This window comes from Thauera sp. ZXT1-4, from assembly GCF_052598215.2.
This window is the reverse complement of the sequence record NZ_JBQWSN020000016.1, coordinates 1-56,605: the sequence shown is the minus strand read 5'-3', so window position 1 is coordinate 56,605 and position 56,605 is coordinate 1. Positions and strand designations below refer to the sequence as shown.

Genomic DNA, 56,605 nt, shown 5'->3' with positions numbered 1-56,605 from the left:
CGCCGACGCGCGCCCGCTGATCATCACGGACATGCCCTTCGGCACTTACCATGAGAGCCGCGAGCAGGCCATGCGCAACGCGACCCGCCTGATGGCGGCCGGCGCCCAGATGCTCAAGCTCGAGGGGGGCGAGTTCATGGCCGAGACCATCCGCTTTCTGGTCGAGCGGGGCGTGCCGGTGTGTGCGCACATCGGTCTCACACCTCAGGCGGTACATCAACTCGGCGGCTACCGTGTGCAGGGTCGCAGCGAGGAAGGAGCCGCCCGGCTCAAGGCCGACGCGCTCGCGCTCGAACAGGCGGGCGCCGCGCTGATGGTCATGGAAATGGTACCTGCTGCACTGGCCGGCGAGATCACGGCCAGCCTGAAGAACATGGCGACGATCGGCATCGGCGCCGGGCCGGACTGTGACGGCCAGGTGCTGGTACTGCACGACATGATCGGCGTGTTCCACGGCAAGACCGCACGCTTCGTGCGCAACTTCATGGAAGGGGCGGCAAGCATCGAGGACGCCGTCGGGCGCTACGTCGCCGCGGTCAAGGACGGCAGCTTCCCCGCCGCCGAGCACTGCTACTGAGCCGCCCGCCGGCATCCCCTTCGCGAGCCTTCACCCATGCAGATCCACGACACCATCGAGAGCGTGCGCGCTGCACGCGCCCAGGCCGGCAAGGTCGCCTTCGTGCCCACCATGGGCAACCTGCACGAGGGTCACATCGCGCTCATGCGCCAGGCCGGCGAGCACGCCGATTGCGTGATCGCCAGCATCTTCGTCAACCGACTGCAATTCGGCGCCGGCGAGGATTTCGAGCGTTATCCGCGCACCTTCGCCGCCGACTGCGAGAAACTGCAGGCGGCCGGCGTAGCCCATGTGTTCGCACCCGACGAAAAGGTGATGTACCCGCAACCGCAACGCTATTACGTCGAACCTGCGCCGGCGCAAGTCTCCATCCTCGAGGGCGAGTTCCGCCCCGGCCACTTCAGCGGCGTCGCCACCGTCGTACTGAAGCTGCTCAACATCGTTCAGCCCGACATCGCGCTGTTCGGCAAGAAGGATTATCAGCAGCTGATGGTGCTGTCGAACATGGTGCGCGAGATGGCGATGCCGGTCGAAGTGCTGCCTGGCGAGACGGTACGTGCCGACGACGGCCTCGCACTCTCCTCGCGCAATGGCTACCTGAGCGCCGAAGAACGCGCGCGCGCGCCGCTGCTCTACCGACTGCTGTGCGGCATCCGTGACGCCGTACGCGCGGGCGACCACGACCTTCTCAAGCTCGAAACCGAGGCCGTGGCGCAGCTGGCGGCGGCGGGCTGGGAACCCGACTATATCGCGGTGCGTCGTCGCATCGACCTGCAGCCGCCCGCGCACATGGACGACCCATTGGTGGTGCTCGCCGCCGCCAAGCTTGGGCGCACACGCCTCATCGACAACCTCGAAATCTGAGCGGGCGGATGCGATAAGGGTTCGCCCACTCTTGCGCGCACCAGCAGTTATGGTTAAAACCAGATCACCTGAAGAACCGGGCCGCTCCGCATGGCGGGGCACGCTCGCCAACAAAGAAGGGGGAGCAACAGAATGAACACGACAGTCAAGCAGATCCTCGATCAGAAAGGCGCAGCCTTCCAGTCCGTGCGCCCGACCGACTCGGTGTTCGACGCGCTGTCGCTGATGGCGCAGCACGACATCGGCAGCGTACTGGTGATCGAGCACGAGAAACTGGTCGGCATCTTCACCGAGCGCGACTATGCCCGTAAGGTGGTGCTCAAGGGCTTGGTCTCACGCGACGTCAAGGTTGGCGACCTGATGACGAAGAACCCCTACACCATCGACACGATGCAGACCGCGGACACGGTGATGGCGACCATGACAGCCAAGCGCTTCCGCCACATTCCGGTGGTCGAGGACGGCAAGGTGCTCGGCATCGTCACCATCGGCGACATGGTCAAATCCATCGTTACCCAGCAGGAAAAGACCATCAAGCAGCTCGAGAGCTACATCGCGGGCGATCTCGCCGCCGAGTGAGCCTGCCCCGCGCACGCGGGACAGGGACGTTGTCGCAGACACAGGAACGCCGGATCACCCGAGGAGGGTGTCCGGCGTTCTGGCATTCCGGACCATGCGCCCTGGCTAGGGCGCACGGCCACAGGTCAAGCCTGCAGTGCCTTGCCGACGATCTCGGCTACATCGACGGACAGTCCCGGCGCCGCGAGCACGCGCTCGAGTTGCGGTCGGATGCTGGCCTGCAGCGCCGGCGTGAAGTGGCGCCAGTTCTCCAGCGCCCGCGCCATGCGCGAGGCCACTTGCGGATTGCGGCTGTCGAGCGCGATCACCTGGTCGGCCCAGAACGCATGGCCACTGCCATCGGCCGCGTGGAACTCGCCCGGGTTGGCGCGGAAGAACGTACCGAGCAAGGCATAGACCTTGTTCGGGTTCGACAGGCTGAAGGCAGGATCTTCGAGCAGAGCGCGTACACGGACGAGGGTCGGCTCCGCCTCGTCACTCCAGCGCCATGCCCCGGCCTGCAGCGCGAACCACTTGTCGAGCACCAGCGCATCGTCCCGATGACGCTCGTGGAAGGCACGCAGCGCCAAGGCACGCGCCGGGTTCGTGCTCTGCACCAGCGCAGCGAGCGCGCCGAAACGCTCGGTCATGTTGGTCGCGGCTTCGAAGCGGGCCTGTGCGAGCGCCAGCCCTTGGGCGTTCCCCGCCGCCGCGAGGTAGCGCAGCGCCAGGTTCGCAAGCGCGCGGCGGCCCGCATCGGCAGGATGGTAACGATACGGGCCGGATACCTGCATCGACTCGCAGGTCGCGAGCCATTCAGCCGCGAGCGACGCCCCCAGCGTGCGCATGAGGCGCACGAGCGCCGACCGCAGCGCCAGCGGATCGGCCGGTTTCATGCGCTCGAGCAGATAGGCCTCGCCTGGCAGGGCCAGCGCCTGCGCGCGGAAGGCGGGCTCCAGCGCGGGATTGCCGAGCAGGGCGCGGAAGGCGTCGAGGAAGGCGGGCGGCACCCCAGCCGATGGGTCGGCCGCCATCGCCAGCGCGACGCGCTCGGCGTAGCGCTGTGCGGCATCCCAGCGGTTGCAGGGATCGGCATCGTGCGCCATGCGGAAGGCGAGGCGCGCATCGTCCTCGTCCAGCTCGAGGATCACCGGTGCCGAGAAGCCGCGCAGCAGCGAGGGCACGGGCTCGGCCGGCAGGCCGACGAAGCGGAAGGTCTGCGACTCCTCGGTGAGCTTGAGCACGCGCGTCGTGGCGCCCGGCTGGGACTCGCCCTCGAGTTGCAGCGGGCAGTCGCGCCCGTCCGGTCCGATGAGGCCGGCCGCGAATGGAATCATCAGCGGCAGTTTGGCATGCTGGCCCGGCGTGGCAGGCGTGCTCTGAGCCAGCGTCAGCGTGTAGCTGCCGTCGGCGGCATTCCATTGCCCGCTGGCCTTCACCCGCGGGGTGCCGGCCTGGCTGTACCAGCGCATGAACTGGTCGAGATCGAAGCCGTTGTTGGCCTCGGACATCACCTCGACGAAATCGTCGCAGGTCACGGCCTGACCATCGTGGTAGCTGAAGTAGAGATCCATGCCGTTCCGGAAACCCTCGGGACCCAGCAGGGTGTGCAGCATGCGGATGACTTCCGCGCCCTTCTCATACACCGTAGCGGTGTAGAAGTTGTTGATCTCTTGATAACTGTCCGGGCGGATCGGGTGCGCCATCGGCCCCGCATCCTCGGGGAACTGTGCGGCACGCAGCACGCGCACGTCATCGATGCGCTTGACCGCGCGCGCAGAGGCAGCGCCCTCGGGACCGGCGGCCTCATTTGCCATCCTCCCCAGCATGTCGGCCGAGAACTGCTGGTCGCGGAAGACCGTCAGCCCCTCCTTCAGCGTGAGCTGGAACCAGTCGCGGCAGGTGACGCGGTTGCCGGTCCAGTTGTGGAAGTACTCGTGCGCCACCACGCTCTCGATGTGCTCGTAATCGACGTCGGTGGCGGTGTCGGGCTTGGCGAGAATGAACTTGGTGTTGAAGATGTTCAGGCCCTTGTTCTCCATCGCCCCCATGTTGAAGTCGGCCACGGCGACGATCATGAAGCGGTCGAGGTCAAGCTCCAGGCCGAAGGTCTCCTCGTCCCAGCGCATCGAATGGACGAGCGAGTCCATCGCATGCTCGACGCGGTCGAGGTTGCCCGCCTCCACCCACACCTGCAGCAGCACCTCGCGGCCGGACATGGTTTCGACCTTTCGCTCGAGCGCGACGAGGTCGGCAGCGACCAGCGCGAACAGGTAGGACGGCTTCGGGAACGGATCTTCCCACTTCGCGTAGTGGCGGCCGCCAGGCAGTTCGCCCTGTTCGACGAGGTTGCCATTGGACAGCAGGACCGGGCAGCTCGCACGGTCGGCCTCGAGCGTGACGGTGAAGCGCGCCATCACATCCGGACGGTCGGGAAAGCAGGTGATGCGGCGGAAGCCTTCGGCCTCACACTGGGTAAAGAAGCCGCCATTCGACAGGTAGAGCCCCGACAGCGTGGTGTTGGCCTTCGGGTTGATGCGGGTCTGCACCTCCACGACGGCGCGCTCGCCTTCCGCCGCGATCTCGATCAGCGTGCCGTCCTCGCGCAACACCTGCGCCGGCGCACCATCCACGGTGATCGACAGGCGCTCCAGATCCTCCCCCCAGAGGCGAATCGGCCCGTCGACGGCCGCGCGATTGCGCACGCAGTGCATGCGGTTGGTGACGACGGTGGCCTCGGCGTGGAGGCAGAAGTGCAGATCGACGGACTCGACCGTCCACGACAACGGCTGGTAATCAGCGCGCTGGATGCTTGGGGATTGTTCGGTTTTCATTCTTTCTCCGTCGGCGCTTCGAGGCGCAACTAGGGGGGATGCAGCAATCGCGAAGCCGCCCGCAGCCCCGGGGGCTTCGCGGCGGTGACGCAGTTCAGGTCTTGGGCTGCTGCGAGAGTAAAACGATGCAGGTGCCGGCAAGTCGGTCGTGGAGGAACTGGCGCTCACGGTCGATCAGCGCCCACAGCAAGCCGAAGCCCAGCAGGAGCACCGAGGGCCAGGCCAGGGCGTAGCGCAGCCAGCAGCGTCCGAGACTCGCGCCCTGTCCATCCGCGGCAACGATCTTCAACCGCCAGGTCTGCATCGCCAGCGTCTGCCCGCCCCGCCGCCAGTACCAGACGAAATAGACGCCGAGCACCAGGAACACGTGAATCCAAAGCATCCATCCCGGCGGCGTGAATCCGGTGACCGGACCGAGGATCAGGTAGGGCACGAGGAAGGTAAGCGCCAGCACGCCGAGCAGCAGCATGGATTCGTACAGCATGGATGCGAACCGGCGGCGAAGCCCCGCGAGCTCAGCCACCGTTCGGTTCGTCATCCCGGCCTCGTCCGCGGCGGTGGCGGAAACTACTGAAAGGGGACCAGCCCCGCTGTCGCCGGCCTTGCGGCCAGCGCGCCTGCTGCGTGTCATGAAATCTTCCGGAAGATGCGCCGCTTTCGCGACGTCGGGCTGAAGGACGGCTGCGGCGCCGGAAGGCCGCAGCCGATGCAGAAATCCGGCAGGGTCATGACATGCGCGGACATGGGCGTGAAAGCCCCGCCAGCCTTGACCAAACCATCAGCGGCCGGTAACGTTCTGCGTTTATTCAAACCCCTAGATACGAGAGAGTTCGCGATGGTGCTGTCCGGAGCCGAAATTCTAATCAGGTGCCTTCAGGAAGAAAAGGTCGAATACGTCTTCGGTTATCCGGGTGGCTCGGTACTCTTCATCTACGACGCCTTGTTCCAGCAAGACCAGGTGCGCCATGTACTGGTGCGCCATGAGCAAGCCGCGGTGCATGCCGCCGACGGCTTCGCGCGCAGCACGCACAAGGTCGGCGTCGCGCTGGTAACCTCCGGCCCGGGCGCCACCAATGCCGTCACCGGCATCGCCACCGCCTACTGTGACTCGATCCCGATGGTGATCATCTCCGGTCAGGTCCCCACTGCGGCGATCGGTCAGGACGCCTTCCAGGAAGTCGACACCGTGGGCATCACCCGCCCCTGCGTGAAGCACAACTTCCTCGTCAAGGACGCGCGCGACCTCGCCGCCACGATGAAGAAGGCCTTCTACCTCGCACGCACCGGCCGCCCCGGCCCGGTGCTGGTCGACATCCCCAAGGACGTGTCGATGCAGCGCTGCGACTTCGAGTACCCGAAAGAGATCTCGATGCGCTCATACAACCCGGTGGTCAGGGGCCACTCGGGCCAGATCAAGAAGGCCGTGCAACTGCTGCTCGAAGCCAAGCGCCCGATGATCTACACCGGCGGCGGCGTGATCCTCTCCAATGCGGCCGAACAACTCACCAGGCTCACGCGCCTGCTCGGCTACCCGATCACCAACACGCTGATGGGCCTGGGCGGCTACCCCGCGAGCGATCGCCAGTATCTGGGCATGCCCGGCATGCACGGCACCTTCGAAGCCAACATGGCAATGCACTACAGCGACGTGCTGCTCGCCGTGGGCGCCCGCTTCGACGACCGCGTGATTGGCAACCCCGACCACTTCTGCGAAGAGCCGCGCAAGATCATCCATGTGGACATCGACCCGTCCTCGATCTCCAAGCGCGTGCGCGTCGACATCCCCATCGTCGGTGACGTGAAGGAAGTGCTGGACGAGATGATCCGCCAGCTCGAGTCCGGCGAGGCCCGGCCCAACCCCGAGGCGCTCGCTGCGTGGTGGAAGCAGGTCGAGGAGTGGCGCAGCCGCAACTGCATGGTCTACCGGAACTCGGACGAAATCATCAAGCCGCAGTTCGTCGTCCAGAAGCTCTGGGAAGTGACGGGCGGCGAGGCGATCATCACCTCCGACGTGGGCCAGCACCAGATGTGGGCCGCGCAGTACTACCGCTTCGACAAGCCGCGCCGCTGGCTCAACTCGGGCGGCCTGGGCACGATGGGCGTCGGCATGCCCTACGCGATGGGCGCCAAGCTCGCCAACCCGGACATGCCGGTGGCCTGCGTGACCGGCGAAGCCTCGATCCAGATGAACATCCAGGAACTATCCACCTGCAAGCAGTTCCGCCTGCCGATCAAGATCTGCAACCTGAACAACCGCTACCTGGGCATGGTGCGCCAGTGGCAGGAGCTGTTCCACGGCGGCCGTTACTCCGAGTCCTACATGGACTCCCTGCCCGACTTTGCCAAGCTGGCCGAGTCCTACGGCCATGTGGGCATCCGCGTGGACAGGCCCGCCGACGTCGAAGGCGCCTTGCGCGAGGCCTTCACCACGCACAAGAACGAGCTCGTGTTCCTCGACTTCCAGATCGACGCGACCGAGAACGTCTATCCGATGGTGCAGGGCGGCAAGGGTCTCACCGAGATGATCCTGTCGGCCGAAGACCTCTGATCGCCACCCACCGATTGCGGAACACAACACCATGCGTCACGTCATTTCCCTCCTGATCGAAAACGAATCCGGCGCGCTTTCGCGCGTCTCCGGGCTGTTCTCGGCGCGCGGCTACAACATCGAGTCGCTCACCGTCGCCCCGACCGAAGACTTCTCGATGTCGCGGATGACCATCGTCACCACGGGCTCGGACGAGATCATCGAGCAAATCACCAAGCAGTTGAACAAGCTGGTGGAAGTGGTCAAGGTCGTCGACATTTCCGAGGCCGCCCACATCGAGCGCGAACTGATGCTCGTCAAGGTGCGCGCCACCGGCAAGGACCGCGAGGAGATCAAGCGCACCGCCGACATCTTCCGCGCCCGCATCATCGACGTCACCGACGCCTCCTACGTCGTCGAACTCACCGGCAATCAGGGCAAGCTCGACGCCTTCATCGGCGCCATCGACCCGGCCCTGATCCTCGAGACCGTGCGTTCGGGCGTGTGCGGCGTCGGCCGCGGCGACCGCGTGCTCAAGGTCTGAGCACAAGAAACAACGTTCCCGTTTTCACGTACCGACCCGCCAAACAAAGGAAAGACATGAAGGTTTATTACGACAAGGACGCCGACCTCTCCCTCATCAAGGGCAAGAAGGTCACCATCGTCGGCTATGGCTCGCAGGGCCATGCCCACGCCCAGAACCTGTCCGACTCGGGCGTCAAGGTCACCGTCGGCCTGCGCAAGGACGGCTCGTCCTGGGACAAGGCCAAGGCTGCCGGCCTGAAGGTCGAAGAGATCGCCAAGGCCGTCAAGGGCGCCGACGTCGTCATGATCCTGCTGCCGGACGAGAACATCCCGCAGGTCTACAAGGAAGAAGTCGAGCCGAACATCAAGAAGGGCGGCGTGCTGGCCTTCGCGCATGGCTTCAACGTGCATTACAACCAGGTCGTGCCGCGTGAAGACCTGGACGTGATCATGGTCGCCCCGAAGGGCCCCGGCCACACCGTGCGTTCCGAGTACCTGCGCGGGGGCGGCGTGCCGTCGCTGATCGCGGTCTACCAGGACAAGTCCGGCAAGGCGCGTGACATCGCCCTGTCCTACGCTGCAGCCAACGGCGGCACCAAGGGCGGCGTGATCGAGACCAACTTCCGTGAAGAGACCGAGACCGACCTCTTCGGCGAACAGGCCGTGCTGTGCGGCGGCGCCGTCGAGTTGGTGAAGATGGGCTTCGAGACCCTGACCGAAGCCGGCTACGCGCCGGAGATGGCCTACTTCGAGTGCCTGCACGAGCTCAAGCTGATCGTCGACCTGATGTACGAAGGCGGCATCGCGACGATGAACTACTCGATCTCGAACAACGCCGAATATGGCGAGTACGTGACCGGCCCGGAAGTCATCAACGAGCAATCGCGCGAAGCCATGCGCAATGCGCTCAAGCGCATCCAGACCGGCGAATACGCCAAGATGTTCATCCTCGAGGGCAAGACCAACTACCCGAGCATGACCGCCCGCCGCCGTCTGAACGCAGCCCACCCGATCGAGCAGGTCGGTGGCCAGTTGCGCGAAATGATGCCCTGGATCAAGGCCAAGGCCCTGGTCGACAAGTCGAAGAACTGATCTTCGCTTCCGGCATCATGCACAAGGCCGGCTCCGCACGCGCGGGGCCGGCCTTGTGCTTTTTCCGCCACCTGCGCGGGCCAGGCAATCACTGCGCTTTGCGCTCCGGAGCGCCGGGCATACGCGCGCCTGCGCTAGAATGCGCATTCAGGATCTCTAGCTGGTAAGCCCAACGTGCCCTACAACGAACCGCATCTCGCGCCGGTCATCGAGAAACGTCGGCGTGGTATCTACATCCTGCCGAACCTTTTTACGACGGCCGCGCTGTTCGCCGGCTTCTACGCCATCGTGCAGGCGATGAACGACCGCTTCGAATACGCCGCAGTAGCGATCTTCGTGGCCATGGCGCTCGACGGACTGGACGGCCGCATCGCCCGGATGACGCATACCCAGAGCGAATTCGGTGCCGAGTACGACTCCCTCTCCGACATGGTCTCCTTCGGCGCAGCACCCGCGCTCGTCATGTACGAGTGGGCGCTGCAGGATCTCGGCAAGCTGGGGTGGATGGCCGCCTTCATCTACTGCGCCGGCGCGGCTCTGCGCCTGGCCCGCTTCAACACCAACATCGACGTCGTCGACAAGCGCTACTTCCAGGGCCTGCCCAGCCCCGCCGCAGCCGCCCTCGTTGCCGGCATGGTCTGGGTCGGCATCGACAACGGCTTCAGCGGCGACGAACTGCGTGGGTACGCCGCGGCGCTGACCATCTTCGCCGGCGTCTCCATGGTCAGCAACGTACTGTTCTGGAGCGGTAAGGACATCAACCTGCGCAAGAGCGTCCCCTTCATCGTACTGATCGCACTGGTACTGGCCTTCGCGCTCATCTCCAGCTATCCGCCGGGGATCCTGTTCGCACTTTTCCTGGTCTATGCCGCATCGGGCTATGTGATTGCCGTGCTGCGCTGGCACAGACGCAGGCAGTCGAGGCAGGAGCCACCGGCCCCACCCGCCTCCGCTGCACAGAAAGACCAGAAAGACGGCCCTGACGCATCGACGGCAGGCGATTTGACCGACCCCGGGAGCAAGCCATGAAAGACAAGCTGATCATCTTCGACACCACCCTGCGCGACGGCGAGCAGAGCCCGGGCGCATCGATGACCCGCGACGAGAAGCTGCGCATTGCCCGCCAGCTCGAGCGCATGCGGGTCGACGTCATCGAGGCCGGCTTCGCTGCCGCCTCCAACGGAGACTTCGAGGCCGTTCGCTCCATCGCCGAAGCGATCAAGGACTCCACGGTCTGCTCCCTTGCCCGCGCCAACGAGAAGGACATCCGCCGCTCGGGCGAAGCAATCACCCCCGCAGCCCGCGGCCGCATTCACACTTTCATCGCCACCAGCCCGATCCACATGGAGAAGAAGCTGCGCATGACACCCGACGAGGTCGTCGCGCAGGCGGTCAAGGCAATCGGCTGGGCGCGCGAATACACGGACGACGTCGAGTTCTCGGCCGAAGACGCCGGCCGCTCCGAGATCGATTTCCTGGTCCGCATCTTCGAGGCGGTCATCCAGGCCGGCGCGAAGACGATCAACGTGCCCGACACCGTCGGCTACAACGTACCCGAGCAGTTCGCCAGTACCGTACGCGCCCTGATCGAGCGCGTCCCCAACGCCGACAAGGTGGTGTGGTCGGTGCACTGCCACAACGACCTCGGCCTGGCCGTGGCCAACTCGCTCGCCGCGGTACGCGCCGGCGCCCGCCAGGTCGAATGCACGATCAACGGCCTCGGCGAGCGTGCGGGCAATGCTTCGCTGGAGGAGATCGTCATGGCGGTACGCACGCGCGCCGACATTTTCCCGGTCGAGACTGGCATCGACGCCACCCAGATCGTGCCCGCCTCCAAGCTGGTGTCGCAGATCACCGGCTACCCGGTGCAGCCCAACAAGGCCATCGTCGGCGCCAACGCCTTCGCGCACGAGTCCGGCATACACCAGGACGGCGTACTCAAGCACCGTGAAACCTACGAGATCATGCGTGCCGAAGACGTGGGCTGGGGTGCCAACAAGCTGGTGCTCGGCAAGCTCTCCGGCCGTAACGCCTTCCGCGCCCGCCTGCAGGAGCTTGGCATCGAGATCGAAAGCGAGGAGCACCTGAACCAGGCCTTCGCCCGCTTCAAGGATCTCGCCGATCGCAAGTCGGAGATCTTCGACGAGGACCTCACCGCACTGATGCGCGACGAGGCCGTCACGCCAGCGCCCGAGCAGTACCGCCTGGTGTCGACCCGCTTCCACTCCGAAACGGGAGAAACCCCGGTGGCCGAGCTCACGCTCACCGTGGGCGGACATGAATCGCATGCGCGTGCCGAAGGTTCCGGGCCGGTGGATGCGGCCTTCAAGGCGATCGAGTCCATCGTCACGAGCGGCAGCCAACTGCTGTTGTATTCGGTCAATGCAATCACCACCGGGACCGACGCCCAGGGCGAAGTGACCGTTCGCCTGTCGCACGAAGGGCGCGTCATGGACGGGCAAGGCGCCGACACCGATATCATCGTCGCTTCGGCCAAGGCCTACCTGAACGCGCTCAACAAGCTGCACGTCGGCACCGAGCGCCTCAACCCGCAGGTTTGAGCCCGTCACACGCAGGGGCAGGCAGACTGAGGGCGCAAGCCCCCTGCCCCTTCCTCCCCCGCGTCACTGCATCCGCGACGGCGCGGTAGCGCGCGCGTGCAACATGGTGCTGGCAAACAGCGCGACCGAAAGCGCAATCTCCACGATTGCGAACAGTCCGGTGAGACCGGGATCCGTGGCGCGCAATACGCCCTCGGTGAAGTACAGCAGCGAGAGCATCGACAGCCACTGCGAGGTATAGCGACGCCCGCGCAGCATACCGAACACCGCCGGGAGCAAGGGCAGCGCCTTCAGCATCATCCACGACCCGCCCGGTCGCAGCGGCGCGAGCCAGCCTTCCCACACCACACAGAGCGCGATCAGGGACAGCAGCAGGACGCTGGAAAGCCTGGACAGCGATTGCGCACTCATCGCACACCCGCCAGGCGCAGCGCCGTCTCTGCCAGCCGCCTGCCCTGCGCCTGCGCCAGATGAACCTCGTCGGTGCTGGGCTCGGGTTGCCCGTCCCCCCCCGCCACATGGCTCGCCCCGTAGGGCGTGCCGCCCGAGCGTGTGCTGCTCAGCACCCCCTCGCTGAAGGGCAGCCCCATGACCAGCATTCCGTGATGAAAGAGCGGCAGCATCATGCTCAGCAGCGTGCTCTCCTGACCACCGTGCATGCTCGCCGAGGACGTGAACACGCAGGCCGGCTTGCCCTCGAGCGCGCCGTTGACCCACGCGCCAGCGAGGCCATCCAGGAAATACTTCATCGGCGCCGCCATGTTGCCGAACCGCGTCGGACTGCCCAGTGCGAGCCCGATGCAGGCCTCAAGATCGGCGACCTCGACGTAGGGCGGGCCATCCGCCGGGATGTCGTCCTCCACCGCCTCGCACACGGTGGAAACCCTCGGCACAGTCCTGACCCGCGCACACGCCCCGGGGACCTGATGGATGCCAACGGCGATCTGTTCGGCGAGCGCGCGTACCGAGCCGCGATGGCTGTAGTAGAGAACGAGGATTTCGTGCATGGGGGCTGTGTTCCAGGGCGGGGGGCGAATTATACCCTTCGTCCCCCGGCAGCCCTGCGGGTTCCGGGTAACGGGCTCCGGACCTCGGATCCCGACTCGCGGGCGCCGGATCAGATCGGATACGGATCGAGCTCGTACTGGAACAGTTCGACACGCGAGGTCTGCATGTCGAGTCCGAGCGCACGCGCCTGCGCGATGTAGAGCGACGCGCCCTCGCGCACGAACACAAAGCGGCGCGAAGCATAGGTGCCAGCGGGCGCAAGCATGGCGGGATGGCGCCGCACGGGCTCCATCGCCGGAAGGGCGAGCGCGGGCTCAAGCTTCTTCGCGGCCCGGCCGCGAAAACCGACCTCCACCGGCTGAAAACCGATGCCGACGATCTGCAAGCCAAGCTCGAGTTGCCCCGGGTGCTCGCTGCGCGCCCAACGCACGATGCAGATGGACCAAGGCTGTTCGGCGTCGCGCCGCAGAGCCAGTGTGGAGCCCGATTCAATCTCTCCCCGGACGCCGGCAACGCTCATGATCGCAAGCCCACCCGGGCTCTCGTTGATGACCTCCCACTTCTGGATGCCGGCCAGCGGGCGCGCAGCATCCTTTCCCAGCAACCACATCGCATGCAGCCCGACGCACACCTGGACTGCATAGTGCCGGGCGCGACGCGGCTGCTCCCGCACCGGAACGGCCATCCACAGACCACGCAAGCGCTTGAGCAGCGCGAGCGCCTCGAGGACCTTCAGCCCGGGCGGCAGACCCGCGCCCTGCAGCGCCTCCGGCGCAAGTTCGTCCTGGGCGCCGGCAAGCTCCGCGGCAGTCAGGTTCGCCGTTACCCAATCAATACACTCGCCCAAGCGCTGCGCCATCGGCCTGGGATTGAAGGACCAGATCTCGGAGCTACCCTCCCGCTCGGCCGGCACAGGCCTGCGCGCGACCGCCACCGGTGGAGCGTCGCCCGCCAGGTCCACCCACCACTGCGCCGCAGTCGCCGCCGGGCTGCTCCGCGTAAGATCGGCAACCGAGAGCAGGCGCTCATCGAGGAAATCGAACAGCCACACGAGTTCCCGGCCGGTCAGCGCATCGGGCTGTGAAGCGGCAAGCGTGAGCAGGCGCAGATACCAGGGCGCGAGGCGCTGCCCGGCAGCCGTGCCGATCCCCGTAGAGCGCGCGAGTCGATGTGCGAGCCGCCAACTGCCCTCGGGCACGTCCGACGCCGCGAGCCCCGCGACACGGAAGACTTCGAGCACCGCCTCGAAAGCGTGCGCAGCGGCCGCATCCCGTTCGGATGCACTGCCCCCGGCACCGGATTCGACAAACTGGAGCAACCCGCCCGAAACAGCAATCAACAAGGAGCCCAATGCCGCCTGGCGTGCGAACAGCGCCTCGTCAAGCGGCAGCGGGCAGCCCGCCGCCTCGGCGCGATAATCCGCGCAGAGTCGCCGCAGAAAGGACACCGCCGCCACGCCGACACGGACACCTCCCCCCTCCAGCGCACCGCCCCTCTGCAGGACCGCGCAAAGCGGATCGCGCAGGGCCTCGAGGCCCTCGACCGAAGGCGCAAAAGCCCGATCCTCGAACAGGTCGAGCAGGGCCTGGGCTTCGTCGGAAAGAAGTGGGGACGTGTTCATGGTCGGTCGCGCTGTCGGGCACACCGCATTCTATCTGCTCCACCGCTACGGGGAAGCGGCCCTTTCGGCCCATCTCCATGCACAGGAAAGTTGCGCATTATTCTTGCCGTCTCGGGAGCAAAGGCCTATACTCCGCGGTTTTTCGCATCCACCGATCAGGAATAACAGATGGTCGTCATTCGCCTTGCCCGTGGTGGCGCCAAAAAGCGCCCGTTCTTCAACATGGTCGTTGCTGATTCGCGCAATCGTCGCGACGGTCGCTTCATCGAGCGTGTCGGTTACTACAACCCGATCGCTGCCGGCGCCGAACAGAGCCTGGTGATCAACACCGAGCGCCTGGCCTACTGGCAGCAGAACGGCGCCCAGCTGTCGCCGACGGTTGCCCGCCTCGTCAAGCAGGCCGCCAAGGCTGCTTGATCGGCTGCGGTCTGCCACGGCGGAACGAAGCATGATCGTACTGGGGCGCATCGTCGCCCCTTTTGGCGTTCAAGGGTGGGTCAAGATCCACCCCTTCGGTGACGATCCACTGTCGTGGCGCAAGATGTCCCACTGGTGGCTGAGCAGCGACGACGCTGCGCCGGCTTCCCAATGGAAGCAATACACGCTCGCGGCCTGCCGCGCGCACGGCAAGGGGCTCGTCGCCGCGCTGACCGAGGTCCCCGATCGGTCGTCCGCAGAAGCGATCGATGGCTTTTACATCGCCGCGCCGCGCGAAGCCTTGCCCAAGCCGGCCGAGGGCGAATACTACTGGGGCGACCTTGTCGGCCTGGCGGTCGAGAACGAGGCCGGTGAAGCGCTGGGCACGGTGAAGGGACTGGTTTCGACCGGTGCCCATGACGTGCTGCAATTGCAGGAAGGTGAAGGCGAAGGGAGCGTGGAACGCCTGATTCCCTTTGTCGCCGCCTACGTGCTGGACGTAGATCTGGCTGCCCGGCGCATCCGGGTGAGCTGGGAAAAAGACTGGTGACGCGGACTTGCACGCTTCCGGTCGAAGCGCAAGCCTCCACGGACGCTACGCAGGAAGGAGCGCCGAAGGGCATCGAAGGTGGGCAACGTCGCTACGACGTGATTACGCTCTTCCCCGAGATGTTCGCGGCCCTCACCGGAAGCGGCATCACACGAAGGGCGATCGATCGCGGGCTGTACGCCATGGGGCTCCACAACCCGCGCGACTTCACCAGCGACCCGCACCGCACCGTGGACGACCGCCCCTATGGTGGCGGTCCGGGCATGGTGATGCTGGTCGAGCCGCTCGCACAGGCGATCGCTGCGGCGCGCACGGCGCAGGAACAGGCGCTAGGGCGCAGCGGACGGGTAATCTACCTGTCGCCGCAGGGTCGAAGGCTGGACCAGGCAGTGGTGATGGAACTGGCTGCAGAGCCTGGGCTGGTGTTGCTCTGCGGACGCTATGAAGGCGTGGATCAGCGCCTGATCGAGCGTGAGGTCGATGAAGAACTCTCGCTCGGCGACTTCGTGCTGTCGGGCGGGGAATTGCCGGCGATGGTACTGCTCGACGCGATCGTGCGTCAGCTGCCCGGCGCACTGAATACGGCCGACTCGGCACAGGAAGACTCCTTTGCCGACGGCCTGCTGGACTGTCCGCACTACACGCGGCCAGAGCTGTACGAGAACGATCGGGTGCCCGATGTGCTGTTGTCGGGCAACCACGCGGCGATCCGCCGCTGGCGGCTCAAGCAGGCGCTGGGCCGCACCTGGCAGCGCAGACCCGACCTGCTCGGGTTGCGCCAGCTGAGCAAGACCGAATTGAAACTGCTTGAGGAGTTCAGGCAGGAGCAAGCCGGGGCGGAAGGTCGGCAGACCTGAACCCCTTACACAAACGGCACGTACCAGGTTGCGACCTGCTCTGCGGCCAGGCCGACGCAGATGGCGGAAGGCCGATAACATCGATGGAGTTTTTGCAATGAACCTGATTCAGCAACTCGAGCAGGAAGAGATCGCCCGCGTCGCCGCCGGCAAGACCATCCCCGCCTTCGGCCCCGGTGACACCGTGGTCGTCCAGGTGAAGGTCAAGGAAGGCAACCGCGAGCGTCTGCAGGCCTACGAGGGCGTGGTGATCGCCAAGCGCAACCGTGGCCTCAACTCCTCCTTCATCGTCCGCAAGATCTCCTCGGGCGAGGGCGTCGAGCGTACGTTCCAGACCTACTCGCCGCTGGTCGCCGGCATCGAGGTCAAGCGTCGTGGTGACGTGCGTCGCGCCAAGCTGTACTACCTGCGCCAGCGCTCGGGCAAGTCGGCTCGCATCAAGGAAAAGCTGGACTACAAGGCAGCCGCTGCAAAGCGCGCCGCCCAGCAGCAACAGGAAGGCTGATCGCAGCGCGCTGCGGTCACTTCTCGCAACGGGCCTTCGGGCCCGTTTTTTCGTTCACCGGCATATCCAATGCCGCGCCTTCCCAAGCGGCAGCGTCTGCGCTCAACGGCGCTCGACGTAGTGCATCAGCCAGGCGGCCGCAGCAAGGAAGATCAGGCTCGGCGTCAGCGCGGCCATGACCGGCGGCCAGGCGTTGATCATGCCAAGGTTGGAGAACAAGCCGTTGAGCAGGTGGAAGCCCACCCCCAGCATGACCCCCATGAAGATGCGCGCGCTCGCGCCGCCCATGCGGTCATGGATGAAACCGAATGGCATGGCCAGCGCCATCATCACGAGCACGGCGAAGGGGTAGATGATCTTCTTCCACAGCGCGATCTCGAAACGGTCCGAATTCTGACCGTTGTCGCGCAGGTGCTTGATGTAGGTCCACAACCTCCCAAGCTGCATGTGCTCCGGCGACACCATCAGCACACCCAGCACTTCCGGCGTGAGCTCTGACTTCCACGCGATTTCCGGCAGGTGCTCGACCTCGGTGCGGTCACCGTGAAAGCGGGTACGGGCGACCTCGAGCAACTTCCATTCACCCTGCCCGTCGAACACGCCCTGGCTGGCCTCGGCGATGGAGACGAGGGCATAGTTCTCGTCGAAGGTGTAGATGCGCGCGTTGCGCAGCGTGCGATCCGGCATCAGCGTACGCACGTTGATCACCTGCCGCCCATCCTTCACCCACAGCCCGGAGCGAAGTTGCTGCGACACGGTGGCCTTGGTTGCGTTGAGCTTCCACTCCTCCGCCGCCGACTCGGCAGGGGGCGCGACGTACTCACCGATCAGGAACACCAGGGCGACGAACACCACGCCGATCAGGCCCAGGGTGCGCATCAACGCGCCGTTCGACATGCCCGAGGCACGCATCACCGTAATCTCGGAATGCCGCGCCAGCGTCGCCAGCGCATAGAGGCTACCGATCAGCACCGCGATCGGCATCAGCTCGTAGACCCGCGCCGGCAGGGTCAGCACCACATAGATCACCGCCTGGTAGAGCGTATAGCCCCCCTTGCCGATGTCCTCGAGCTCGTTGATGAGGTCGAAGAAGGCGAACAGGCCGAGGAAGGCGACCAGCACCAGCAGGGTCGAGCCGAAGATTTCCCGCGCGAGATAGCGCAGCAGCACCGCGCTCATGTACGCCTCCGCCAGAACGGTGACACGGCGAGCCGCGTGTAGAACAGCAGCCCGAGCGCACCGAGCACCACCAGATGCGGCAGCAACAGGCCCGGGACAAAACCAACCCGCCCCTGCGTCACCCAGGACTGGAACACCGAGATCGCGTTGCTGTAGAGCAGATAGACGAGCAGCGCGATAAGCATGTTATTGGTCCGCCCGGCGCGAGGATTGACAAAGGAGAGCGGAATGGCCAGCAGCGCTAGCAGCAGCGCCACGACCGGTACGCCGATGCGCCCGACCAGTTCGCCCAGGCTGCGCTTGTCCTGCTGCGCCAGCAGCAATGCGGTCGGCTGCGCGCGCGTGCGGGCGAGCTGGCTGGTGACCTGCTTCTGCTCCAGTTGCACCTCGTAGCGACCGAACTCCATCACGCGGAACGCCGGCGTACCCGGGGTGCCGTCATAGCGCCGTCCGTTCTCCAGCACCACGTAGCGCCGTCCCTCGCCATCACTGCGCAGGAAGCCTTCGGACGACACGATCACGACCAGCCCGCCCGAGCGTGTCTGCTCGCTGACGAACACGTTGCGCACGCGCCCGTCTTCGCCCGCCCCCACTTCCACGAAGAACACGCGCTGCGCGCTGGAGGATTCACGAAACACGCCTGGCGCGACACGCTGCGTATCGTCGCGACTGTCCAGCCGCGCGCGGTATTCGCCGCTCTTCTGCTGCGCCCAGGGGGACAGATAGAGCGCCCCGGCGCCAATCACCAGCACCAGCGGCAGGGCAAAGATCAGCACCGGCCGGATCCAGGACGTCAGCGGCACACCCGCAGCGAACCACACGACCATCTCGGAGTCACGGTAACTGCGCGAAAGGGAAACCAGGATGGCAATGAAGAGCGTCAGCGTCAGGACCGTCGGCATCTGCGCGAGCGCCCCGAAGCCGATCAGCGCAGCGACCGCATCGGCCGGCACGCTGCCCCCTGCCGCCTGGCCGAGCAGGCGGATGAGCACGGTGGAGATCAGGATCGCGAACAGGGCAACGAACACCGCGGCTGCCGTCTGCGCGAGCTCCCGTTGCAAGGCACGACGGAAGATCATCGGACGACGAGCCCGGATCGGCTCGGAAGAAGCAGCGAAGAAGGAGGCGGAGGAGACGGGAAGCGGGGCAAGATGCGGTACCGGAACGCGGCACCCCGCCGCGCAGCTCGCGCGGATGCAGACGGGAAGCCTTTTTGACGCCCTGCTTGCGAACGGGCCATAATCGACCGCAATCCGAAACCGGCGTATTTACAAGGAAAAAGCGGATGGAATTTACCATAAAGACCGGCAACCCGGCACAGCTGAAGACCGGCCTGCTGGTGCTCGGCGTGTTCGCCGGCAGCAAGCTCCCCCCTCTCAGCGCAGTCGTCGACGATGCGGCGCAAGGGCTCGTTTCCGCCCTGCTCAAGCGCGGGGATCTCGAGGACAAGGCCGGCTCCACGCTGTTGCTGCACGACGTGCATGGCACGCACGCGGAGCGCGTTCTGCTTGTCTGCCTGGGCACGGAAGACGCGTTCAGCGACAAGGCCTACCGTGACGCGCTGAGCGCCACCGCGAAGGTGCTCGCCTCCAGTCCGGCGAAGGACACCGTGATCACGCTCGCGGAGGTGGGGCCAAGCGGCCGTGACCTGCCCTGGCGCCTGCAGCAGGCCGCGCGCATCCTCGCCGACGGCGCCTACCGCTTCGACGCGCTCAAGACCGACAAGAAGAAGGACAGGAAGCACCGCGGCACGAAGAAGCTCACCCTGCTCGTCAGCAGCGAACTCGACGCCGGGCTCGACACTGCCGTGCTGCAGGGGCAGGCGATCGCCACCGGCATGGCGCTGGCGAAGGATCTCGGCAACCTGCCCGGCAACCTCTGCACCCCCACGCATCTGGCCGAAACCGCAGTGGCGCTCGGCAAGCAGTACAAGTTCGACGTCGAAGTGCTCGAACGCGCCGACATGGAAAAGCTCGGCATGGGCGCCTTGCTGTCGGTGGCCCGCGGCTCGCACCAGCCACCCAAGTTCATCGTCATGCACTACAAGGGCGGCAAGACCAAGGCAAAGCCCATCGTGCTGGTCGGCAAGGGCATCACCTTCGACACCGGCGGCATCTCGCTGAAACCCGCCGCCGAGATGGACGAGATGAAGTTCGACATGTGTGGCGCCGCCAGCGTGCTCGGTACCTTCAAGGCGATCGCACAGATGGGCCTGCCCATCAACCTCGTCGGTCTCGTCCCCACCACCGAGAACATGCCCGGTGGCGGCGCCACCAAGCCGGGCGATGTCGTCACCTCGATGTCGGGGCAGACCATCGAGGTGCTCAACACGGACGCCGAAGGCCGCCTGATCCTGTGCGATGCGCTCACCTACGCCGAGCGCTTCAAGCCCGAGTGCGTGATCGACATCGCCACCCTCACCGGCGCCTGCGTGGTCGCGCTCGGCAAGATCCCGAGCGGACTGCTCGCAAACGATGACGAGCTCGCCGCCGAGATCCTGCGCCGCGGCACCGAATCCGGCGACCGCGCATGGCAGCTGCCGCTGTGGGAGGAGTATCAGGAGCTACTCAAGAGCAACTTCGCCGACATGGGCAACATCGGCGGCCGCTACGCCGGCACGATCACCGCTGCCTGCTTCCTGTCGCGCTTCGCCAAGGCCTACAAATGGGCGCATCTCGACATCGCGGGCACTGCCTGGGTGTCGGGCGACGCCAAGGGCGCCACCGGCCGTCCGGTGCCGCTGCTGTCGTCCTTCCTGATCGGCCGCGCCGCCAGAAAGGCTTGAGCAACGGTCGTCCTGCCATGGCCGCACGCGTTCATTTCTACCACAACACGCCCGACCGGCTCGCCCTCGCCTGCGAGCTGGTCGCGAACGCCCACGGCCGCAGCCGCAAGGTGGCGGTGCGCTGCACGACTCCCGAGCAGCTCCGTACGCTCGACAAGCTGCTGTGGACGGCCGAACCGCTGAGTTTCATCCCCCATGTCCCCGCTGACCATGCACTGGCCAGCGAAACGCCCGTCACGCTGGCATGCGCGGGGGAAGCCCCGAACTGGCCGCATGGCGACGTGCTGCTCAACCTCAGCGACGATTTGCCCGCCGAGCACGACGCCTTCCGCATGGTAGTCGAGATCGTCGGACACGACGCTGCAGAACGGCACGCTGCCCGCCAGCGCTGGATGCGCTACCGCGAGTTGGGCTGCGAACTCAAGGCCTTCGACGCCGAACGCAGGGAGGCGCTATGAACAAATGGTCCTCGTTTCCTGACGACGATGAGTTCGAACGTGCCGACGACCTGATCGACCAGGCAGACGCCCTGCTGCGCCGTCACCGCGGGACCGACGCGCCAGCACCCAACGTCCCCCATGAGCCCGCCCACGAGCGCCTCGACGACGACGAACTTCCCATCCTCACCGAAGTGGTCGAGGACTTCGAGCCGCCCGCGGGCTGGCGCCCGGCGGAAGCGATGCCTCAGCCCGCAGCTGAACCCGAACACATCGAACCACTCGCCGCACCACTGCGTTGGGAAGACCTTGCGCCCCCCCCCATCAAAGCCCAGCCAGCACCCAGCGCGTCCTTTGCGACCCCAGCGCCATCGACACAGGGGCCGGACCCGGTCCTGGATGCGGTCTTCCCCGGCAGCCCCCCAGCCGGCACGCCACCGCTACCAGACCTGACGGAGCGACTCGTCGAACTCGACACAACTGTCGCCCGCGAGATTTCACGCTGGGTCGAAGCCGAGCTGCCTCAACTCGTCTCGCGCGAGCTGGATCGCGTGCGCCGGCAACTGGAGATCGAGGTCCAGTCCCACCTGCGCGCCACCCTGCTGCCGGAGATCTCCGCACGCATCAGCGCCCTGCTCGACCAGAACAGCGACGACACGCCGCCCCCCCGCGCCTGAACACGCCGGCGCGCGCATCGGGGCCCGCGGCGCGCATCCGCTATAATCCGCGCTTTGCCTACAAGCGCGTAGAACACCATGGAACTGGCCAAGAGCTTCGAGCCCGCCGACATCGAACGTCGCTGGTACCCGGAATGGGAATCCCGCGGCTATTTCGACGCCGGACTCGACAAGTCGAACCCCAACGCCTTCTGCATCCTGCTGCCGCCGCCCAACGTCACCGGCACGCTGCACATGGGGCACGGCTTCAACCAGACGATCATGGATGCGCTCACCCGCTACCATCGCATGCGGGGTGACAACACGCTGTGGCAGCCGGGCACCGACCACGCCGGCATCGCCACCCAGATCGTCGTGGAGCGCCAGCTCGATGCCCAAGGCATCAGCCGACACGACCTCGGCCGCGAGCGCTTCCTGGAGAAGGTGTGGGAGTGGAAGGAGTACTCCGGCGGCACCATCACGCGCCAGATGCGCCGCCTGGGTACCAGCCCGGACTGGAAGCGCGAGCGCTTCACGATGGACGAGGGCCTGTCGAAGACCGTCACCGAGACCTTCGTCCGCCTCTACAACGAGGGCCTGATCTACCGCGGCAAGCGACTGGTGAACTGGGATCCGAAGCTCGGCACCGCGGTGTCCGATCTGGAAGTGGTGTCCGAGGAAGAGGACGGGAAGCTCTACCACATCCTGTATCCGTTCAGCGACGGTCCCATCGGTGAGCTGAAGGGCCTGACCGTCGCCACCACGCGCCCCGAGACCCTGCTCGGCGACGTCGCGGTGATGGTGCACCCCGAGGACGAACGCTACGCCCACCTGATCGGCAAGACCGTTGCGCTGCCGCTCACCGGCCGCCACATCCCGGTCATCGCCGACGACTACGTCGACCGCGAGTTCGGCACCGGCTGCGTCAAGGTCACCCCGGCGCACGACTTCAACGACTACGCCGTCGGCCAGCGCCACAAGCTCGACATGATCGTGGTGCTCACGCTCGCAGGCAGCGTGCCCGCGGTTGCGGAACGCTACACCACCGACGGCATCACGCTGGAAGGCGTGCCGATGCCGGCCACGGTCGCCGGCCTGGATCGCGTGCCGGCGCGCGATGCGGTGGTCGCAGAACTGGAGCAACTCGGGCTGATGCTCGAGATCAAGGCACACAAGCTGCAGGTGCCGCGCGGCGACCGCACCAGCGTGGTCATCGAGCCCATGCTCACCGATCAGTGGTTCGTCGCCATGTCCAAGCCAGGCGCGGATGGCAAGTCGATCACTCAGAAGGCGCTTGAGGTCGTGGCCTCGGGCGAGATCAGGTTCTACCCCGAGAACTGGATCAACACCTACAACCAGTGGCTCAACAACATCCAGGACTGGTGCATCTCGCGCCAGCTGTGGTGGGGCCACCGCATCCCAGCGTGGTACGACGAGGAAGGAAAGATCTACGTCGCCACCTGCGAGGAGGAAGCGATCCGCGCCTGGAAGGCCGAGCTTCAGGCCGAGATCGACGCCTTGAACGCCGAGGTCCAGACGCGCCAGCGCGATGGCCAGACCGCGGCTGACTACCCTGCCATCGCCGAGCGCCTGGCGCTGCTGCATGCCCGACACGACGCCGGCCGCCTGCGCCAGGAAGACGACGTGCTCGACACTTGGTATTCGTCGGCGCTGTGGCCGTTCTCGACGCTGGACTGGACCGCCGAGTGGCCCGGCAAGAGCAACGACGCGCTCGACCTCTATCTGCCCTCGACCGTGCTCGTCACCGGCTTCGACATCATCTTCTTCTGGGTGGCGCGCATGGTCATGATGACCAAGCACATCACCGGCAAGATCCCCTTCAATCACGTCTACGTGCATGGTCTCATCCGCGACGCGGAAGGCCAGAAGATGAGCAAGTCCAAGGGCAACGTGCTCGACCCGATCGACCTCATCGACGGCATCGCGCTCGACGAGCTGGTCAAAAAGCGCACCTTCGGCCTGATGAACCCGAAGCAGGCGCAAAGCATCGAGAAGAAGACACGCAAGGAATTCCCTGAGGGCATCCCCGCCTTCGGCACCGACGCGCTGCGCTTCACCTTCGCCTCGCTCGCCAGCCCGGGCCGCGACATCAAGTTCGACCTCGCGCGCTGCGAGGGCTACCGCAACTTCTGCAACAAGCTGTGGAACGCAACCCGCTTCGTGCTGATGAACTGCGAGGGCCAGGACTGCGGCATCGGCGACAACGTCGCCTGCTCCGCCGAGGTGCTCGATTTCTCCTTCGCCGACCGCTGGATCGTGTCGCGCCTGCAGCGCACCGAAGCCGAGGTCGCAGCGCAGTTCGAGGCCTACCGCTTCGACCTGGTCGCGCGCACGGTGTATGAGTTCGTCTGGGACGAATACTGCGACTGGTATCTGGAACTCGCCAAGGTGCAGATCCAGACCGGCACTGCGGCCCAGCAGCGCGCCACCCGCCGCACGCTGCTGCGCGTACTCGAGACCGTGCTGCGCCTGGCGCATCCGCTGATCCCCTTCATCACCGAAGAACTCTGGCAGACCGTGGCACCGCTTGCCGGACGCAAGGACGGCGACAGCATCATGCGCGTGCGCTACCCGCGCGCGGACATGGGCCGCATCGACGAGGCATCGGAGGCCAAGGTCGCCGAACTGAAGGCAATGATCTACGCCTGCCGCAACCTGCGCGGCGAGATGAACATCTCCCCCGCCCAGCGCCTGCCGCTGGTGGCCGCGGGCGACAAGGCCGCGCTCGCCGTTTATGCGCCCTACCTTGCCGGCCTGGCCAAGCTCGCCGAGGTGCAGATCGTTGACGAGATCGGCGCGGACGAACTCGCCCCGGTCGCGGTGGCCGGCGAGACCCGGCTGATGCTGAAGGTGGAGATCGACGTCGCTGCCGAGCGCGAACGCCTGGGCAAGGAGATCGCCCGCCTCGACGGCGAGATCGCCAAGGCCGAAGGCAAGCTTGGCAACGCCAGCTTCGTCGATCGTGCACCCGCCGCGGTGGTCCAGCAGGAGCGGGATCGCCTCGCCGGATTCAAGGCCACCCTCGAGAAGCTGAAACCGCAACTGGCAAAGCTGGGCGCTTAAGTACCCATCTGCGCTGGCAAGACCAAACGGGCTGCCCGATTGATCGCGGCAGCCCGTTTGGTGTCTGACGGCAACCAGGCGCGAATGCGGTTCGCCATGACGCCGTCAGGCAGCTTCGCCGTGGCCCGGCGTCGCCGCAAACCTACTTCCGCTTCAGGAAGAACTCGAACGCCTTGTCTGCCGTCTCGCCCTGCTTGACCAGCTCATTCCCGGTCTGGCGTGCAAATGCCTGGAAGTCCTTGACTGAACCCGGATCCGTCGCCACCACGCGCACCACCTGCCCCGAAAGCATCTCTGCCAGCATCTTCTTGGCACGCAGGATGGGCAACGGGCAGTTCAGACCACGGGCATCCACTTCCTTGTCGAAATTCATCCTCTCCGTCCTTTGTTCTGGGGTTTTCAAGCGCGACCGATTCTAAAGTACGGCAGGCAACCGGCAAAGCGCCGCAAACACTCACTGCTGCCGCCGCGCTTCCTGCAGGCTGCGCTGCAGCTCGCGCAAACGGGCATCCACGGCAGACAGCAGATAGAAGTCGCCGTCACCCGCCTTGCGCGCGATCTCCAGTTGCTCGATGGCCGCCGGCAAGCTGCCGCGCAGTACATACACCTCCGCCTGCGCGCGGTGCTGCGCACTACGCTCGCCGAGCGCAGCATGTGCGCGCGAGAGCAACTGCCACAGGCGCGGATCACCGCTACGATCGTCAAGCAGACGCCGCACCGCCTTCGCGGCCTCGCCGGCCTGCCCTGCCTGGATGCGGGCATCGGCAAGCGCATAGGCCACGCTGCGGCTGGCCGGAAACTGCCTGCGCGCCGCATCCAGGATGCGCACTGCTTCCGCACCGTCCCGGCGCGCGATGTGGATCTCGGCAGCCAGCGTTTCCAGCCAGGGGGACGCGGGCGCACGCTTTCGCACCACATCGAGACGCACCAGGGCATCGTCGGCACGTCCTGCACGCAGCAGCGCGCGTGCGAGCCCATAGGCCATCTCCTCCGCCTGGGGCGCACGCGCCACTTCGGACTCCAGGTCCCGCACCGCGTCGGCGGGCTGGCCCGCATCGGCACGCAGCTTCGCGCGTGCATAGCGGAAGTCGGCGGAGTCGAGCACCTGCCGGTACGGCATTCGCGTGACACGGTTCTCCATGTCGGCAATACGTTCCGTCGTCAGCGGGTGAGTGCGGAGGTACGCCGGCGCGTTGTTCTCATACACCCGGGTGTTGCGCTGAAGACGCTCGAAGAAGCTCGGCATGCCGCGCACGTCCATCCCCGCCTTGTCCAGCGTCTCCAGCCCCACGCGATCGGCCTCGCGCTCGAAGGCGCGGGTATAGCCGAGCTGTGACTGGATGGCCCCGGCCTGCCCGGCGGCGATCGCAGCCTGACTCACATCGGAATTGCTCCGCGCCGCCAGCACCGCCACCAGCAGCGAAGCCATCATCAGCATCGCCGACTGGCTCTGCTTGCCCACGATCTGTGCGATATGGCGCTGGGTGACGTGGGCGATCTCGTGCCCCAGCACCGAGGCGAACTCCGACTCGGTCTGCGCCGCGAGCAGCAGCCCGGTATGCACACCGATATAGCCGCCAGGCAACGCGAAAGCGTTGAGCGTCGGGTCGCGCACGACAAAGAAGTCGAAGTCCTGCGTGGGGTTGTTGCTCACCCCCGCCAGCCGATGTCCGAGGCGATTGACGTATTCCTCGATCTCCGGGTCATCCAGGTAGGCGGCATCCCGCCAGCGGATCTGGGCGATGATCTCTTCACCGATGCGGCGCTCGGCCGCGGGGGAAAGCTCGGTAGCCGCCACGTCGCCCAGATCCGGAAGATCGTACGACTGGGCACTGAGCGGAGCGGGCAGCGCAAGCGCGCAACTGAGCAGGAGGGCGAAAGGTCGTCGCATCATCGGATGCTATGATACTGCCCGACGCCAACCCGTTCCCACACTCGATGTATCGGCGTGTTTTGCTGGCACCTCGTCCGGTGCAGCATGCGCCCTGCGCGAGCAGCCCGCCCCCATCTCCGCCCATGACGACCGTATCCTCCAACCCGCTCACCCATTTCGACGGCGAAGGCCAGGCCCACATGGTCGACGTCGGCGCCAAGGCCGAGACCCGCCGCGTCGCCATTGCGACCGGCCGCATCCTGATGCTTCCAGATACCTTCGCGATGGTGAAATCCGGCACGGCCAAGAAGGGCGACGTGCTCGGCATCGCCCGCATTGCCGCGATCCAGGCCGCCAAGCGCACCAGCGACCTCATCCCCCTCTGCCACCCGATCCCCCTCACGCGGGTCGCGGTGGAGTTCGACCTCGACGAAACCGAGTGCGCCATCCGCTGCACCGTCACCGCCGAAACCGTCGGCCGCACCGGCGTCGAGATGGAAGCGCTCACCGCGGTGAATGTCGGCCTGCTCACGATCTACGACATGTGCAAGGCCATCGACCGCGGCATGCGCATGGAAGGCATTCAGCTCATGGAAAAGCTCGGCGGCAAATCGGGGCACTGGAAGGCCTGAGGCGCACGAGCGGGTCAGTCGCGCCGCCCGGCCTCATCGCTGCGGGCCAGCCTGGCCAGCGCGAGCGGAAAAGCACCCGACCCCGCCAGCGCGACCGCCGACACCAGGAAGGCCAGCCCAGCCATCGGGTCTGCGAGCGCCGGGTGCAGTCGCGCACCCTCGCCCGCAAAGCAGATCAGCGCCGGTATCAGCGCCAGCGCCGCGAGCGCGAAGAGGATCAGCGCCGACACGGGCACCGAACGTTTCACGCGCCGTGAAAACGCATCCGCCATGGAAGTTCTCCCTGGATGAAGAGGCGCGCCTCTTCCGACTGTGGACGGGCAAAGAAGGCGCGCACCGGGGTGTGCTCGCACACCCGCCCCGCAGACATGAACACGATGTCGTCCGCGAGCCGCGTGGCCTGTCCAAGATTGTGGGTGACCATCAGGACGCGGGTGCCGTCGGTACGGATCTCGCGGATGATGCGCTCGACTTCGGCGCTGGCCGACGGGTCAAGGCTGGCGGTGGGCTCGTCGAGCAGCAGCAGGCGCGGCTTCGTCAGCCACGCGCGCGCCAGCGCGAGGCGTTGCTGCTCGCCCCCGGAAAGCTGTCGCGCACTGTCCTCGGCACGGTCGGCCAGGCCGACACGCTCGAGCATCGCCAGCCCCTGCCGGCGGCGTTCGGCGGCGGTCAGCCCAAGGGGTTTCAGCCCCAGCGCGACGTTATGCAGTACCGAGGCGCGCAGCATCATCGGCCGCTGAAACACCATCATCACGCCCTGCGCAGGCCGGCGCGCGCCCTCGTCGCCCCAGGCCATGCTGCCGGCACCGGGTTCGATCAGCCCGCATATCGTGCGCAGCAGAATGCTCTTGCCCGCCCCGTTGGGGCCCAGCACCAGGGTGATGCCTTCGTCGCCCAGATCGAGATCGATACCGGCCAACACCTCGCGGCCGTTGGGCTGGTAGCGCAGGCCGCGGATGCGCAGGGGAAAAATTGCCATCGTCCGCCTCAGCCGTAGCGCCGCATTGCCCAATGGCGCAGCACGAAGGCCAGCGCGTTGAGCGCGAGGATGATGACGATGAGCACGATGCCAAGCGCGATCGCCAGCGCGAGGTCGCCCTTGCTGGTCTCGAGCGCGATCGCGGTGGTCATCACGCGCGTCGCCCGGTCGATGTTGCCGCCGACGATCATCACCGCCCCCACCTCGCTCATCGCGCGCCCCAGGCCCGCCAGCACCGCCACCAGCAAGGAGTGGCGACAGTCGTAGAGCAGCGTGGTGACGCTGTCCCACCACGAAAAGCGCATCAGCTGCAGTTCTTCGGCGTAGCGCTGCCACACGTCCTCAACCACCTGGCGCGTGATCGCCGCCATCAGCGGAATCACCAGCAGGGTCTGCGCGATGACCATCGCCAGCGGCGTGTACAGCAGGCCGAAGCCACCGAACGGCCCCGAGCGCGATAGCAGCAGGTAGACCACCACCCCCACCACCACCGAAGGCAGGCCCATCAGTCCGTTGACCAGCACCGACAGCGTGCTCTTGCCCGGGAAACGCCCCACCGCAATGCAGGCGCCGAGTGGCAGCCCGATCAGCGTGCCCAGCAGCACCGCGCCACCACTGACCTGCAGCGACAGCGCCACGATCTCGGCCACGGTGTGGTCGAAGGTGGCGAGCAGCGAAAAGGCGTCGGAGAAGGTGGCGGCGAAGGCGGACATCGACGGGGAGCATACCCGAAAGGCCGCACGGTCCGTAACGCATGCGGCCTCGGATCGGGGCAGGTGGGGGGATCAGCCCCCGCCCTTCTGCATCGCCCGATCCAGCCGCACGAGCAGGGCACGGCGCATGGCCTCGGCACCCGGGCCGAAGCGGTAGCGCACGATCAGTTGCGGCAGCTCGAACAGCCCGAGCCGCTGCACGCCGGCGGGCTCGATGTCAATGACAAGGGATTGCGCACCGTCCTGCAGGCTGAAGCGCAGCGCTTCGGCGTTGCCCTGCACCGCGGGCCAGGCCTGGCGCAGGTCGCGCTCGAATTCACGCGCGGTGGCGGTGACCCGGCGCTCGAAGGACTCGGGCACCGGGCCGTTGATGAAGGCCACGCCTCAGCCGCCGGCGATCGGCGGCCAGATGGCGAGCTCGTCGCCGTCCTGCAAGCGGCGCCTGGCGCGCTCGGCCGGCGGCACGAAATGGCCATTGACCAGCACCAGGTGGGCGCTGCGCTCGGGCACGCGGTAGCGGTGAATCATTTCCGCCACGGTCGTGCCCGCGTCCACGTCCAGTTCCAGCCGGTTGCCGCGGTGGCCGTCGGGCAGGTAGTCCGACAGCGAGGCAAAGAGCTTGAAGGCGATGCGGATCGTCACACGGGTCTCCATGCGCCGCCCTCAGCGCGCCAGCGCCATCGGTTGCTGGCTGCGGGCAACATAGGCATCGACGAAGGACAGCGGGTTGGCGAGCAAACGGTCCTTCCAGTCGCCAAGCCTGACCTGGCCGTGGATCAGGCCGCGCAGTGCGCCGACGTGCTGGGTCAGGCCGATGGAGGTAGCGCCGATCAGCACGTCGTCCTTGAACTGCAGGCTGAGGTAGCGGTAGCGCGCCTCGTCGACCAACTCGACACCGCTGCCGCCGACATCCGGCTTCTCGCCCCACCACTGGCCGAAGGACGAGGAGATCAGGCCCAGCGTGTCGAGCACGTTGATGGCGAGCACGCCGTTGAGCTTCGTGTCACGGGCCGCTGCACCACGCGCCATGTTCATCGCCGCGATGCGCGCCTGGTCGGCCGCGTTGGGCTGGATGGCGGCGACGAGGTGCGCGCCGGTGAACAGGTCCGGCGCCTCGGCCACGTCGCCCGCAGCAAAGATGCCGGGCACCGAGGTCTCCATACGGTCGTCGACCAGCACGCCCTTGGCGACATGCACCGGGGTCTCTTCCAGGAAGCCGACATTGGGCGCGACACCCGCGGCGACGATGACGAGCTCGCAATCCAGGCGGTCACCGGTCGACAGCGTCACCACCAGCGGCGCGTCGGTGCCCGCCTCGCTGCCACGATCGATGCGCTGCACACCCGCCGAGGTGACGACGCGGACGCCCTTCTCTTCCACCCAGCGCTTGATCATGCCGCCGGCCTTGGGCGTCATCATGCGCGGCACCATGCGGTCGCCCATCTCCACCACGGTGAGTTGCACACCGCGCTTGGCGAGCGCCTCCATGATGATGCAGCCGATGAAGCCGGCGCCCAGCTGCAGCACGCGCGCGCCCGGTTTGGCATGGGCGGCGATCGCACGCGCGTCGGCAAGCGTCCAGCAGGTCTGCACCTCGGGCAGGTCCACGCCGGGGATGGGCGGGCGCACCGGATGCGAGCCGGTGGCGATGAGCAGGCGGTCGTAGCTTTCGAAATGGCCGTCGTCGAACAGCACGGTGCGCTTTTCGGTGTTGAGCGCCACCGCACGGCCACGCATCTGACGGACGCGCAGGCGTTCGAAATGGTCGGCGCCCTTGCGCAGATAGGTGCCCGACTCGTCGATGTTGCCTTCGAGCAGGTAGGGAATGGCCATGCGCGAATACGGCGGTGCGTCCTCGTGGCCGACCATGACGATCTCGTCGTGCGGCGCGGCCTTGCGCAGGGTTTCGGCGGCGACGACACCCGCGGGACCGTTGCCGAGAATCAGGTGTTTCATGTGGGAACCCTCGAACGAAGCACGGGCGCCCCGAGGGCGCCCGTGTGCGCTTACACGATCACAAACCCAGACGCGTCCGCGTCTCGGCGGTCGGCTCGCCACCCGGCGTCCACCCCCGCACCTGGTAGTACTCGGGCAACATCTTCGCCAGGCCGTTGACCAGGCCCTTGGCCGGGCCGGTCTTGGCCGGCTCCTGCGTCAGACGCGGCGGCAGGTTGTCGTCCTTGGCGGTGAAGCCGGCGGCGTTGTTGAACATGCGCTCCATGTTCCAGATGCGCTCGCCCACCTCGTTCAGCTTCTCCATGCTCCAGTCGCCCTCGCAGGCGGCGGCCACCTGCGGCTGCACGTCGGCCAGGGTCCACGCGAAGCTGGTGAAGACGCAGATGCCGGCCGAGTCGAACACCGCGGTGGCGTCCTGGAAGGCCTTGACGAGCTCGGGCTTGCCGTCGGTGACCAGCGGGTCGGTCTTGACCGGAATGCCGAGCACCTCGGATGCCACCGTGTAGCCGCGCAGGTGGCAGGCGCCACGGTTGGAGGTGGCGTAGGCCAGGCCCATGCCCTGGATGCCGCGCGAGTCGTAGGCCGGGAACTCCTGCCCCTTCACGCTCATCGACAGCTCGGGACGGCCGTACTTCTCGCACAGGCGCTTGCTGCCCATGCCGAGCTCCTTGCCGAAACCCTCGCCCACCGCGGTCATCTCGACCATCTTCGCCAGCGCCTCGGCCGAACCGAAGGGCGCCGCCATCCCGATGATGTCGTCGTTGAGGATGCCCAGCTCGTACAGTTCCATCGCCGCACCCACGGTGGCGCCGAAGGAGATCGGGTCCATGCCCTGCTCGTTGCAGATCAGGTTGGCGTACTGCAGCGCCTCGAGGTCGCCCACGCCATTGGCCGCACCGAGCGCCCACGCGGCCTCGTACTCCAGGCCGCCGGAAGCGCCCCAGTACTTCGGGCTGTTCTTGACGGTGAAGTGCCCCTTGTCGATTTCCGAGATGCGCCCGCAGGCGATGGTGCAGCCGAAACAGGCGGCGTTTGTGACCAGGTGGGTCTTGCCATCGGACTCGCGCTTCTCGTGCATCGCCTCGGCGGAGATCTTGGACGCATCCTCGAACTGCACGTCGCGGTGGTTGCGGGTGGGCAGCGCGCCGATCTCGTTGATCACGTTCATCAGCACCTGGGTGCCATACTTGGGCAGACCCTGGCCGGTGACCGCGTTGTCGGCGAGCACCTTCTTGGCGTCGTTGGTCGCCTTCAGGAAGGCGCCGAAATCCTTGATGCCCGACACGCCCTTGGTGCCACGGATGGCCACCGCTTTTAGGTTCTTCGAGCCCATCACCGCGCCCACGCCGGAACGGCCGGCCGCGCGATGCAGGTCATTGACCACGCAGGCATACAGCACCTGGTTCTCGCCCGCCTTGCCGATCGACGAGATGCGCACGAGCGGGTCCTGCAGCTCGTCCTTGATCTGCTCCTCGGTCTCCCAGCAGCTCTTGCCCCACAACCCGGCGGCGTCGCGCAGTTCGGCCTTGTCGTTCTCGATGTAGAGCCACACCGGTTTCGCCGACTTGCCCTCGAAGATCACCATGTCCCAGCCGGCGAACTTCATCTCGGCGCCGAAGAAACCGCCCGAGTTCGAACAGGCGATGGCGCCCGTAAGTGGCCCCTTGGTGACGACGGTGTAGCGCCCGCCGGTCGAGGCCATGGTGCCGGTGAGCGGCCCGGTGGCCATGATCATCTTGTTGTCGGGCGACAGCGGATCGACCTTGGGGTCGATCTCGGACACCAGGTACTTGGTGGCCAGGCCGCGCGAGCCGAGGTACTCGTCGGCCCACTGCATGTTGAGCGGCTCCACCGAGCAGGTACCCGCCGAGAGGTTCACCCGCAGGAGTTTTCGATTCCAACCCATGATCCGTCCTCCTCAGGCTGCGGCCGAAGCCGGGGTGTTGGCCTTGGCGGCCCAGGCGCGCATCTTGTCGATGCCGGTCCAGTCGGCGTCAACATAGGTGATGGCGCCGGTCGGACAGGCGCTGGCGCAGGCGGGGTTGCCTTCGCACAGATCGCACTTCTGCACCTTGCCGGTGTCCTGGTTGTAGTTGATGGTGCCGAACGGACAGGCGATCGTGCACACCTTGCAGCCGACACAGGTGTCCTCGAACACCATCTTGGCGCCGGTGCTCAGGTCGATGCGGATCGCGTCGACAGGGCAGGAATTCAGGCACCAGGCTTCGGTGCACTGCGTACAGGTGTAGGGCACCTTGCGGCCCTCGTGTTCGAAGTTGAACACCTTGATGCGCGACTTGCTCGGATTGATGACCCCGGTGTGCTCGTAGGAACAGGCCATCTCGCATTGCAGACAGCCGGTGCACTTCGCGGGATCAATGTGCAGTGCTTTCCACATCGATCGTCTCCTGTTTCGCGTTGTTCACGTTATTCGTCATGACAATCGGCGCTCATCCTGGGGCGCGCGCAACCGTAACCGCGCACACGGATGACTCACCTATGCAAAACGCAGCATAGGCGCTTGAGGCTCGAGGTCAAGCCGGGGATAACCCTTTCTCCGTCGAGGGATCGGGCTTGCCACAATGCCCGCACGGCGCGCCGGGGAGTACAGTGCGGGAGCAGTGCCGAAAGGGCATCCCAGCAAGCCAGGAACATGCGCCGATGACGCCACCGACTTCATCCTCCGCGGCACCCGCCGCAGGAACAGACACGACGCACGAACGGGTGCGCACCCGCGCCACCCCGCGCGGCCGCCAGCTCGACGCCGACGCCGAACGCGCCGTGGCCGACCTGCTCGGTGGCCGCCCCCGTAGCCGCGATGCACTGATCGAGCACCTGCACGCGATTCAGGACCACTTCGGCCACCTGTCGCTGAACCACATGCACGCGCTCGCGGCCTGGATGCGCCTCCCGATGGCCGAGGTCTTCGAGACCGCAAGCTTCTACGCCCACTTCGACCTCGTGCGCGATGACGAAACCCCGCCGCCGGCGCTCACGATCCGGATATGCGACGGCCTGCCCTGCCAGCTCGCCGGGGCCGCGCATCTGAAGGCCGCACTGGAGGGCGCGCTCGACCCCTCCAGCGTACGCATCCTGCGCGCTCCCTGCATGGGCCAATGCGACTGTGCGCCAGCGGCACAGATTGGTCATCGCACGCTCGGTCATGCCACTCCCGAACGCGTACGCGCGACCCTGGCACCAGGCGGCGCTGCGCCTGAGCATCCCCCCTGGCAGCGGCTCGAATCCTATCGGGCCGAAGGCGGCCATGCCCTGCTCGAAGCCCTGCGCACAGGCGCACTCGAGGCAACGCACATCGAGCATCTGCTGCGCGATGCTGGCCTGCGCGGCATGGGCGGCGCGGGTTTCCCGACCTGGCGCAAGTGGCAGGCGGTGCGCGCAGAAGCCGGCCCCCGCTACGTGGTGATCAATGCAGACGAAGGCGAACCCGGCACCTTCAAGGACCGTCATTACCTCGAGCGCTGGCCCCACCAGGTACTCGAAGGCGCACTGGTGAGCGTGCAGGCGCTCGAAGCCGAGGCGGTCTACCTCTACCTGCGGGACGAATACGCGGCACTGCACACCGTGCTGCGCGAAGCGATCGCCGAACTGGAGCAGGCCGGGATCACCCGACCCGGCTTCATCGTGCTGCGCCGCGGCGCAGGCGCCTACATCTGCGGCGAGGAATCCGCGCTCATCGAGTCGCTGGAAGGCAAACCCGGCAAGCCGCGCCATCGTCCGCCCTTCGTGGCACAGCACGGCCTTTTCGGCCGCCCGACCCTGGTCAACAACGTCGAGACGCTCTACTGGATCCCGCTCCTGCACGCGAAAGGCGCGGCGTGGTTCGCCAGCCAGGGGCGGCATGGCCGCAGCGGCCTGCGCAGCTTTTCGGTCTCGGGGCGGGTGAACAAGCCCGGCGTGCATGTCGCCCCGGCAGGCATCACGCTGCGCGAGCTGATCGACGAGCACTGCGGCGGCATGGCGGCGGGCCACCGCCTGCTCGCGTGGCTGCCCGGTGGCGCCTCGGGCGGCATCCTGCCCGCGAGCAAGGCCGACCTGCCACTCGACTTCGATACCCTGCAGCCACATGGCTGCTTCATCGGCTCGGCCGCGGTGGTGGTGATCTCGGACCAGGACGACCTGCGCACGGCGGTGCAGAACCTGCTTGCCTTCTTCGCCGACGAATCCTGTGGCCAATGCACCCCGTGCCGGGTCGGCACCGGGAAGATGCTGGGCCTGATCGAGCGCGACCAGTGGGATGTCTCACAGCTGCAAGGACTTGCGCAGCTGATGCAGGACGCCTCGATCTGCGGCCTCGGCCAGGCCGCTCCCAACCCGGTGCTCAGCCTGCTGCGTTTTTTCCCGGATGAGCTTTCGCGCCGGGGCGTTCGGCTGATACACACAGCGCCGGCCACGCAGGCCGGCCACGAAGAGGACGCGCGATGAACACGGCACACGGCCACACGGCCTCATCCGAAACAGATAACGAAGCCTTCGAGATCACGCTTGACGGGGTCACCGTCACGGCCTTCCCCGGCGAAACCCTGTGGCAAGTCGCGGCACGGGCAGGCGAGCGCATCCCCCACCTGTGCCTGCGTGATGCACCCGGCTACCGACCGGACGGAAACTGTCGCGCCTGCATGATCGAGATCGAGGGCGAACGCACCCTGGCCGCAAGCTGCATCCGCGAGGCGCGGCCAGGCATGGTGATCAGGAGCCGCAAATCCGGGCGCGCACGCAGCGCACGCGAGGGCGTCATGGCGTTACTGCGCGCCGAGCAAGCCGCGCGCGAGGACAGCCCCGACCGCTCCAGCCATTTCTGGGAGCTGGCGGAGCAGATGGCCCTGCTCGACGCCCCCGCGGGGGTGGAGGAGGACGCTTTCCTCTCCCGCATCACGCGCGCGTCGGCGCCGGATGCCTCGCATCCAGCGATCCGCGTGAATCTGGATGCATGCATCGCATGCCGACTGTGTGTTCAGGCCTGCCGCGAGGTCCAGGTCAACGACGTGATCGGTCTCGCCCACCGCGGCGCGGCAACGAAGATCGTGTTCGACTTCGACGACCCGCTCGGCCACAGCACCTGCGTGGCCTGCGGGGAATGCGTGCAGGCCTGTCCCACCGGTGCGCTGATGCCCGCCAGCGTGGCCGACGCGCTTGGCCGCGGCGACTCGGCCTGCGCCGATCACAAGGTGGATTCGGTGTGTCCCTACTGTGGCGTGGGCTGCCAGCTCACCTACCACGTCAAGGACGGTCGCATCCTCTTCGTCGAAGGCCGCAACGGCCCGGCCAACGAGAACCGCCTGTGCGTGAAGGGCCGCTTCGGCTTCGATTACCCCAATCACCGCGGCCGCCTGACGACTCCGCTGATCCGCCGTGAGGGCGTGCCCAAGGGCGTGGATCCAGCCTTCGACCCGGCCAGCCCGCTCAGCCACTTCCGCCCGGCGAGCTGGGACGAGGCGCTCGAGTTCGCCGCCACAGGCCTGCGCCGCCTGCTCGACACCCACGGCCCTGGCGTGCTCGCCGGCTTCGGCAGCGCGAAGTGTTCGAATGAGGAGGCCTGGCTGTTCCAGAAGCTGGTGCGCACGGGCTTCCGCTCCAACAACGTAGACCACTGCACCCGGCTGTGCCACGCCAGCTCGGTCGCCGCGCTGATGGAATGCATCGGCTCGGGCGCAGTCACCGCCTCCTTCATGCAGGCGGCGCAAGCCGACGTAGTGATCCTCACCGGCTGCAACCCGACGGCAAACCACCCCGTCGCCGCCACCTGGTTCAAACAGGCCGCCAAACGCGGGACGAAGCTGATCGTGCTCGACCCGCGCGGCCTGGTCCTCGGCCAATACGCCAACCGCATGGTGCGCTTCACCCCGGGGAGCGACGTTGCGCTCTTCAACGCCATGCTCCACGTCATCATCGACGAGGGCTTGTGCAACAACGACTTCATCGCCACGCGCACCGAGGGTTTCGAGGCGCTCGCCGACCACGTCGCGCCGATGACGCCCGAGGCCATGGCGCCGCTGTGCGGTGTGGCGCCGGACGAGATCCGCGACATCGCGCGCCTCTACGCCCAGGCCGAGCGCGCGATGATTTTCTGGGGCATGGGGATCTCGCAGCATGTGCACGGCACCGACAACGCGCGCTGCCTGATCTCCCTCGCGCTCGCCACCGGCCACATCGGCCGTCCCGGCACCGGCCTGCATCCGCTGCGCGGGCAGAACAACGTGCAGGGCGCCTCCGACGCGGGCCTTATCCCGATGGTGCTACCCGACTACCGCCCGGTGGGCGACGCGCAGTACCGCGCCGCCTTCGAGGAACTGTGGTCGACGCCCTTGCCAGCCCAGCCCGGCCTCACCGTCGTCGAGACCATGGACGCGATCCACGCCGGCCGGGTGCGCGGGATGTACATCCTCGGCGAGAACCCGGCGATGTCCGACCCCGACCTGCACCACACCCGCGCCGCACTCGCCAGGCTGGAACATCTGGTCGTGCAGGACCTCTTCGTCACCGAGACCGCGCAGTTTGCCGATGTGATCCTGCCCGCCTCGGCCTGGCCCGAAAAGGACGGCACCGTGACCAACACCAACCGCCAGATCCAGCTCGGCCGCGCCGCCGTGCCGCTGCCCGGCGAGGCCCGCCCCGACTGGTGGATCATCCAGCAGCTCGCGTGCCGCCTCGGCCTCGACTGGGACTACGCCCACCCGCGCGAGGTCTTCGCCGAGATGAAGCGCGCCATGCGCTCGCTCGACCACATCGACTGGGCGCGGCTGGAGCGCGAGGGTGCCGTCACCTACCCCTGCCCCGCGGGCGACGCCCCAGGCAAGGACGTGGTCTTCGACGACCGCTTCCCGACCGCAAGCGGCCGCGCACGCTTCCGCCCCGCCGTGCCGCTGCCGCCCGACGAACCGGTGGACGCCGACTGGCCCACGGTGCTGATCACCGGCCGCCAGCTCGAACACTGGCACACCGGCGCGATGACCCGGCGCAGCGCAGTGCTCGACGCGCTTGAACCCGCTGCCGTAGCGACGCTGGCCCCGGGCGAACTCGCCCGCCTCGGCCTCGCCCCGGGCGCGCCCCTGACGATCGAGACCCGCCGCGGCTGCATCACCCTCGCCGCCCGCACCGACCCGCGGATGCCCGAGGGCATGGTCTTTGTTCCCTTCTGCTACGTGGAGGCCGCCGCCAACCTGCTCACCAACCCGGCGCTCGACCCCTACGGCAAGATTCCGGAGTTCAAGTACGCGGCGTGCCGGCTATCGGCGGGCTGAAGGCAAGACCGGACCCGGGCACCCGCGCTCGGCCTCGCCGGGCGCCAGCCGCGCCTCCAGCACACCGCGCAGCGCATTGGTGAGCACGATGCGCTCGGCGCGCAGGAGATCCTCCACCCGCAGCCGCCGCTCGCGCGCCGACCATGCGGGATCGGCCAGCAGCGCGGCGCGCATCGTGCCCGGCAGCACGCCACGCCCGAGCGGCGGCGTCAGCCACTGTCCCTCGACGCGCAGGAAGACATTGCTGCGTCCGCCTTCGGTCAGCCAGCCCTCGCCATCGAAGAACAACATGTCGAACGCACCACGCGCCTGCGCGGCGCGGATGCCTTCGTCGTAGCGGCTGCGCAGCGTGGTCTTGTGGCCGAGCAGACCGAACGGATCGTCAATCGGCGTGCGCGCAAGCAGCACCTCGACCGGCCCTGGCGGCAGCGGATCGAGCACCGCCACCGCGAGCTCGAAGCGTCCGTCCTTGTGCACGGCCAGCCGCAGCCGGTGTGCCGCGCCGCTCGGCAATGCTGCCACCGCCTGCTCCAGCCCGGCGACAATGCGCTCGCGGGAGAAACCGAAATCGAGCGCCACCGCGCTGGCTTCCAGCCGCCCCAGATGGCGGTCGAGATGACGCACACCCGCCTCGCGCATCGCATGCATCGTCTCGAAGAGCACAAAGCCGGGATCGAGCGCGGTCAGGAAACGGGCCTTGAGGCGGCATTCGGCGTATTCGTCGGCAGCGCGGCTGTCGATGACGATGCCCGCGCCCACCCCCATGCGGCCATCGCAGCCCGCACCGTCCGCGCGCGAGCGCAGGCTCAGGGTACGAATCGCCACCGACAGGCAGAAGTCGCCGCATCCACTGCCCGCGACGGGGGCGTCGATCCAGCCGATGCTGCCGGTGTAGAGACCACGCGGCGAATCCTCGAGCGCGGCGATCCACTGCATGGTCCGGTGCTTGGGCGCCCCGGTGATCGAGCCACAGGGGAACAGCGCGCGCAGCAGCGCGGGGAAGCCTGTTCCGGCGGGGAGCTCGGCCTCGACGGTGGAGGTCATCTGCAGCACGGTCGGGTAGGTCTCGACCGAGAACAGTGCCGGCACGCGCACGCTGCCGGTGCGCGCGACGCGGCCCAGATCGTTGCGCAGCAGGTCGACGATCATCAGGTTCTCGGCGCGGTTCTTGGCGTCAGCCGCAAGCCCGCGGGCGATTTCCGCATCCTCTCCGGGATCCTGCGCGCGCGCTGCCGTGCCCTTCATCGGGCGGGCGGTCAGCCGGCCCCCCGTGTTGCGCAGGAAGAGTTCGGGCGAGCAGGACAACACCCAGTCCGGACCCGCGTCGCCACGCGGCAGGGCGATCAGCGCACCAAAGGCCACGGGCTGGTGCGCGCGCAGGCGGCGGTACAGGCTCAGCGGCAAGCCAAAGCTGCGAAAGTCGAGCCGGTAGCTGTAATTCACCTGATAGGTCTCGCCCGCCTCAATCGCGTGGTGGATGCGCACGATCGCTGCATCGAAGGCGGCACGATCCACGGAGGCCCGCAGGTCGAGCACGCCGGCGGGTTCGGGCTCGGAGGGCTTGAAGACTTGAGCGGCGTCGGTGGGCTCGCAGGCCGCGCCAGCTGCGCTGGACGCGCACGCCCGCTCGCGCGCCGCCAGCCACGCCGACGCCGCATCGGCATCGAGCCGCTGCATGTGCGCGAACATCAGCACGCGGAGACTCCCCGCATCCGCAGCGCTCAGGCGCTCGTGCCCCGCACCGAGCAGACGGGCGCCCCACTCGTAGTCGGCGAGCACCACGGCATGAAAGCCAGCGCGCAGGTCGGCATCCACCGCGCTCCACACCGTCTCCAGCACCGTCGGGTCGTTACAGCAATGCTCGCGAACGAGCATCGTGTACAGGCGGCTGGTCGGCGCAGCACGCGTGGCATGGCAGTCGTCGAGCAATGCGAAAGGCTCGATAGGCGGCAAGCCGGGCGGCAGCGTTGACGGATCGATGTTCACAGTTCTGGGGCGGGTGGAGATGGAGGGGATGGGGCGGGCGAGGGGCGAGAAAGGGCGAGGCGTACGCGCGCCGAGACGACGCATGCGGACGCGAATTCTAACCCGCCAGCCCCCTAACCTACGGACGCGAGCCTGCAGGCTCGGCAAGCGTAGCGCCCACGCCGACCACGCTCTCAGGCGCCACGCGCGCAAGCTGCCGCTCACGACCCGGCTTTGATATAAACACGCCATGACGCTGCCACAGAAACACGCACCAGCCGCCACCGCCCCGAGCCCGTCCGTCACCGTGACCGCCACCACGCCCCCGGCAGGCGACGAACTACCGCTCGTGCTCGCTGGCCCGATCCTGCGCCGGGTCGAATCGCAACGCCTGGTGCTGTGGCTGGCCACCAGCCGCGCCGTGCAGGTGCAGATCGAAGTGGACACAGGGGAAGGCGCACCCTGCCAGTTCCGGCCCATCCCCGGCTCGCCGGCGTACCGCCTGCTCAAGGCCGGTGCGCGCCTGCATTACATGCTGATCGACCTCGCGCTCGAGACGCCACTGCCAGCCGGGCGATGGATCGGCTACGACCTTGCGCTCGCACCCGCCGACGGGATTGACCGCACCGGGACGGAAGCAGGTGCCAACTGGCAGCACTGGCGCGACTGGGCGCCCGAGCTGTGCTACCCCGACCGTGCTACGCCCGGCTTCGTGTTCGCCCCCAGGGTAGCCTCGCTGCTGCACGGCTCCTGCCGCAAGCCGCATCATGACGGCGGTGATGGGCTCACCCGGGTCGATCGCCTGCTCGGCGAGCTGATCGCCACCAATGCCGCCGACGCCGACCCCGCACCGGGCGAGGACGGCCTGCCCGGCTGGCCCTCCGCGCTTGTGCTGACCGGCGACCAGATCTATGCCGATGACGTTGCTGGCCCGATGCTGGGCGCAATCCACGCCCTAATCGGGCGCCTGGGTCTACCGGTCGAGGCGCTGCGCGGCGCCGAGGAAGCCGGCGTGCACGACGCCGCCGCGCTCTACGCCCACCCGGCGAGCTACTACCGCCGCGAAACCCTGCTCCCCCAGCACAAGCGCAACTACGCGCTCATCGAGGTGCTGTTCGGCGGCGTCGAAAAACCGGTCTTCACCTCGGCCAGCGCACACAACCACCTGATCACACTCGCCGAAGTACTGGCGATGTACCTGCTCGTCTGGTCCCCCGCGCCATGGGCCGGACTGCGCATCGCCCCACCGTCGAACCTGAGCGCGGAAGATGCCGCGCTGTGGGCGAAGGAGAGCGCGCTCATCGACACCTTCCGCACGGACCTGGCGGCAGTACGCCGCGCGCTCGCGCACGTCCCCGTGGCCATGATCTTCGACGACCATGACGTCACCGACGACTGGAACCTGAGCCGCGAATGGGAGGAGATCGCCTACGAGCACCCCTTCTCGCGTCGCGTGATCGGCAACGCCTTGCTTGCTTACGCGGTGAACCAGGGCTGGGGCAACGATCCGGACGCCTTCGACGACGCCTCGCTGGCGCACCTTTCGAAGGCGCTGCAGGCGCCCGGCGGCGACGCCCACGAAGACTGCATCAGGCATCTGCTGAAGTTCGAGTCCTGGCACTACGCCTGGCCGAGCACGCCACCACTGATGGTCCTCGACAGCCGCACCCGACGCTGGCGCTCCGAGCACGCCGCGCGCCAACCCTCGGGGCTGATGGACTGGGAGTCGCTCACCGACCTGCAGCACGGCCTGCGCGACCTGCCGGCGGTGCTGCTGGTATCGCCGGCGCCGATCTTCGGCGTCAAGCTGATCGAGGCGATCCAGCGCGTGTTCACCTGGTTCGGCCACCCGCTGATGGTCGACGCCGAGAACTGGATGGCCCACCCCGGCGCCGCACAGGCGATCCTCAACATCTTCCGCCACCGCAAGACGCCGCAGACCTTCGTCGTGCTGTCGGGCGACGTGCATTACTCCTTCGTCTACGACGTGGAGCTGCGCGGTCGCGAGCACGGCCCCGACATCTGGCAGATCTGCAGCAGCGGCGTGCGCAACGAATTCCCGCCCCGCCTGCTCGCGGTGCTCGACCGCCTCAACCGCTGGCTGTATTCGCCGCGCTCGCCGCTCAACTGGCTGACCCGACGCCGCCACATGCGCGTGATCCCGCGCAAGTACGAAGGCGCCGCCCGCGGCCGCCGCCTGCTCAACGGCGCAGGCATCGGCCTCGTCGAACTCGACGCCGAAGGCGTGCCGTGGCGCATCCGCGAGTTGCTCGCGGACGGACGCACCATCGCTTTCGTTCGTGACGAGGACGCTGCACGCTGGGACTGAGCCAGCGCAGTGTGCCGCCCACTCGGGCGGACCTTGATTCAGAAGTCGCGACCGAGCCGTCGGTAAAGCGTATTGCGCGCGACGCCGAGATAGCGGGCCGCGGCGGAGAGGTTCCCGTCGAAACGCTCCAGCGCCTGACGGATCTTCGTCTCATCCAGTTGCCTGCTCCCCCGCATGCACCCAGCGGAGCGCACCGAAGGAGCCGCCTCGGGAAAGTCCTGCATCGACTGCGGTACGGGGGCATTTGCCGCCACCACCGCACGCTCGGCACCCGCCCCCCCCTGCAACACCTCCTCAGGCAGATGCCTGGGCAGGATGCTGAACTCCCCCTCGTCGAGCAGCACGAGGGCAAGCTCGATCGCATTCTGCAGCTGGCGAATGTTTCCGGGCCAGGCGTAGGCTTGAATGATCGCCATTGTCTCTGGCGCCAGACTCACGCGACCGGGCTCCGGGTGGCTGCCGGCGTCGATCAGGCAACGCGTCAGTTGCGCGAGGTCACTGCGCTCGCGCAGCGGCGGCAGGCGCACACTCAGGCCATTGACGCGGTAATACAGATCCTCGCGAAAATGCCCTGCGGCAACCCGTTCGCCCAGGTTGCGATGGGTGGCGCACACCAGCGCAACATCCACCGGAACGTCTTCGCACCCGCCGACTGGCTGGACGCAGCGCTCCTGCAGCACGCGCAGCAGGCGCGCCTGCATGGCCGCAGGCATGTCGCCGATCTCATCCAGGAACAGTGTTCCACCATGGGCCTGCCGGATGCGGCCCAGCGCCCCCTCCTTGCGTGCCCCCGTAAACGCACCGCCGACGTAGCCGAAAAGCTCAGACTCGATCAACGTTTCCGGAATCGCAGCGCAATTGACCGCAACGAACGGCCCTCCGGCGCGCGGGCTGCTCTCGTGGCAGGCACGTGCGAGCAGTTCCTTGCCCGATCCTGATTCGCCCTGGATGAGCACCGGAATGTTGCGCCCGATCACGCGGGCGCAGCGATCCAGCACCGCCTGCAATGCAGGGTCTCCGGTCGACAGCGCATCCAGCGTGACCGGCGGCCGAGCCGCCCGGGTCGGCGGCAGGCTCTCCCCACGGCCCCGGACCGACCGATCGGTTACGGGCGATCCGACACGTTCCCCGACGTGCCAGGCGGGACTCACCCGGACTCGCGCAAACACAGCCCCACCCGAACGCAGCGCGAGCTCGGCCAAGGCCTCGGGATGACGGGCTGCGCGGCCGATCACCCATCCGAAACTGCTGCAGAAGAACTTTCCGAAGAGCCCCAGGTTTGCCGACTGCGAATCGCCAAGGCCCAGCAGCACCCGCGCCTGTCGGTCTGCAGCGACGATTGCGCCATCCTGGTCCACCGCGAGCAGGCCCTCCTGCAGACCGCCCACCCCTTCCGGGCGCGGATGAAAGGCGACGATCGCGTGGCGCGCACACTCGCTCTCGAACATCCGGCGCTCGACCACGCGAACGCCCATGCGTGCGAGTCCGAGCGTATGCGGCTGATGGCTGCGATGGTCGCCCGAGATGTCGAGCGCGCCGATGAGTTGCCCGCGGCTGTCCAGGATCGGCGCGGCGCTGCAGGTGAGCACACCATTGCATTCGAAATAATGCTCGGCACCCAGCACCTCGACCGGCGCGCACTCGATCAACGCCGCACCGATTGCATTGGTGCCACGATGGCATTCGCTCCAGCTCGCACCCGGTTGCAGGGCAACCCGGCTGGCACGATCGACAAAGGCGGGATCACCAATGCCGTGCAAGATCAAGCCACTCGCGTCCGCGAGCAAGACCATGCTCCCCGAGGCACGAATCTGCTCATGGAGGTGCTCCATGACCGCGCTCGCGTGACTGAGCAGCACGGTATTGCGCTCACGCGCCACGACCAGGTCACCGCGGGTCGAACCTGAAAACTCCCCCCTGTCGCCCACCTCCATCCTCAATCGCAGGCAACGTTCCCAGGATCGCAGCACAGGCGCGGCCACCCCCCCCTGGGGCAATTCACCGCGCTCAAGAAACCTGCGCCGCAACGAGGCCACCGCATTGGGCGCGACTACGTCTGCCGCTTCGAATCTCATCGTTTCGTCTCCCCCGCAGCCAATGCTCGGGCTGCTTGCAGACGCCCGGCGAGCTATCTCGATCGGTGCGATCGGCGTGGCTGCAGGCCAGCCCCCGACGCACGGGCCACATGCTAATCCGATCGCCGGCAACCTGGTGAAGTTGTTCGCGCCAAGGAATGGTGCAGCAGCAGTGCGCGACGCCCTTCTAACTCGCTTCGGCGCCGGCTGCCATGTCTGCCCTACCGCAATGCGCGCTCACGGGCTCGCCCCCGATGTGCGGTGCCCGGAGGTCACTGGCCAGGCAGGTGCAGCGGCTTTCTCGTGCGCGCCCCGGGCTGGGAAACCTTGTCCTTCTGACGCTGCAGAGCGCGCTCAGCCCTTGCGCTGAAGCTCTTCAGCGTCGATTTCAGCGAGCTCCTCGTCGCTGAACAGTCGCGACCGGGTATGGAAGGCCTTGCCCGTGCCCCCCTCGAGCGAAAAGGTACCGCCCTGCCCCTCGACCACGTCGATGATCAGCTGAGTGTGCTTCCAGTACTCGTACTGCGACGCGCTCATGTAAAACGGCACGCCGCCGATCTCACCGAGACGCACGTCATGCGGCCCGATCGTCAGGTCGGTGGGCAGGTAGCAGTTCGCCGCGCTGTTGTCGCAACAGCCGCCGGACTGGTGGAACATCAGCTCGGGGCCATGCTCGGCCTTGAGCTGCGCGATCAGCTCCAGCGCCGCAGGCGTGGCAATGACGCGTTCGACCATGGCTTCGTCCTCCGCAATGCAAAAAAGGGGGCGGTTGCCCGCCCCCGAGGAGATGCCCCGGACAGGGCATGGGGAGAGAGGACGGTCGCTCAGAAGAAGCCGAGCTTGTTCTCGCTGTAGCTCACGAGCAGGTTCTTGGTCTGCTGGTAGTGGTCGAGCATGACCTTGTGCGTCTCGCGGCCGATGCCCGACTCCTTGTAGCCGCCGAAGGCAGCGTGCGCCGGGTAGGCGTGATAGCAGTTGGTCCACACGCGGCCGGCCTGGATGGCCCGGCCCATGCGATAGGCGACGTTGCCGTTGCGGCTCCATACGCCGGCACCCAGACCGTACAGGGTGTCGTTGGCGATCGCCAGGGCCTCGGCCTCGTCCTTGAAGGTGGTCACCGCGAGCACCGGCCCGAAGATCTCTTCCTGGAAGATGCGCATCTTGTTGTGGCCCTTGAACAGCGTCGGCTGGATGTAGAAGCCGTCGGCCAGGTCACCGCCAAGTTGGGCACGATTGCCGCCGATCAGGACCTCGGCGCCCTCCTCACGACCGAGCGCGAGGTAGGACTGGATCTTGGTCATCTGTTCCTGCGAGGCCTGCGCCCCCATCATCGTGTCGGTGTCGAGCGGGCTGCCCTGCTTGATGGCGGCGACGCGCTTCAGTGCGCGCTCCATGAAGCGGTCGTAGATCGATTCCTGGATCAGCGCGCGGCTCGGGCAGGTGCACACTTCGCCCTGGTTGAAGGCGAACAGCACCAGGCCCTCGATCGCCTTGTCGAGGAAGGCATCGTCCTTGTCCATCACGTCGGCGAAGAAGATGTTGGGCGACTTGCCGCCCAGCTCCAGCGTGGCCGGGATCAGGTTGTTTGCAGCGGCCTGGGCGATGACGCGGCCGGTGGAGGTCGAGCCGGTGAAGGCGATCTTGGCGATGCGCTTGCTGGTGGCGAGCGGCATGCCGGCCTCGCGGCCATAGCCGTTGACGATGTTGAGCACGCCCGGCGGCAGCAGGTCGGCGATCAGCTCCATCAGCACCAGGATCGAGATCGGGGTCGACTCGGCGGGCTTGAGCACCACGCAGTTACCCGCACCCAGAGCCGGCGCCAGCTTCCACGCCGCCATCAGGATCGGGAAGTTCCACGGGATGATCTGGCCGACCACGCCCAGCGGCTCGTGGATGTGATAGGCCATGGTGTTCTCGTCGATCTCCGAGATGCCGCCTTCCTGCGAGCGTAGGCAGCCGGCGAAGTAGCGGAAGTGGTCGACGGCGAGCGGGATGTCGGCGTTGAGCGTCTCGCGGATCGGCTTGCCGTTATCGACGGTCTCGGCGTAGGCGAGCAGTTCGAGGTTGGCCTCGAGGCGGTCGGCGATCTTGAGCAGGATGTTCGAGCGCGTGGTGGCGTCGGTCTTGCCCCAGGTCGGGAAGGCCGCGTGTGCGGCATCGAGCGCCAGCTCAATGTCCTCGGCCGTGGAGCGCGCGGCCTGGGTGTACTTCTGGCCGGAAACCGGGGTGACCACATCGAAATACTGCCCCTTGACCGGGGCCACCCATTTGCCACCGATGAAGTTGTCATAACGGCTTTTGAACTGAACCTTGGCGTCGGCCTGGCCGGGCATTGCGTACAGCATGATCTCGTCTCCTCGATTTTCTGGATGCACAGCAAGTCGCTGCATCTCACCTCCAGCAGGAGTCATGCCAGAATGCGAATGCGCCTGGATTCGGGCATTCCAGCCCCACAGCACATCCCATCGGCTGTTCCCATTGGGTGGAATGAACAGGTTGAGTTGCTCCAGATGCTCCATGGAGCAGCCATGCCGGAGCACCCATCCGATGTTTATGCGACATCGCGACCGCGAAGCCGTCTGGCACGCAACAGGCAGGGATCCACTTGAAATCCGAACCGCTCCGTACGTATCGAATGGACAGTAACCTCGAGGCGCCCCCTCGTGCCACACACCACAGCCTGGCCGACACGCGCTTCCCGGTTGCGATCATCGGCGCCGGCGCGCTGGGCCTGCACTTTGCTGCGCGGCTGCGCGCCGTCGTGCCGCTCGCCGTGATTGCGCGTAACGCACACCGGGTCGCAAGCCTCCGCACCGGCGTGCAAGTGGGCGAGCAAACACTCGCCCTGGAAGCCTTCGACGCTGCCCACCCCCCTGTCGCCGACTGGGTGATCGTGCTGGTGAAGGCCGCCGACACAGCGGCAGCCGCGGAAGTCGCCTCACGCATGCGACCCATCGGCGTGCTGTCCTTGCAGAACGGGATCACCGTGGACATGCTGCGCGGGCATTGCCACGCACAACACGTGGATCAGGGCATCACAACCGAGGGCGCGTGGCGCGACGGCAACCGGGTGCAGCCCTCAGGCGCAGGCGAAACCCTGCTGCCGCCCGGGTTCGAGCCGCTCGCGCGGATGCTGGAGGACGCGGGTCTCGAGGCTCGCATCGAGCCGGAAATCACCGCCGCGCGGCTGGCGAAGCTGCTGGTGAACGTCGCCATCAACCCGCTCGCGGCGCTGTTCCGCGTACCCAACGGCGCCCTGCTCGAGCCGCCGCACCGCGTACTGCTCGACGCCCTGGTGCGCGAGGCACTGCCGGTACTGCGCGCCAACGGCCTCGAGCTCGACGAAGCGGCCGCGCTCGCGCGGGTGCATGGCGTTGCCCGCGCCACCGCCGCCAACCGCGCCAGCATGCTGCAGGACGTCCTCGCCGGCCGCCACACCGAGATCGACGCCATCACCGGCGCCCTGCTATCCATGGCCGAGGCGGCCGGGCTCGAAGTTCCGACACATCGCGCGGTGCATACCCTGGTGCGCGCGATCGAACGCGGCGCGTTTGACAGCGCCGGGGGCCAGGGCTAACCTCCGCCCCTGTTCATGGTTGTCCGCCGTCATCGGCGGACATGAAAAGGGAATCCGGTGCCGCGCCCAGCGCGAACCCCGGAGCTGCCCCCGCAACTGTAATCGGCGAGTCCTGCGCCCTCTCTGCCACTGGAAATCTTCCGGGAAGGCTGGCGCAAGACGACGACCCGTGAGCCAGGAGACCTGCCATGCACATCACCTTCAACAGTTTGGGGCGGGGTGTCCCTGACAAGAGGCATGGCTCACACCATTTCACTTGCTCGCTTTCCTGATGGCACGGCAGCACCGCATGGCATTGCCATGCGCGTGACGCATCACGCCCGTGCGTCGGAGATCCGCCCTGCCCGCACCGGATCTCCGCCATGTCCACCGCCGACCGCCCCGCTGCAACGCTGACACCGCCGACCGATTCCACGGGCGCCGTTCTGAGGCCGATGTTCCGCTTCGGCCCCGCCGACGCCCCCCGCATCCTCGAACACCTTCTTGCGCTGGATGCCGATGACCGCCTGCTGCGCTTCAGCCACGGCATCCGCGACGAAGGCATCGCCGCCTACGTCGCCACGCTCGATTTCGCACGCGACCATGTGCATGGTCTGGGCACCGCACAAGGCGACATCGTCGCCCTCGCCCATGTCGCGGTGCGCGATGGGGAGGTCGACTTCGGGCTCAGCGTCACCGCAACTCATCGCCAGCGCGGACTGGGCCGAGCACTGTTCAACCACGTCATTGCACTGGCCCGCCTGCACGGCGCAGGCCGGATCGTGTGTCACAGCGTCAGCCCGGCGGTACTCCACATGGCTGCCGCCAGCGGCTTCCGTCGGCCTGGCGGCAGCCACACCGCCCCCCTGACGCTGGATCTGCGGGCCGAGTCCCACGCCGGCGACGACGCCCATCCTTGCCCGGCCCCCAGCGCAGTCAGCCTCGCGGCCGCCTGAAGCTCGCCTTCCCTCAGAAACCCGTTTCATCCGCACTCACCCAGACGAGGACCACCCGTGGACCGACTTCCCGCCGAAGCACTTGATAGCGCCATGCAACTCGCCGCTTTCCAGATCATCCGCCGCAATGGCGCCGTCGTTGCCTTCGATCCGAACAAGATCGCCGTCGCCATGACCAAGGCCTTTCTCGCCGTCGAGGGCCGCCAGGGCGCGGCGTCCTCACGCGTACGCGACATCGTGGCCCGACTCACCGATACCGTGGTCGGCGCCCTCACCCGTCGCCTGCCCGACGGCGGCATGCTGCACATCGAGGACATCCAGGACCAGGTCGAGCTGGCGCTGATGCGCTCGGGCGAGCACGACGTCGCGCGCGCCTACGTGCTCTACCGCGAACGCCGCGCTGCCGAACGCGCCGCGCAGAAGGACGCCGAAGCGCAGGCGGGCGGCGCCGGCCCCGTGCTGCACGTCGTCGATGGCGAAGCGCGCCGCCCGCTCGACCGCGCCGCCCTGCTCGCCGTGTGCCGCGAGGCCTGCGAAGGGCTGGACGGCGTGTCCGCCGACACCGTGCTCGAACACGCCCTGCACAACCTCTACGACGGCGTGCCGATTGCCGCCGTGCGCCAAGCGCTGGTGCTCGCTGCACGCACGCTGATCGAGCGCGAGCCGGACTACGGCCGTGTCGCCGCCCGCCTGCTGCTGTCGGCGATCCGCGTCGAAGTGCTCGGGCACGAGGCCTCGCAGGCCGACATGGCCGACCCCGATCAGGGTTATGCCGCCTGCCTGCCCGCCTTCATCCGCCGTGGCATCGAGGCGGAGCTGCTCGATCCCCGGCTGGCCGACTTCGACCTCGCCCGCCTGGCGGCGGCGATCCGGCCCGAGCGCGACCTGCAGTTCGACTACCTCGGCCTGCAGACGCTGTACGACCGCTACTTCCTGCATGTCGACGACCGCCGCATCGAGCTTCCGCAGACCTTCTTCATGCGGGTGGCGATGGGCCTGGCGATCAACGAGATCGACCGCGAGGCACAGGCCATCGCGTTCTACGAGCTGCTGTCGAGCTTCGACTTCATGAGCAGCACGCCGACGCTGTTCAACAGCGGCACCCGCCATTCGCAGCTGTCGTCCTGCTACCTGACGACGGTGGCCGACAGCCTGGAAGACATCTACCAGTCGATCAAGGAAAACGCCCTGCTGCAGAAGTTTGCCGGCGGTCTGGGCAACGACTGGACGCCGGTGCGTGCGCTCGGCAGCCGCATCAAGGGCACCAACGGCCAGAGCCAGGGCGTGATCCCCTTCCTCAAGGTGGTCAACGACACCGCGGTGGCGGTGAACCAGGGCGGCAAGCGCAAGGGCGCGGTGTGCGCCTATCTCGAAACCTGGCACCTCGACATCGAGGAATTCCTCGAACTGCGCAAGAACACCGGCGACGAGCGCCGCCGCACGCACGACATGAACACCGCGAACTGGATTCCCGACTTGTTCATGAAGCGCGTGCTGGAGAACGCCGAATGGACCCTGTTCTCGCCGGTCGACGTGCCCGACCTGCACGAGCGCTACGGCCAGGACTTCGAGACGGCCTACCGCGCGTATGAGGAAAAGGCCGAGCGCGGCGAGATCCGCCTCTTCAAGCGCCTGCCCGCCATCCAGCTGTGGCGCAAGATGCTGACCATGCTGTTCGAGACCGGGCATCCATGGATCACCTTCAAGGACGCCTGCAACCTGCGCTCGCCGCAGCAGCACGTGGGCGTGGTGCATGGCTCCAACCTGTGCACCGAGATCACGCTCAACACCGCGGCCGACGAGACCGCGGTATGCAACCTCGGCTCGGTGAACCTGCCAGCCCATCTGGTGCGCGACGGCGATGGCCGCTGGGCGCTCGACCACAACAAGCTGCAGCGTACTGTGCGCGTCGCGATGCGCCTGCTCGACAACGTCATCGACCTCAACTACTACGCCACGCCCAAGGCGCGCGCCGCCAACCTGCGTCACCGCCCGGTGGGCCTGGGCATCATGGGCTTTGCCGACGCCTTGCATTTGATGGGCCTGGCCTACGCATCGGACGCCGCGATCGAGTTTGCCGACCGCTCGATGGAAGCCGTGTGCCACGCCGCCTACTGGGCCTCGACCGAGCTGGCCGAGGCACGCGGGCCATATTCCAGCTTCCGCGGCAGCCTGTGGGACCGGGGCATCCTGCCGCAGGACAGCCTCGCGCTGCTGGCCGAGGGCCGTGGCCGCAGCAGTAGAGGGAATAACGAAGGCGGCGGCGCCCTGCTCGAAGTCGACCGCTCGTCCGCGCTCGACTGGGGGCCGCTGCGCGAGCGCATCGCCCGCCATGGCATGCGCAACTCGAACTGCGTCGCCATCGCACCGACCGCGACCATCTCCAACATCGTCGGCGTGTCCGCCTCGATCGAGCCGGACTACCAGAACCTGTACGTCAAATCCAACCTGTCGGGCGAGTTCACCGTGGTCAACGCGCATCTCGTGCGCGAACTGAAGGCACTCGGCCTGTGGGACGAAGTGATGGTGGCCGACCTTAAATACTTCGACGGCTCGCTCGCCCCGATCGAGCGCATTCCCGCCGAACTCAAGGCGCGTTACGCCACCGCCTTCGAAATCGAGCCGCACTGGTTGGTGGAAGCCGCCTCGCGCCGGCAGAAGTGGATCGACCAGGCGCAGTCGCTGAATCTCTACGTCGCCGCCGCGTCGGGCCGCAAGCTCGACGAGCTCTACCGCCTGGCCTGGCTGCGCGGGCTCAAGACCACCTACTACCTGCGCACCCTGGGCGCCACCGCCATGGAGAAGACCGGCACCAACACGCCGGCCACCGCCAGCGCCGACCCGGCGCCCAAGACCTGCTCCATTCTCGACCCCGACTGCGAGGCCTGCCAATGACCGCCTTCTTCGACGACTGGGACACGCCGGTTCGCCCTCGGGCAGCCACTGCTCCAGCCGCTACGCCAGCCTCCCGCCAGGCAGACTCCCCGGCGTCCACGGTGACGCCCACGGCACCGGCATTCCGCCCCGACGCGGCCCTGTCCGCCACCGATGCCCAGCCGGGCGCGCTGGCGCCGGTGCGTGCTGCCGACAAGCGCATCGTCAATGGCCAGGGTGACATCAACCAGCTCGCGCCCTTCAAGTACCCCTGGGCGTGGGAGTTCTTCCTCAACGCCAACAAGAACCACTGGACGCCGCTGGAAATCTCCATGGCGCAGGACGTTCACGACTACCACCATCGCCTGACGCCGGCCGAGCGCCATGTGTTCGAGAACGTGCTGTCCTATCTGACCACCTCGGACATCCTCGCCATGCGCAACATCGGCCTGGCGGTGATGGAGAAGATGACAGCGCCCGAACTGCAGATCTACCAGGCCCGCCAGGTGTATGAGGAAGCCCTGCATACCTGGACCTATCAGCACTGCATCGAAAGCCTGGGCCTGGACCAGCAGGAGATCTACAACCGCTACCGCGTCGTGCCCGAGATCCACGGCAAGATCGCGCTCGCCAACCGCCGCCTCGAGCGCGTGATGCGGGCCGACTTCGACCTCACCGACCGCGACAACCTGCACGAATTCGCGCTCTCCTACCTCTTCTTCGCGGCCATCTTCGAGGGCTGCTGGTTCTACAACGGCTTCACGCCCATCTTCGCGCTGCAGCGGCGCGGGCTGATGAAGGGCACGGCCGAGCAGTTGCAGTACATCATGCGCGACGAGGTGCTGCACTGCGCCTTCGGCATCCGCACCGTGCGCACGCTCATCGCCGAGGAAAACCTGCAGCTCGATCCCGCGGCGCTCGCCCGCCTGTGGGAGGAGGCCGAGGCCGCCGAAACCGCCTACGCCGGCTATCTGCTGCGCGAGCCCATCCTCGGCTACTCGGCCGCGCAGCACATGGGCCAGTTCCGCTACATCGCCAACCGCCGCGCCCGCCAGCTCGGGCTGGCCGAGCCCTACCCCGGCGCGGAAAACGTGCTGCCCTGGCTGGACGAGCAGGCCAACCTGCGCAAGGAGAAGAACTTCTTCGAGACGCGGGTCACGGAGTATCAGACCGGCGGCGCGCTGAGCTGGGAGTGAGCACAGGCGGACGGGGTGGCGCCTGCAGCGCCCCCCGCCACCACCGCGCAGCCTTCGCGCCGAGATCAGCCAGCGATTAGCGGATCCCGCCCATGCACAGGTACTTGATCTCGACGAAGTCGTCGATGCCGTACTTCGAGCCCTCGCGCCCGACGCCGGAGGCCTTGACGCCGCCGAAGGGCGCGACCTCGGTGGAGATGAGGCCTTCGTTGATGCCGACGATGCCGTACTCCAGCCCTTCGGCCACGCGCCACACGCGGGCGATGTCGCGCGCGTAGAAATAGGCGGCGAGACCGAACTCGGTGTCGTTGGCCATGCGGATCGCTTCCTCTTCTGTATGGAAGCGGAACAGCGGCGCCACCGGGCCGAAGATCTCCTCCCGCGCCACGCGCATCGCAGGGGTGACACCGGTGACGATGGTGGGCTCGAAGAAGGTGCCGCCGAGCGCATGGCGCTTGCCACCGCAGGCGATCTGCGCGCCCTTGCCTACCGCGTCGGCGAGTAACTCCTCCACCTTCTCCACCGCATCCTCGTTGATAAGCGGTCCCTGCTGCACCTCGCCCGAGAGCCCCGGGCCTACCTTGAGCTTCGCCACCGCTTCGGCCAGTTTCTCGGCGAAGGCGTCGTAGATGCCGTCCTGCACCAGCAGGCGATTCGCGCACACGCAGGTCTGGCCCGCGTTGCGGTACTTCGAAGCCATCGCCCCCGCGACCGCAGCGTCCAGATCGGCATCGTCGAAGACGATGAAAGGCGCGTTGCCGCCGAGCTCGAGCGCGACCTTCTTCACCGTGCCGGCGCACTGGGCCATCAGCAGCTTACCCACCTCGGTCGAACCGGTGAAGGAGAGTTTGCGCACCACCGGGCTGGCGGTAAGCTCGGCGCCGACTTCGGCAGCGCGATTGGTGGTGACGATGTTGAACACGCCCGGAGGCATGCCGGCACGTTCGGCCAGTTCGGCGAGCGCGAGCGCGCTCAGCGGCGTGTCCTCGGCGGGCTTGATCACCATGGTGCATCCGGCAGCCAGGGCGGGGCCGGCCTTGCGCGTGATCATCGCATTGGGGAAGTTCCACGGCGTGATCGCCGCCACCACGCCGATCGGCTGCTTGATGACGACGATACGCTTGTCCGCGCCGTGCGGCGGAATCACGTCGCCATAGATGCGCTTACCCTCCTCGGCAAACCACTCGATGAAGGATGCACCATAGGCGACCTCGCCACGCGCCTCGGCCAGCGGCTTACCCTGCTCTGCGGTCATCAGCACGGCAAGGTCTTCCTGGTTGGCCAGGATCAACTCGAACCAGCGCCGCAGCACGGCCGCACGCTCCTTCGCCGTACGCGCACGCCACGCCGGCAATGCAGCCTCGGCCGCGGCGATTGCACGCCGCGTCTCGGCAGCACCCATGTCGGGCACGCTGGTAATTACGCTGCCGTCGGCCGGGTTGCGTACCTCGAAACGGGCATCGCCGTCCGCGTCGAGCCAGGCGCCGTCAATGTATGCACGCGTACGCAGCAGATTGCTGTCCTTGAGTTGCATCAGCATGGACTCCTTCGGAATTGTCATGACCGGAATGGCCGCAGTCTAAACTGTTCAAGCCGACGGGCAAAAAGGCAGCGTCCGCGGCCGGGAATTCGCTAAAGCCCTCACACCGAAATGCCGAAAACGCTGCATGCACACCGTGCAGGGACTTTCCGTGGTCGCACGGGTACGCAACTTCACAGGGAACAGGACCACTCATGAAGAACCTCGACATCAAGGTGAAGCTCGGCCTGCTGACCCTGTGCGCCCTCGCACTGCTGGTCGCGATCGGTGGCTTCTCGTTCTACCAGGCGGGGCAGTTGAACAGCACCCTGACCAAGGTGATCGCGGACAACCAGAGGCTGATCGATGCGGTCGACACTGCACGCAGCGCCCAGGTGAGCTTCAAGACGCAGGTTCAGGAGTGGAAGAACATCCTGCGCCGGGGCAAGGACGCGGGTTCGCCGTGGTCGCGAAGAACATGAAACGCATTTCACAGTCTGCGGACGAAACCAGCACAGCCGCTCGAGACATGAGCGACTCGGCTACACGCCTGCGCGAACAGACCGGCCTGCTCGCGCAGACGATTGCGGGCTTTCGCACCTGAGCAGGGCGTCGCCCATCCCTGCAGGTACGCAAAGGGTCCAGCGCCGGAGCGCGACGGCAAGACACTTTCTCATGACCAACTCAGACCACACGCATCGCAAGCTTGGGCGCCGCCTGGGTTTGCTCGCAACCCTGGCATTTCTCGGCTTCGGCTGGGCGACCTTCGATGGCGTCCTCAAACACCGCGAGGACCCCAACCGTGCGTTGACCGTTGCGCACGGCACGGAAGAGTGGGTGCTGCAACGCAATCGCGCCGGCCACTACTTCTCACCCGGCCTGATCAACGGCCAGCCCGTTCGCTTCCTGCTCGACACGGGCGCGACCCACACGGCGGTGCCGGCGCACCTGGGCCCGCAACTCGGTCTGAGCCCTGGAGCCCGTTCGATGGTTTCCACCGCCAACGGCAGCGTGATTGTCCATGCCACGACCATTGCATCGCTCGACATCGGGCCGTTCCGCTTCGCCGGCGCCCCAGCCCACCTGAATCCGGGCATGCGTGACGACGACGTGCTGCTCGGCATGAGCGTTTTGAAGCACCTTGAGTTTACGCAACGCGGTGATGTGCTGGTGCTGAGGAAGCCATCCGGCTGACGGTCCCGGTGAGGCTCAATGTGACCTTGGACGTGCCGTCCTCTCCCGGCTGCGCATCCAAGGCGCACCACGAAAGCAAAACGCCCAAGCGACTGAATCACTTGGGCGTTTTGCTTGAATTACTGGTCGGGGAAAGAGGATTCGAACCTCCGGCCCCTGCGTCCCGAACCCGTTCCAGCGCCTTTCGCCTACTGGTACTCGTTTAAAAAACTCATAAAAAACCGTGGCTTATTGTGCATGAGCATGCAAGAGCACGCAACTAAATGCACCGTTTTTTTGGAGCATTGGAGCAGAATTGGAGCAAAATTTATACATTTCTCATAATGCCAAATATATCCAAGTAGAGCCCCTCGGTCGACCTATACTCCATTTTGGAAGCCGAGACGCCCCCATGGTCAGCCCTTACCAACCCATCACGAAAGAAGACGCAGCTCGAATCTTGTCGGTGTCGAAAAGGACCATCGACAACTGGCTCGCCGACGGCACCATCGTGCCGCCGCGAAACATCGGCCGTAGGATCTACTGGCACCCAGACGCCTTTTATGCATGGCTCGACGAGCGGCTCGGGGTGACGTCAGAACGTTGCCAAGACTCGACGATGAATATGGGCATCGAACCGAAGCGACGCGGAAGACCTCGCTCGACACTTCACTGATCGCGTAAACCTCGCGCGGGCAACCTGCGGTTCTCGCCGCACACTATCGCAAACATGGACAAGTACGGTTCCGCAGGGAGCCGCGGCATGCAGATGCGGCTCCCTGCGGCTCATGAAAATCGCCTCAATAAGTGACGCGCACTGATACGACGCATTTCTCTTATGCGAGTGGCTAGCCCTTCCAGGGTCATCGCACTCGAAAGTCATAACGAATGAATCCCCAGCATTTTCATACGG

The 56,605-nt window shown here is 66.8% G+C and carries 50 protein-coding genes and 1 riboswitch (1 of these 51 cut by a window edge); of the genes, 28 read left to right on the top strand and 22 right to left on the bottom strand.

All coding sequences use genetic code 11. The features are described 5' to 3' along the window. The 3 genes from panB to ACUH78_RS13015 all read left to right on the top strand — a co-directional run. Positions 1-577 carry the 3' portion of a 3-methyl-2-oxobutanoate hydroxymethyltransferase gene (panB, locus tag ACUH78_RS13025; RefSeq protein WP_418363250.1) on the top strand. Its footprint begins 239 nt before the window's first position, so the window shows 577 of its 816 coding nt (coding positions 240-816); its start codon lies beyond the left edge, outside the window; it ends in the stop codon at positions 575-577. Positions 578-613: 36 nt separating this feature from the next. Continuing rightward, positions 614-1,441, top strand: coding sequence for a pantoate--beta-alanine ligase (gene panC, locus ACUH78_RS13020; protein ID WP_418363251.1), 828 nt, complete (start codon positions 614-616; stop codon positions 1,439-1,441). A gap of 132 nt (positions 1,442-1,573) precedes the next feature. Beyond that, positions 1,574-2,020: a CBS domain-containing protein gene (locus ACUH78_RS13015; protein ID WP_418363252.1), complete on the top strand. Its 447-nt coding sequence runs from the start codon at positions 1,574-1,576 to the stop codon at positions 2,018-2,020. A gap of 125 nt (positions 2,021-2,145) precedes the next feature. Here ACUH78_RS13015 and pepN read toward each other — a convergent pair whose 3' ends face one another. Together pepN and ACUH78_RS13005 are read right to left on the bottom strand one after the other, a co-directional pair. Further along, positions 2,146-4,833, bottom strand: coding sequence for an aminopeptidase N (gene pepN, locus ACUH78_RS13010; RefSeq protein ID WP_418363253.1), 2,688 nt, complete (start codon positions 4,831-4,833; stop codon positions 2,146-2,148). Positions 4,834-4,927: 94 nt separating this feature from the next. Then, positions 4,928-5,371 (bottom strand): RDD family protein, encoded by a 444-nt coding sequence (locus ACUH78_RS13005; protein WP_418363254.1) that lies wholly within the window; start codon positions 5,369-5,371, stop codon positions 4,928-4,930. 297 nt (positions 5,372-5,668) lie between these two features. Here ACUH78_RS13005 and ACUH78_RS13000 point away from each other — a divergent pair, with 297 nt between their 5' ends. From ACUH78_RS13000 to ACUH78_RS12980, 5 genes are all read left to right on the top strand, one after another. Continuing rightward, on the top strand, positions 5,669-7,381 hold the full coding sequence (locus ACUH78_RS13000) for an acetolactate synthase 3 catalytic subunit (protein WP_418363255.1): 1,713 nt from the start codon (positions 5,669-5,671) through the stop codon (positions 7,379-7,381). Positions 7,382-7,412: 31 nt separating this feature from the next. After that, on the top strand, positions 7,413-7,904 hold the full coding sequence (gene ilvN / locus ACUH78_RS12995) for an acetolactate synthase small subunit (RefSeq protein WP_418363256.1): 492 nt from the start codon (positions 7,413-7,415) through the stop codon (positions 7,902-7,904). Between the two features lie 56 nt (positions 7,905-7,960). Continuing rightward, complete coding sequence (ilvC, locus tag ACUH78_RS12990; RefSeq protein ID WP_418363257.1) at positions 7,961-8,977, top strand: ketol-acid reductoisomerase; 1,017 nt, start codon at positions 7,961-7,963, stop codon at positions 8,975-8,977. 174 nt (positions 8,978-9,151) lie between these two features. After that, positions 9,152-10,006, top strand: a complete 855-nt coding sequence (gene pssA / locus ACUH78_RS12985; RefSeq protein WP_418363258.1) for a CDP-diacylglycerol--serine O-phosphatidyltransferase — start codon at positions 9,152-9,154, stop codon at positions 10,004-10,006. Further along, on the top strand, positions 10,003-11,538 hold the full coding sequence (locus tag ACUH78_RS12980; protein ID WP_418363259.1) for a 2-isopropylmalate synthase: 1,536 nt from the start codon (positions 10,003-10,005) through the stop codon (positions 11,536-11,538). Before pssA ends, ACUH78_RS12980 begins: the two co-directional genes overlap by 4 nt. A gap of 63 nt (positions 11,539-11,601) precedes the next feature. Here the strand turns inward: ACUH78_RS12980 and ACUH78_RS12975 are convergent, their stop codons facing one another. The 3 genes from ACUH78_RS12975 to ACUH78_RS12965 form a co-directional block, all read right to left on the bottom strand. Further along, positions 11,602-11,949, bottom strand: coding sequence for a DUF2069 domain-containing protein (locus tag ACUH78_RS12975; protein WP_445333636.1), 348 nt, complete (start codon positions 11,947-11,949; stop codon positions 11,602-11,604). Further along, complete coding sequence (gene wrbA, locus ACUH78_RS12970; RefSeq protein WP_418363261.1) at positions 11,946-12,545, bottom strand: NAD(P)H:quinone oxidoreductase; 600 nt, start codon at positions 12,543-12,545, stop codon at positions 11,946-11,948. The genes ACUH78_RS12975 and wrbA overlap by 4 nt, the downstream gene beginning before the upstream one ends. A gap of 110 nt (positions 12,546-12,655) precedes the next feature. After that, the gene (locus ACUH78_RS12965) at positions 12,656-14,167 is read right to left on the bottom strand and encodes a cyclic-di-GMP receptor FimW-related protein (protein WP_418363262.1); all 1,512 of its coding nucleotides are present in this window, start codon (positions 14,165-14,167) and stop codon (positions 12,656-12,658) included. Positions 14,168-14,335: 168 nt separating this feature from the next. On the opposite strand from ACUH78_RS12965, the gene rpsP reads away from it, so the two are divergent. From rpsP to rplS, 4 genes are all read left to right on the top strand, one after another. Continuing rightward, complete coding sequence (rpsP, locus tag ACUH78_RS12960) at positions 14,336-14,584, top strand: 30S ribosomal protein S16 (RefSeq protein ID WP_418363263.1); 249 nt, start codon at positions 14,336-14,338, stop codon at positions 14,582-14,584. A 31-nt stretch (positions 14,585-14,615) separates the two neighbouring features. Then, positions 14,616-15,134 carry a ribosome maturation factor RimM gene (rimM, locus tag ACUH78_RS12955; RefSeq protein WP_418363264.1) on the top strand — a complete coding sequence of 173 codons (519 nt, stop codon included), beginning with the start codon at positions 14,616-14,618 and terminating at the stop codon, positions 15,132-15,134. 98 nt (positions 15,135-15,232) lie between these two features. Then, the gene (gene trmD, locus ACUH78_RS12950; RefSeq protein ID WP_445333659.1) at positions 15,233-15,991 is read left to right on the top strand and encodes a tRNA (guanosine(37)-N1)-methyltransferase TrmD; all 759 of its coding nucleotides are present in this window, start codon (positions 15,233-15,235) and stop codon (positions 15,989-15,991) included. Positions 15,992-16,088: 97 nt separating this feature from the next. After that, positions 16,089-16,496, top strand: coding sequence for a 50S ribosomal protein L19 (rplS, locus tag ACUH78_RS12945; RefSeq protein ID WP_418363265.1), 408 nt, complete (start codon positions 16,089-16,091; stop codon positions 16,494-16,496). A 102-nt stretch (positions 16,497-16,598) separates the two neighbouring features. Here rplS and lptG read toward each other — a convergent pair whose 3' ends face one another. Next, complete coding sequence (lptG, locus tag ACUH78_RS12940) at positions 16,599-17,675, bottom strand: LPS export ABC transporter permease LptG (protein ID WP_445333637.1); 1,077 nt, start codon at positions 17,673-17,675, stop codon at positions 16,599-16,601. Then, positions 17,672-18,754 carry an LPS export ABC transporter permease LptF gene (lptF, locus tag ACUH78_RS12935; protein WP_445333638.1) on the bottom strand — a complete coding sequence of 361 codons (1,083 nt, stop codon included), beginning with the start codon at positions 18,752-18,754 and terminating at the stop codon, positions 17,672-17,674. The genes lptG and lptF overlap by 4 nt, the downstream gene beginning before the upstream one ends. A gap of 206 nt (positions 18,755-18,960) precedes the next feature. Here lptF and ACUH78_RS12930 point away from each other — a divergent pair, with 206 nt between their 5' ends. The 4 genes from ACUH78_RS12930 (at position 18,961) to ACUH78_RS12915 (ending at position 24,637) form a co-directional block, all read left to right on the top strand. After that, positions 18,961-20,460, top strand: coding sequence for a leucyl aminopeptidase (locus tag ACUH78_RS12930; protein WP_445333639.1), 1,500 nt, complete (start codon positions 18,961-18,963; stop codon positions 20,458-20,460). Positions 20,461-20,477: 17 nt separating this feature from the next. Further along, on the top strand, positions 20,478-20,918 hold the full coding sequence (locus ACUH78_RS12925) for a DNA polymerase III subunit chi (RefSeq protein WP_418363269.1): 441 nt from the start codon (positions 20,478-20,480) through the stop codon (positions 20,916-20,918). Beyond that, positions 20,915-21,574 carry a hypothetical protein gene (locus ACUH78_RS12920; protein ID WP_445333640.1) on the top strand — a complete coding sequence of 220 codons (660 nt, stop codon included), beginning with the start codon at positions 20,915-20,917 and terminating at the stop codon, positions 21,572-21,574. Before ACUH78_RS12925 ends, ACUH78_RS12920 begins: the two co-directional genes overlap by 4 nt. A gap of 78 nt (positions 21,575-21,652) precedes the next feature. Then, the gene (locus ACUH78_RS12915) at positions 21,653-24,637 is read left to right on the top strand and encodes a valine--tRNA ligase (RefSeq protein WP_445333641.1); all 2,985 of its coding nucleotides are present in this window, start codon (positions 21,653-21,655) and stop codon (positions 24,635-24,637) included. A gap of 142 nt (positions 24,638-24,779) precedes the next feature. Here the strand turns inward: ACUH78_RS12915 and ACUH78_RS12910 are convergent, their stop codons facing one another. Together ACUH78_RS12910 and ACUH78_RS12905 are read right to left on the bottom strand one after the other, a co-directional pair. Next, the gene (locus ACUH78_RS12910; protein ID WP_418363272.1) at positions 24,780-25,010 is read right to left on the bottom strand and encodes a sulfurtransferase TusA family protein; all 231 of its coding nucleotides are present in this window, start codon (positions 25,008-25,010) and stop codon (positions 24,780-24,782) included. Positions 25,011-25,091: 81 nt separating this feature from the next. Continuing rightward, the gene (locus ACUH78_RS12905) at positions 25,092-26,531 is read right to left on the bottom strand and encodes a M48 family metalloprotease (RefSeq protein WP_435750718.1); all 1,440 of its coding nucleotides are present in this window, start codon (positions 26,529-26,531) and stop codon (positions 25,092-25,094) included. Positions 26,532-26,653: 122 nt separating this feature from the next. On the opposite strand from ACUH78_RS12905, the gene moaC reads away from it, so the two are divergent. Beyond that, positions 26,654-27,142: a cyclic pyranopterin monophosphate synthase MoaC gene (moaC, locus tag ACUH78_RS12900; protein WP_418363274.1), complete on the top strand. Its 489-nt coding sequence runs from the start codon at positions 26,654-26,656 to the stop codon at positions 27,140-27,142. A gap of 14 nt (positions 27,143-27,156) precedes the next feature. Here the strand turns inward: moaC and ACUH78_RS12895 are convergent, their stop codons facing one another. From ACUH78_RS12895 to ACUH78_RS12860, 8 genes are all read right to left on the bottom strand, one after another. After that, the gene (locus ACUH78_RS12895) at positions 27,157-27,414 is read right to left on the bottom strand and encodes a hypothetical protein (protein WP_510497565.1); all 258 of its coding nucleotides are present in this window, start codon (positions 27,412-27,414) and stop codon (positions 27,157-27,159) included. After that, complete coding sequence (locus tag ACUH78_RS12890) at positions 27,387-28,121, bottom strand: ABC transporter ATP-binding protein (RefSeq protein WP_445333643.1); 735 nt, start codon at positions 28,119-28,121, stop codon at positions 27,387-27,389. The genes ACUH78_RS12895 and ACUH78_RS12890 overlap by 28 nt, the downstream gene beginning before the upstream one ends. Before the next feature lie 8 nt (positions 28,122-28,129). Further along, positions 28,130-28,834, bottom strand: coding sequence for an ABC transporter permease (locus ACUH78_RS12885; protein ID WP_445333644.1), 705 nt, complete (start codon positions 28,832-28,834; stop codon positions 28,130-28,132). A gap of 72 nt (positions 28,835-28,906) precedes the next feature. Beyond that, positions 28,907-29,215 (bottom strand): hypothetical protein, encoded by a 309-nt coding sequence (locus ACUH78_RS12880; protein WP_418363277.1) that lies wholly within the window; start codon positions 29,213-29,215, stop codon positions 28,907-28,909. Positions 29,216-29,218: 3 nt separating this feature from the next. After that, positions 29,219-29,488, bottom strand: a complete 270-nt coding sequence (thiS, locus tag ACUH78_RS12875; RefSeq protein ID WP_418363278.1) for a sulfur carrier protein ThiS — start codon at positions 29,486-29,488, stop codon at positions 29,219-29,221. A gap of 9 nt (positions 29,489-29,497) precedes the next feature. Continuing rightward, positions 29,498-30,790 (bottom strand): NAD(P)/FAD-dependent oxidoreductase, encoded by a 1,293-nt coding sequence (locus ACUH78_RS12870; protein ID WP_445333645.1) that lies wholly within the window; start codon positions 30,788-30,790, stop codon positions 29,498-29,500. 58 nt (positions 30,791-30,848) lie between these two features. Further along, positions 30,849-32,696: an aldehyde ferredoxin oxidoreductase family protein gene (locus ACUH78_RS12865; RefSeq protein WP_445333646.1), complete on the bottom strand. Its 1,848-nt coding sequence runs from the start codon at positions 32,694-32,696 to the stop codon at positions 30,849-30,851. Positions 32,697-32,708: 12 nt separating this feature from the next. Further along, a complete protein-coding gene (locus tag ACUH78_RS12860) occupies positions 32,709-33,188 on the bottom strand; it encodes a 4Fe-4S dicluster domain-containing protein (RefSeq protein ID WP_020687811.1) in 480 nt (159 codons plus the stop codon). 263 nt (positions 33,189-33,451) lie between these two features. On the opposite strand from ACUH78_RS12860, the gene ACUH78_RS12855 reads away from it, so the two are divergent. Continuing rightward, positions 33,452-35,233, top strand: a complete 1,782-nt coding sequence (locus ACUH78_RS12855) for an NAD(P)H-dependent oxidoreductase subunit E (protein WP_445333647.1) — start codon at positions 33,452-33,454, stop codon at positions 35,231-35,233. Further along, entirely contained in the window at positions 35,230-38,049 is a 2,820-nt protein-coding gene (gene fdhF, locus ACUH78_RS12850) for a formate dehydrogenase subunit alpha (RefSeq protein WP_445333648.1), read from the top strand. The genes ACUH78_RS12855 and fdhF overlap by 4 nt, the downstream gene beginning before the upstream one ends. On the opposite strand, the gene ACUH78_RS12845 is transcribed toward fdhF, so the two are convergent. Next, the gene (locus ACUH78_RS12845; RefSeq protein ID WP_445333649.1) at positions 38,035-40,119 is read right to left on the bottom strand and encodes a chorismate-binding protein; all 2,085 of its coding nucleotides are present in this window, start codon (positions 40,117-40,119) and stop codon (positions 38,035-38,037) included. The two genes, fdhF and ACUH78_RS12845, sit on opposite strands and share 15 nt — an antisense overlap. Before the next feature lie 145 nt (positions 40,120-40,264). On the opposite strand from ACUH78_RS12845, the gene ACUH78_RS12840 reads away from it, so the two are divergent. Continuing rightward, positions 40,265-42,343: an alkaline phosphatase D family protein gene (locus ACUH78_RS12840; protein WP_445333650.1), complete on the top strand. Its 2,079-nt coding sequence runs from the start codon at positions 40,265-40,267 to the stop codon at positions 42,341-42,343. A gap of 38 nt (positions 42,344-42,381) precedes the next feature. Here the strand turns inward: ACUH78_RS12840 and ACUH78_RS12835 are convergent, their stop codons facing one another. From ACUH78_RS12835 to adh, 3 genes are all read right to left on the bottom strand, one after another. Beyond that, complete coding sequence (locus tag ACUH78_RS12835; RefSeq protein WP_445333651.1) at positions 42,382-44,418, bottom strand: sigma-54-dependent Fis family transcriptional regulator; 2,037 nt, start codon at positions 44,416-44,418, stop codon at positions 42,382-42,384. A 354-nt stretch (positions 44,419-44,772) separates the two neighbouring features. Continuing rightward, the gene (locus ACUH78_RS12830; protein WP_418363286.1) at positions 44,773-45,153 is read right to left on the bottom strand and encodes a DUF779 domain-containing protein; all 381 of its coding nucleotides are present in this window, start codon (positions 45,151-45,153) and stop codon (positions 44,773-44,775) included. Between the two features lie 89 nt (positions 45,154-45,242). Then, positions 45,243-46,763, bottom strand: coding sequence for an aldehyde dehydrogenase (gene adh / locus ACUH78_RS12825; RefSeq protein ID WP_445333652.1), 1,521 nt, complete (start codon positions 46,761-46,763; stop codon positions 45,243-45,245). A gap of 290 nt (positions 46,764-47,053) precedes the next feature. Between adh and ACUH78_RS12820 the strand changes: the two genes are divergently transcribed. The 4 genes from ACUH78_RS12820 to ACUH78_RS12805 all read left to right on the top strand — a co-directional run bounded on the left by ACUH78_RS12820 (position 47,054) and on the right by ACUH78_RS12805 (position 53,000). After that, positions 47,054-47,995: a ketopantoate reductase family protein gene (locus ACUH78_RS12820; RefSeq protein WP_445333653.1), complete on the top strand. Its 942-nt coding sequence runs from the start codon at positions 47,054-47,056 to the stop codon at positions 47,993-47,995. Then, positions 47,995-48,200: riboswitch (cobalamin riboswitch) on the top strand. (Overlaps the previous gene by 1 nt.) Positions 48,201-48,357: 157 nt before the next feature. Further along, positions 48,358-48,930, top strand: coding sequence for a GNAT family N-acetyltransferase (locus ACUH78_RS12815; protein WP_133091826.1), 573 nt, complete (start codon positions 48,358-48,360; stop codon positions 48,928-48,930). 57 nt (positions 48,931-48,987) lie between these two features. Continuing rightward, positions 48,988-51,825: a ribonucleoside-diphosphate reductase subunit alpha gene (locus ACUH78_RS12810; RefSeq protein WP_445333654.1), complete on the top strand. Its 2,838-nt coding sequence runs from the start codon at positions 48,988-48,990 to the stop codon at positions 51,823-51,825. After that, positions 51,822-53,000, top strand: coding sequence for a ribonucleotide-diphosphate reductase subunit beta (locus tag ACUH78_RS12805; RefSeq protein ID WP_445333655.1), 1,179 nt, complete (start codon positions 51,822-51,824; stop codon positions 52,998-53,000). Before ACUH78_RS12810 ends, ACUH78_RS12805 begins: the two co-directional genes overlap by 4 nt. A gap of 76 nt (positions 53,001-53,076) precedes the next feature. On the opposite strand, the gene gabD is transcribed toward ACUH78_RS12805, so the two are convergent. Beyond that, positions 53,077-54,540 carry an NADP-dependent succinate-semialdehyde dehydrogenase gene (gene gabD / locus ACUH78_RS12800; protein ID WP_445333660.1) on the bottom strand — a complete coding sequence of 488 codons (1,464 nt, stop codon included), beginning with the start codon at positions 54,538-54,540 and terminating at the stop codon, positions 53,077-53,079. Between the two features lie 194 nt (positions 54,541-54,734). On the opposite strand from gabD, the gene ACUH78_RS12795 reads away from it, so the two are divergent. The 4 genes from ACUH78_RS12795 (at position 54,735) to ACUH78_RS12780 (ending at position 56,368) form a co-directional block, all read left to right on the top strand. Next, the gene (locus ACUH78_RS12795; RefSeq protein WP_445333656.1) at positions 54,735-55,001 is read left to right on the top strand and encodes a hypothetical protein; all 267 of its coding nucleotides are present in this window, start codon (positions 54,735-54,737) and stop codon (positions 54,999-55,001) included. Then, the gene (locus tag ACUH78_RS12790) at positions 54,998-55,123 is read left to right on the top strand and encodes a hypothetical protein (protein ID WP_435750734.1); all 126 of its coding nucleotides are present in this window, start codon (positions 54,998-55,000) and stop codon (positions 55,121-55,123) included. The genes ACUH78_RS12795 and ACUH78_RS12790 overlap by 4 nt, the downstream gene beginning before the upstream one ends. Positions 55,124-55,194: 71 nt before the next feature. Then, positions 55,195-55,713 carry a retropepsin-like aspartic protease family protein gene (locus ACUH78_RS12785; protein ID WP_445333657.1) on the top strand — a complete coding sequence of 173 codons (519 nt, stop codon included), beginning with the start codon at positions 55,195-55,197 and terminating at the stop codon, positions 55,711-55,713. Positions 55,714-56,104: 391 nt separating this feature from the next. Next, positions 56,105-56,368, top strand: a complete 264-nt coding sequence (locus ACUH78_RS12780) for a helix-turn-helix transcriptional regulator (protein WP_445333658.1) — start codon at positions 56,105-56,107, stop codon at positions 56,366-56,368. Positions 56,369-56,605: the final 237 nt, after the last annotated feature.

Coding starts and splice junctions, on each gene's coding strand:
- ACUH78_RS12890 (WP_445333643.1), bottom strand. CDS start 28,121: ATGGCAATTTTTCCCCTGCGCATCCGCGGCCTGCGCTACCAGCCCAAC.
- ACUH78_RS12820 (WP_445333653.1), top strand. CDS start 47,054: ATGGACAGTAACCTCGAGGCGCCCCCTCGTGCCACACACCACAGCCTG.
- ACUH78_RS13005 (WP_418363254.1), bottom strand. CDS start 5,371: ATGACGAACCGAACGGTGGCTGAGCTCGCGGGGCTTCGCCGCCGGTTC.
- ACUH78_RS12790 (WP_435750734.1), top strand. CDS start 54,998: ATGAAACGCATTTCACAGTCTGCGGACGAAACCAGCACAGCCGCTCGA.
- rplS (WP_418363265.1), top strand. CDS start 16,089: ATGAACCTGATTCAGCAACTCGAGCAGGAAGAGATCGCCCGCGTCGCC.
- ACUH78_RS12840 (WP_445333650.1), top strand. CDS start 40,265: ATGACGCTGCCACAGAAACACGCACCAGCCGCCACCGCCCCGAGCCCG.
- pepN (WP_418363253.1), bottom strand. CDS start 4,833: ATGAAAACCGAACAATCCCCAAGCATCCAGCGCGCTGATTACCAGCCG.
- ACUH78_RS12965 (WP_418363262.1), bottom strand. CDS start 14,167: ATGAACACGTCCCCACTTCTTTCCGACGAAGCCCAGGCCCTGCTCGAC.
- ACUH78_RS12975 (WP_445333636.1), bottom strand. CDS start 11,949: ATGAGTGCGCAATCGCTGTCCAGGCTTTCCAGCGTCCTGCTGCTGTCC.
- ACUH78_RS12885 (WP_445333644.1), bottom strand. CDS start 28,834: ATGTCCGCCTTCGCCGCCACCTTCTCCGACGCCTTTTCGCTGCTCGCC.
- adh (WP_445333652.1), bottom strand. CDS start 46,763: ATGCTGTACGCAATGCCCGGCCAGGCCGACGCCAAGGTTCAGTTCAAA.
- ACUH78_RS12855 (WP_445333647.1), top strand. CDS start 33,452: ATGACGCCACCGACTTCATCCTCCGCGGCACCCGCCGCAGGAACAGAC.
- ACUH78_RS12925 (WP_418363269.1), top strand. CDS start 20,478: ATGGCCGCACGCGTTCATTTCTACCACAACACGCCCGACCGGCTCGCC.
- ACUH78_RS13000 (WP_418363255.1), top strand. CDS start 5,669: ATGGTGCTGTCCGGAGCCGAAATTCTAATCAGGTGCCTTCAGGAAGAA.
- gabD (WP_445333660.1), bottom strand. CDS start 54,540: ATGCTGATGCAACTCAAGGACAGCAATCTGCTGCGTACGCGTGCATAC.
- ACUH78_RS12865 (WP_445333646.1), bottom strand. CDS start 32,696: ATGGGTTGGAATCGAAAACTCCTGCGGGTGAACCTCTCGGCGGGTACC.
- ACUH78_RS12805 (WP_445333655.1), top strand. CDS start 51,822: ATGACCGCCTTCTTCGACGACTGGGACACGCCGGTTCGCCCTCGGGCA.
- ACUH78_RS12895 (WP_510497565.1), bottom strand. CDS start 27,414: ATGGCGGATGCGTTTTCACGGCGCGTGAAACGTTCGGTGCCCGTGTCG.
- ilvN (WP_418363256.1), top strand. CDS start 7,413: ATGCGTCACGTCATTTCCCTCCTGATCGAAAACGAATCCGGCGCGCTT.
- ACUH78_RS12980 (WP_418363259.1), top strand. CDS start 10,003: ATGAAAGACAAGCTGATCATCTTCGACACCACCCTGCGCGACGGCGAG.
- ACUH78_RS12785 (WP_445333657.1), top strand. CDS start 55,195: ATGACCAACTCAGACCACACGCATCGCAAGCTTGGGCGCCGCCTGGGT.
- lptF (WP_445333638.1), bottom strand. CDS start 18,754: ATGATCTTCCGTCGTGCCTTGCAACGGGAGCTCGCGCAGACGGCAGCC.
- ACUH78_RS12920 (WP_445333640.1), top strand. CDS start 20,915: ATGAACAAATGGTCCTCGTTTCCTGACGACGATGAGTTCGAACGTGCC.
- ACUH78_RS12905 (WP_435750718.1), bottom strand. CDS start 26,531: ATGATGCGACGACCTTTCGCCCTCCTGCTCAGTTGCGCGCTTGCGCTG.
- ACUH78_RS12930 (WP_445333639.1), top strand. CDS start 18,961: ATGGAATTTACCATAAAGACCGGCAACCCGGCACAGCTGAAGACCGGC.
- moaC (WP_418363274.1), top strand. CDS start 26,654: ATGACGACCGTATCCTCCAACCCGCTCACCCATTTCGACGGCGAAGGC.
- ACUH78_RS12780 (WP_445333658.1), top strand. CDS start 56,105: ATGGTCAGCCCTTACCAACCCATCACGAAAGAAGACGCAGCTCGAATC.
- ACUH78_RS12830 (WP_418363286.1), bottom strand. CDS start 45,153: ATGGTCGAACGCGTCATTGCCACGCCTGCGGCGCTGGAGCTGATCGCG.
- thiS (WP_418363278.1), bottom strand. CDS start 29,488: ATGGAGACCCGTGTGACGATCCGCATCGCCTTCAAGCTCTTTGCCTCG.
- panC (WP_418363251.1), top strand. CDS start 614: ATGCAGATCCACGACACCATCGAGAGCGTGCGCGCTGCACGCGCCCAG.
- ACUH78_RS12795 (WP_445333656.1), top strand. CDS start 54,735: ATGAAGAACCTCGACATCAAGGTGAAGCTCGGCCTGCTGACCCTGTGC.
- rimM (WP_418363264.1), top strand. CDS start 14,616: ATGATCGTACTGGGGCGCATCGTCGCCCCTTTTGGCGTTCAAGGGTGG.
- rpsP (WP_418363263.1), top strand. CDS start 14,336: ATGGTCGTCATTCGCCTTGCCCGTGGTGGCGCCAAAAAGCGCCCGTTC.
- lptG (WP_445333637.1), bottom strand. CDS start 17,675: ATGAGCGCGGTGCTGCTGCGCTATCTCGCGCGGGAAATCTTCGGCTCG.
- ACUH78_RS12860 (WP_020687811.1), bottom strand. CDS start 33,188: ATGTGGAAAGCACTGCACATTGATCCCGCGAAGTGCACCGGCTGTCTG.
- fdhF (WP_445333648.1), top strand. CDS start 35,230: ATGAACACGGCACACGGCCACACGGCCTCATCCGAAACAGATAACGAA.
- ACUH78_RS12835 (WP_445333651.1), bottom strand. CDS start 44,418: ATGAGATTCGAAGCGGCAGACGTAGTCGCGCCCAATGCGGTGGCCTCG.
- ACUH78_RS12915 (WP_445333641.1), top strand. CDS start 21,653: ATGGAACTGGCCAAGAGCTTCGAGCCCGCCGACATCGAACGTCGCTGG.
- ACUH78_RS12870 (WP_445333645.1), bottom strand. CDS start 30,790: ATGAAACACCTGATTCTCGGCAACGGTCCCGCGGGTGTCGTCGCCGCC.
- ACUH78_RS12845 (WP_445333649.1), bottom strand. CDS start 40,119: ATGCGTCGTCTCGGCGCGCGTACGCCTCGCCCTTTCTCGCCCCTCGCC.
- ACUH78_RS12910 (WP_418363272.1), bottom strand. CDS start 25,010: ATGAATTTCGACAAGGAAGTGGATGCCCGTGGTCTGAACTGCCCGTTG.
- ACUH78_RS12815 (WP_133091826.1), top strand. CDS start 48,358: ATGTCCACCGCCGACCGCCCCGCTGCAACGCTGACACCGCCGACCGAT.
- wrbA (WP_418363261.1), bottom strand. CDS start 12,545: ATGCACGAAATCCTCGTTCTCTACTACAGCCATCGCGGCTCGGTACGC.
- ACUH78_RS13015 (WP_418363252.1), top strand. CDS start 1,574: ATGAACACGACAGTCAAGCAGATCCTCGATCAGAAAGGCGCAGCCTTC.
- ilvC (WP_418363257.1), top strand. CDS start 7,961: ATGAAGGTTTATTACGACAAGGACGCCGACCTCTCCCTCATCAAGGGC.